The following is a 55,870-nucleotide window of genomic DNA, read 5'->3' as shown; positions in this document are numbered from 1 at the left end:
GCGACTTCCGGGGATTACGACGTCGTCTTCGTGCAACGCCGCAATCGCAAGGATAGTTGGAGCAAGCGTCTGTCGTCGTGGGGCTTCTTCAGGCTGCTGACCTGGCTCACCGGTTCGCAGCAGGACGCGAGCACAGCCAATTTCGGCATCTTCCGTCGTCCTGTAATTGACGCGGTATGTCGTATGCCCGAGCGTGATCGCTCCTTTCCTCTCATGGTGAAATGGGCCGGCTTTCGCCATGCCCTGCTTCCGGTCGAGCATGCAGGGCGCGCCGAGGGGCGAAGTTCGTACACACTGCGCAAGCTGCTGCGCCTCGCCACCAACATCACCCTGGGCTATTCGGAAAAGCCGCTGAAGCTCGTGGCCGTCTCCGGCATCCTGTGCTCGCTCGTGTCGTTCTTCATGGTGGCGCTGGCAGTGGCACGCTGGCTGGACGGCGACATGGCCGTGGCGGGTTACACGTCCGTGATCGCCTCGATCTGGCTCGTCGGCGGGATGCTGCTCTTCAGCCTCGGCGTTGTGGGTTTGTATGTGGGCCAAGTGTTCCGCAATGTGCAGGGGCGTCCGTACTACATCCTCGCCGAGGACACGCGCCGATGAGCGCCACCGCCATCGAACATGCTGGCGGCCGCGCCGAAGTGCGCCTGACCCCTTGGGACGAACGCGCGCTGGGGATGCGAACCGCGGAGATCGTGCGTCTGGACATCGGCGTCGCATCGGCCGCCGGTTCGCTCATCGCAGAGGTCGAGCGCTGGGGCCGAGCGAACGACGTGCAATACCTGTTCGGCCGCGTGGATGCGGCGGCGCCATCCGCGAAGAAGGCCGTGCTCGCTGCCGGCTTCGGGATCGTGGAGTGTTCCATTGCCCTGTCCCGTGCAGGCTTCGCCGGACTCCCGGCGGTCCCCGCGCGCATGCGCCCTGCACTTCGCCCGGTTGAAGAGGCCGACATCGCCGAACTCGAACGCATCGCGCGAGACGACTTCCATCACGGCCGCTTCCTGGAAGATCCCGCGATCGATACGGCGCTCTCGGCGGCACGCACCGCGAACTGGATCGGTGACCTCGCCCGCCAGCGTCTCGCCTATGCGGCCACACTGAACGGCAAGGTGATCGGTTTCCATGCCGAACGCATGAGCGCTGATGGCCGCCATGCCGACCTGATCCTGACCGGCGTTACCGGGCGCTATGCGATCATGGCAATGCCGCTATGGATCACAGCGCTGGAGTCCCTTTCCGCGCGTGGCGTGCAGGATTGCTCGACGCTTATTTCCGCTGCGAACACCGGCATCGTCAACCTCTACGCGAGGCTCGGATTCCGGTTTGACACTACTCTTTTCGGATTCAGGAAGTACCTATGAGCGACAACAACGATCGCGTCGTCCAGGCGTTTTCAAGCGTGCTCGGCCTTCCGGCCGACCGCATCACCGACGACCTGCGCTACGCCACGATCCCGGAGTGGGATTCAATCGCGCACATGTCCGTCATCGCGGCGCTGGAGGATGCCTTCGGCGTGATGATCGATATGGACGACGTCATCGACATGAGTTCAGTGGGCAAAGCACGTGAGATCCTCGCCAAGTACGGCGCCGCGGCCTGACATGTCACTGAAGGATCAGGTCGTCGTGGTGACAGGCGCGTCGCGCGGCATAGGCCGCGCGATCGCCCGGCACTGCGCTGGTCAAGGTGCCCAGCTGATCCTCATCGCGCGCGATGCAGACACGCTTCAGGACGTCGCGCACCAATGCGTTGCCGAGGGTGGCCCAGAGCCGCATTGCGCCGCACTCGACCTGAGCCAGGACGACGGCATCCCAGCACTCTTCCAGGACGTGTTCGCGCGTTACCGCAGGCTCGACGGGCTGGTTAACAATGCCGGGATCCTGCATGAAGGCGTGCTCGGCATGATCCGTTCCGAAGACATCGACCGCGTGCTCTCAGTCAACGTCAAGGCACCGTTGATGTTGATGCAGTACGCCGCACGTCTGATGATGCGCAACAACCGAGGGAGCATCGTCAACCTGGTGTCGATCATGGGCGTTCAGGGCGCCGCCGGTCTCACGCTGTATTCGGCGAGCAAGGCCGCGATGATCGGCGCGACCCTCTCCGCCTCCAAGGAACTCGCGCCTCGCGGCATCCGGGTCAACGCAGTCTCGCCCGGCTTCATCGACACCGACATGACGCGCGAGATGCCTGCGGCTGCGCACGCCGCTCGTGTCGCCTCGATCGGTCTTGGACGCGCAGGAACGCCAGAAGAGGTGGCACAGCTCGTCGTCTTCCTGCTTGGGGACGCGTCGGCCTACGTCAGCGGCCAGGTCGTCGGCATTGACGGCCGCATGGTGGTTTGAGCCATGGCGTATTGGGAACTGGAGCGTCATCGCCCGGATGCGACCGCACTGATCGATGCGCAGCGCGCGTGGACATACGGCGAACTCGTGGCCCTGTCCGATCAGACGAGCGCCGTCCTCGGGCCGGGCCGGACGGTCGGATTTCTGGCGATGCCCAACACCGTACAGGCCGTCGCGCTGTACCTGGGAGCTCTGCGTTCGCGCCGGCATGTGCCGCTACTCCTGCAACCCGACATCGATACGACGTTATTGGCGGCGCTGGTCGCGCACTATCGTCCGGACTGGCTCGCCCTATCGGTCGGCAGCGCGATGGCCGGATACACGATGGTCCACAGCACTGATAGCGTCGTCGTCCTCGTGCGCGACCAGTCGACCGGTGCGCCTGCCCCGCATCCTGACCTTGGCCTGTTACTTAGCACCTCAGGTAGCACCGGCTCCTCCAAACTGGTCCGCCTGTCGTACGAGGGTCTCGCCTCGAACGCTCGTTCGATCGCCCAATACCTCGGCCTCCGCGAGGACGACCGGGCCATCACGACCTTGCCGCTGGCCTACTCCTTCGGCATGTCGATCCTGAACAGCCATCTCGAGGCCGGCGGGTCGGTTGTCCTGACCGAAGAAAGCATGGTCGGCCGCGGTTTCTGGGATCTTGTCCGGACGCACGGCGTCACGTCGCTCTCCGGTGTGCCGGCCACCTTCGAAATGCTGCGTCGCGTAGGCCTGGAGCGCTTCCAACTCGATCGCCTGCGCATGCTCACCCAGGCCGGTGGTCGCCTTCGCGACGCCATGATCGAGAGCTTTCTCGATCTGTGCGGACGCATGGGCATGGAATTTTTCGTGATGTATGGCCAGACCGAAGCCGGCCCGCGCATCAGTTACGTGCCCGCCGCACGACTTCGCGAGAAAGTCGGCAGCATCGGCATAGCGATTCCCGGTGGACACTTACACATCGACGCCGAGAGCGGAGAACTGATCTATCGCGGGCCGAATGTCATGTTGGGCTACGCACAGCATCGCGACGATCTGGCGCTGGGCGATCAGACGCACGGGGAACTTCGCACGGGCGATCTCGCCCGACGCGACGAGGATGGCTTTTTCCATCTCACCGGGCGTGCCAAGCGCTTCATCAAGGTCTCCGGCAATCGGGTCAACTTGGACGAGGTGGAGTCGATGCTATCGGGCGAGCTGCGACGACTGGTGGCGTGCTCCGGCCAGGACGATGATCTGGTCGTCTTCGTGCCGGGCGAGCCGGTCATCGAACCCGCCCGCATCAAGCAGCTTATCCAGCAACGTTACAAACTCTTCCCCGGCCACGTGCGGGCGGTAGGACTCGATGCCCTGCCGCTCCTGCCCACCGGCAAGACCGATTATCAGGCGCTACGCAGCATGAGCGAACGCCAGGATGTACGAGCATGAGCGCCTCTGAAGCGATCGCACCGCTCGAAGCGGACGTGTACGGCCTGGACCGGGAATCGAAGCGACGCTGGCTGCTGGGCGGGCTCAACGAACTGACCCGGCACCATCGCTTGAACTGTCGAGAGTACGGCCGCATGGTCGATTCGCTCTGGCCGGCGGCGATCGAGGCACCTGACCTGGAGTCGGTGCCGTGGCTCCCCGTCCGCCTGTTCAAGATGCTGGACCTCAAGAGCATCCCGCAGCACGAGATCTCCCGCACACTCGTGTCCAGCGGCACGACCGGTGCCGCGGTCTCGCGCATCTTCCTCGACGCAGACACCGCGCGCTCCCAGACGCGTGCGTTGACCAGAATATTCGCCGAGTTTGCCGGCACCAAGCGCATGCCCATGCTCGTCGTGGACGACGACAGCTTCCTGCGAGATCGTTCGCGCTTCAACGCGCGCGCCGCGGGCATCCTCGGCTTCGCCAACTTCGGTCGCGACCACAAGTATCTGCTCGATGAGCAACTCCGGCCAGACTGGGATGCAATGCAGGCCTGGCTCGATCGTCACCCGGACCAACCTGTGTTCCTGTTCGGTTTCACCTACATCGTGTGGCAGTCGCTGGTGAAGGCCGCGCGACGCGACGGTCGCCGCTTCCGCCTGCCGGCTGGCAGCCTGCTCGTGCACGGCGGCGGCTGGAAGAAGATGGAGGAAGCCAAGGTGGACAACGCTGCGTTCAAGGAGGCCCTGCACGACGTCGTCGGCCTGGAGCGCGTGCATAACTATTACGGCATGGTCGAACAGGTCGGCTCGGTGTTTTTCGAGTGCGAACACGGCCGCCTGCATTCGCCGGCCTACGCGGACGTCATCGTTCGCAGCACGGAAGATCTGACCGAGGTGCGGAACGGCGCGCCTGGCGTGATTCAGGTGTTGAGCCTGCTGCCGCGCAGCTACCCCGGACACAGCCTCCTGACTGAGGACCTCGGCGTGGTCCATGGCGAGGACGACTGCCCTTGCGGCCGCAAGGGCAAGCATTTCAGCGTGCTAGGCCGCTTGAAGAACGTGGAAGTGCGAGGCTGCAGCGACACACGAACGGTTCCCACGCCATGACGACCCTCCTGTTCTCCAGTTCGGACGACACCGATCTTGCAGCGCAGCTGAAGCGGCTTCGCGCGCTTGGAACGCTGCAGCCGTTCTCATCCCCGGTCACGGAGTTCGTCGGCGACTTCACGCGCCGCGTGCTCAAGCTTCCTCAGCTTCGCGCGCATCCGGAACTGGCAACGCTCGCGCACTGGTTCCGGTCCGCGGGCATTACCCACCTGCAGCGGCGCGCGTCCGCGCCCGAAGGAAACCGCATCCTCGCGCGAGGGCTCGTCTTCCACTTGGCGCCCGCCAACGTCGACGTGCTGTTCGCCTACGCGTGGCTGATGTCGGTGCTGTCGGGCAATGCCAACGTCGCCCGCCTGTCGCAGAAGCCCAGCGCGCAGCGCGATGCCCTGATCGGCATTCTTGACGCTATGCGCGGAGAGGGTCTGCATGCGGAGGTTCTCGACCGGACCATCCTGCTCACCTATCCGCATGACAATGCGATCACCGCGCAGGTTTCCTCGCACTGCCACGCGCGCATCGTCTGGGGAGGGGACAATACCGTCCGCACGATCCGTGCGATCCCGTTGCCGCCGCTTGCCGTGGAACTAGCATTTCCGGACCGCTTCGGCGTCGCTGCGATTTCCGCGCATGCGCTAAACGCGGTCCCAGAGAACGACCTGCCGCCGCTTGCCAGGCGGTTCGCCAATGACATTCTCTGGTTCGCACAGCAGGCATGCTCGTCGCCGCGCTGCGTGTACTGGATCGGCGACCGGGAGATGGTCGCCCGCGCCAAGGTCCGCCTGTGGCGTGCGGTGCGCGAGGATGCAGCCCGCTTTGAAGACGAAGCCGCGGCCCTCATGACCCGCGTGACCGATGCGCACCTGCTGGCTGCACTGGGCCATGCCTCGGCCATCGACGGCGGCCTGTCGTCCCTGCCGATACGCCTGCAGGCCGGAAGCTCGGACGGTGACGTCAGGGAACTCCAATCAGGCAGCGGGCTGGTCGTCGAAGTGGAACTGGCGTCGCTGGCCGAAATGGGCGCGCAGCTCGACGACCGCGATCAGACGCTGGTGCAGTTCGGGTTCGAGCTCGTCGATCTCGACAGCCTGCTCGCGCAGCTGCGTGGCCGTGCGATCGACCGCATCGTGCCTTTTGGGCGCGCGCTCGACTTCCATCATGTCTGGGATGGCACCGACCTGTTCAGCGTCCTGCGCCGACAGGTGACGCTCACGAGCGTCTGAGCCATCCGCACCCCACTCGCTGGATGAACATGAACCTCTCCGCTTTTAAAGCCTATGACATCCGCGGCCGCGTTCCGGATGAACTCAACGAAGACATGGCGACCCGCATCGGCGTTGCGTTGGCGGAAATGCTTGACCCCGGTCGCATCGTGGTGGGCCGCGATGTCCGCCTGAGCAGTGTTCCGATCCAGACCGCCCTCATCGACGGCCTGCGCGCGATGGGACGCGACGTGGTGGACATCGGGGAATGCGGGACCGAAGAGGTGTATTTCCAGACCGATCATCTGCGCGCGGCCGGCGGCGTCATGGTGACCGCAAGCCACAACCCGATCGACTACAACGGCATGAAGCTCGTGCGCGAGAAGGCCAAGCCGATCAGCGGCGATTCGGGCCTGTTCGCGATCCGCGACTCGGTGTGGACTCTGACGGTTCCCACCGATAGCGAGACCGGTGCGCGCCTACGGCAACCGGACAAGTCGGCCTTCATTTCGCACCTGCTCGGCTATGTCGATACGGACTCGCTGCGACCGTTGAAGATCGTCACGAATGCGGGCAATGGCGGCGCCGGTGCGACCGTGGATCTGCTTGCGGAACATCTGCCGTTCGAGTTCGTGCGGGTATACCACGAACCCGACGGTCGCTTCCCCAACGGCATCCCGAACCCGCTGCTTCCGCAGAACCGGCAGGCGACCACGGACGCGGTGATCGCGAGCGGCGCCGACCTGGGTCTGGCCTGGGACGGCGATTTCGACCGTTGCTTCTTCTTCGATCATCGAGGTCGTTTCATCGAGGGTTACTACCTCGTCGGCCTGCTGGCCAAGACCATCCTGCGCCGCCATCCGGGCGCCAAGATCATCCACGATCCTCGACTGACGTGGAACACGATCGAGATGGTCAACAATGCCGGAGGCATCCCCGTACTCAGCAAGACCGGCCATGCGTTCATCAAGGAGCGTATGCGGACCGAGAATGCTGTGTACGGCGGGGAGATGAGCGCGCACCACTACTTCCGCGACTTCGCCTACGCAGACTCGGGCATGATCCCCTGGCTGCTTATCGCTGAGCTCATTTCAACCAGCGGGATTTCGCTCGCGGACCTGGTGGAGGAGCGAATGTGCCGTTTTCCGTGCAGCGGCGAGATCAACTTCCGCGTCGCCGACTCGCGCGAGGCCATCGCCCGCGTCATGGATCGCTATCTGCCGAGCGATCCTGCGCTAGATCACACGGATGGCACGAGCGCGGACTTTGGTGACTGGCGCTTCAACCTGCGCAGTTCCAACACTGAACCACTGCTGCGGCTCAACGTCGAGACGCGTGGCGACGTCGCGCTGCTTGAGCGGCAGACCACCGAACTGTCAGCCCTCATCGGCGCTCAGGATGCAGGCCACTAGCGTCCCTGCCGAGCCAGCCCCAGAATCGCCGAGACCGGTCGCCCGTGGTTAGGCGACCCGCCCAAGAACCAGGAAATGCCGTGAGCTACGTCTTTATCGCCCTGACGATACTGCTGACCGTGTACGGACAAATCGTCCTCAAATGGCAGGTCGGCCTGAATCCAACGGGGACCATCGAAAGCCTGACACTACGTCCGATCCTGACGCTGCTGCTCAATCCATGGGTCATCAGCGCCTTCGCCGCGGCGTTCGGCGCATCTCTGTGCTGGATGGCCGCCATCAGCCGATTGCCGCTGAGCAAGGCCTACCCCTTCACGGCGCTGAGCTTCCCGCTGGTCGCGCTGCTCGCTGCCTGGCTGTTTCACGAGAACTTCGACATGCACAAGATCGGCGGCACCGCGCTGGTGATCGCCGGCGTCATCGTCCTTTCCCGATCAGGAATCTAGACGTGGCACAGATCACCCATGGCGTTCGTTCGGTACTCTCCTCGGCCGTCGTTTACGATCTGACCCAGCGGATCCTGGGCGCCGAGCGCAGTCGCCGCATCCTGGTCCGCGATTACATCCGGCCAGAGCAGGGCGACCTCGTATTCGACATCGGCTGCGGCACGGCCGAGATGCTGCGCCACTTGCCCGGACACGTCAGATACATCGGCTTTGACCTGTCGCAGGACTACATCGATGCGGCGCGCCGTCGCTTCGGAAATCGCGGCAGCTTCGCTTGCATTGACGTCGCCGATTACCAGGACAGCGCTCACGACGGAGGCGCCGACATTGCCCTTGCCATCGGCCTGCTACATCACCTCGACGACGATCGCGCGGCCGCACTTATGCGTACGGCCTGGAACAAGCTGCGACCGGGCGGGCGTCTCATCACCATCGACGGCACGCTTGTCCCGGATCAGTCCGGCATAGCACGCACGATCATCCTGAAGGATCGCGGGCAGAACATCCGCGAGCCGGAACAGTACACGTCGTTGGCGACGCAAGCGTTCGGTTCGGTGAAGACCACTGTGCGCCATGACATGCTCTACGTGCCCTATACCCACTGCATCCTCGAATGCACGCGCTGACCGCAGCGATCCAGCAACCGGAGCCCTTCCAGTGATTCCGTTCAACAAGCCTTATATGACCGGCCGCGAACTGTCGAATATCGCGCAGGCGCACGCCAATGGACACCTGTCGGGCGATGGAATGTTCACCAAGCGCTGCAATCAGTGGCTTGAGCAGCACACTCGCGCCCGCCGCGCGCTGCTCACGCATTCGTGCACCGCAGCGCTCGAAATGGCCGCCCTGCTCCTAGACCTGGAGCACGGCGATGAAGTAATCATGCCTTCTTTCACATTCGTCTCCACGGCCAACGCCTTTGTGTTGCGTGGCGCAGTGCCGGTCTTCGTCGACATCCGCCCGGATACGCTGAACCTCGACGAGCGTCTGATCGAGGCCGCGATCACCGCACGCACCAAGGCGATCTGCGTGGTCCATTACGCCGGTGTGGCCTGCGAGATGGACGCGATCATGGACATCGCCCGTCGCCACGGTCTGCATGTCGTGGAGGACGCGGCACAGGGCATCTACTCCACCTACAGAGGCCGACCGCTGGGCGCGATCGGCGAACTTGGCGCGATGAGCTTCCACGAAACGAAAAACATCATCTCGGGCGAAGGCGGCGCGTTGATCGTTCGCGACGACGCGTTCGCCGAGCGTGCGGAGATCATCCGCGAGAAGGGCACCAATCGCAGCAAGTTCTTCCGCGGCCAAGTCGACAAGTACACTTGGGTGGACAAGGGTTCCTCGTACCTTCCGAGCGAACTGATCGCCGCATTCCTGTCGGCGCAGATGGACGAAGGCGATGAAATCACCCGTCGTCGTCTCGCTATCTGGGACCGTTACCATGCTTGGGCGGAACGTCACGAGGCCGACGGCCTACTGCGACGCCCGATCGTTCCGGAGCATTGCGGGCACAACGCGCATATGTATTACCTGTTGATGCCGAGCCTGGAACAGCGCACGCGCTTCATGGCCCGAATGAAGGAGTCCGGCGTGGGCACGGTGTTCCACTACATCCCGCTACATAGCGCACCCACTGGACTTCAGTGCGGCCGTGCAGACGGCGAGTTGCCGGTGACCGACACGACCAGCGAACGCCTGGTTCGATTGCCGCTCTGGGTCGGACTCGAACCTCAGCTCGATCGCGTCCTAGAAGCCGCGGACCAGGCATTGGGTGTCACACTCGGGGCCTAATCTTTCGGGCAGAAGGCTCAGACGAAGGGCGGCCCGTGAGGGCCGCCCTTTTGTTTGTCACGGCTTGGGGGGTTTGCTCGCGACCGCGTTGCGACGCTGCAGCTGGATGCCGTAGAGGCGCAACTCGCTGGACCCGTCCGTGAGGACACGGACCTCAAGGTCACTCACATCGGACGTCAGATCGAAGGGCAACGTGACACGCTGTCGTCCGGCACGCGCCGGCGCACCGCTGGCACGGACATCGGCTCCCGAGTTCACGACGACGTCCAGGTGCGCCACGCCCGGCCGTGGCGCACCTACCACTTCGATGTCGAAGGTCGCGCTGTACGGGCCATCTTCCAGTTTTAGGTACGGACCGAAGTGGAGGAAACCACCTGCGCCCTTGCTGACCAGCATGGCCGCACCATTTGCGGGCTCGACTAGCTCGCCCACGTTGTGCATCGACATCGGCGAAGGCGTGAGCCGCAGCGGCCGCCGCAGTTCGTCGTCCCAGCCAGCCAGGGCATCGGCCGGGTTGCGCGGAAACACGAGCACATTGAACCCTCCTATCTTCTCGCGTTGCACTTCCTCGCCCACGAGCGATGTGAGCAACGGCATGTCGAGCGCAGCAAGTTCCTCATCGGTCAGGACCAGGAACGTCTTTCCGCTCCAAGCGCTGGGCCGATACCAGCGCTCGGAAGAGAGATGGAACATGGGTCTTGGTAGCCCACGTACGATCTGGATCTGTCGGACTTTGACTCGCGAGTCGCTCATTACCGTCATGGCCCCTGCATTCCAGTAGGAACCGTAGCCGTAGCGCAGGCCTTGCTGCTCCAGCCACCGGACAACTGCCGTCTTCGGGGTGTCGGGCCGATGGATCTTCGGGTGGGCCATCGGATTTTCCGGCGAGACCATGCTCATTAGGAGCATGAGCGACACCAGTACACCGGTCACGCGGAACAGCGGCCGCGCGTTGTGATCGAATGTGTGGGCCACCACCACCAGAAGGGAAAGGACGACAGACGGAACCAGATACCGGGAGGAGAACGCCGGATTGGACATGTCCGGAATGGTGGTCGTCGCCTGGAGGAAACAGAACAGCCCGGTCGAGGCAGCCGCGAAAGCCGCAAGAAAGCGGTACCCCGGCTGCGGGTTGCGAATCCCGGCCGCGAGTGCGACACCCATGAGCGGCACGAGCACCAGCCCGGCAATGAAGCGCACAGCCTGATAGGCGCCCGCCACCCCGACGACGTCGCCGCCTGCCGGTGGCATCGCGCCAAGGATTTCCAGAATGCCCTGCAGCGTGAATCCGAGGTTGCGCGTCATCTCGACAGGGCTCAGCCAGCGTGCGAGGCCGGCTCCCTGGATGTTGTCCACTCGTGCAAGTACCGCTGCGTGAAGCACGGCTCCAAGTAGTCCTGCGCCCAGAATGATGCCGGCAAGGATGATGGATTTGCGCAAGCGTCGGTCGACGTGGAAGCCTGAATTCCACGCGCGATAGAGGACGTCGACCGCGATTGCGGACAGCAATGGCAATGCGTACGACGCAGCCGCACGTTGGGTGTTGCTCCAGAACGCCAGTACGACGAGGCCGGCCAGCAATGCGCCCCACAGCCAGTTGCTGCGTCCTTCGGCCTGCATGAATCGCCATGCCAGGTAGACCTGGAAGCAGGCCAGATAGAACACTGCGCCGTACGACCCTTGGCCGAAGAGATTCTCGGTGACTTGCAGCGACAGGCCACTGGCGACGATCGCCACGCAAAGCAGTCGGATCCAGACAGACCGCACCGCGATGCTGGCGACCAGCCACGTGCCCCAGAGCACGAGCAGCGAAGTCACAGCACCCGAGATCGCATGCAGCAGGTAGCCGTTCTCCGCGAATGGAAGGAACGGGAGGATGAAAAGCTGGCCGAACACGACCATGAGGTCGCCGTTCACGTAGGTCCAATCGCGCGGGAAGTATGAACCCGCTTCGTAGATCTCCTGCGCAAGCAGGCTTTTCGCCGCCGAATCGGAATGGAAGTATTCGAAATAGCCGACGAATACGTAGCCCATCAGCAGCGCCAGATTGCACGCCAGCACCACAAGCAACGCGACTTTAGCGACACGCGCCGCGATTGCGTGGTGACGTTCCCATTGGCCGCCGGTCAATCCCCAGCCGTTCGACATTCCAATCCCCTTGCTAGCGCCCGTTCGCTCGGCCCCGAGCCGATTCTCAGGCTTCGTTTCGATACATCCACTCAAGCGTGTCGCGCAACGCAATCTGCGGCAGCGGTCCTATCGTTCGAGCCAGGCGCCCCGCATCCCCCCGCAGCCGCTTAACCTCGTTCGCGCGTACAAATGCCGGATTAACCACAACGTCCATGCGATGCCCGCTGATCGACTCCATCAGCGCGATGACCTCGCGCAACGAATATTCCTGGCCGGAGCACACGTTGAAAACATCGTCTGCGGCAGGAGCTTCGATCAGCCCCGTATAGATTTCGGCGACACCCCTGACGTCGTAGAAGTCCCTGGAAACATCCAGGTTCCCCAATTCGATTCGATCCGCCTTGCGTTTGAAGTGCGAGACGATCTTCGGGATGAGGAATTTTTCCGACTGACCGACACCTGTGTAGTTGAACGGTCGGGTGACCGTAATGGGCAACTGCGGACGCCACAGATTCGCCATCAGCTCCATCGCCAGCTTGCTGACCGCGTAATCGTTCTGTGGCGCCGGGGCAACCTGCTCATCTACGGTGCCTTCGGCGTTGCCGTAGACGTTCGCGCTACTAGCCAGTAGCACCCGACGCGGCTTGCGTTCGGTGGCCGCAAGCCCTTCCAGCAGGTTCCGGGTACCGACGACGTTGACGCGGTAGATCTCGTCCGCGTCGCCATGCGCGACAAACGAGATCGCCGCCAGGTGAATCACGACGTCCGGTCGCGCATTCAAGGCCGCTGCAAGCGTCGCCTGCCGGTCCAGGAGATTGACGGCTTCCCCGCCGCCATCGCCGGCGTGCGACCAGGCCTTTACCCGATAGCCAGCACGCTCTAGCGAAGCGCGCACGTAGCGCCCGGTGAAACCCTCGGCGCCTGTCAGCAGCGCAGTGGGAGCCTGATCAGAAGGAGAAGCCACGCTCGTTCCTTGCCAAGTCCGCACGGACCATCATTTCGCACAGGTCTTCAAGCGAAGTGCGAGGCTCCCAGCCCAGCTTCTCCTTGGCTTTGGACGGGTCGCCGATCAGCAGGTCGACCTCGGCTGGACGATGGAACTTCGGATTGATGCGCATCACGACCTTGCCGTTCGCGGTATCAACCGCCGTCTCGTCCTGGTCCTTGCCGCGGAAGTCGACAGTGATGTCCGCACCCTTGAACGCCATACGCACAAAGTCGCGGACGGTCTCGGTGCGATTGGTCGCCAGCACGAAGGTGTCCGGCTCGTCGACCTGCAGCATCAGCCACATCCCTTCGACGTACTCCTTCGCGAAGCCCCAGTCGCGCTTGGCGTCGAGGTTGCCCAGCTCGAGGCAGTCGAGCATGCCGAGCTTGATCTTGGCCACCGAGTCGGTGATCTTGCGGGTGACGAACTCGCGACCACGCAGCGGACTCTCGTGGTTGAAGAGGATGCCGCTGGTGCCGAAGATGTCGTAGCTCTCGCGGTAGTTCACCGTGATCCAGTGCGCGTAGAGCTTGGCCACGCCGTACGGACTGCGCGGGTAGAAGGGCGTGTCCTCGCGCTGGGGTACGGCCTGCACCTTTCCGAACATTTCGGAAGTCGAGGCCTGATAGAAACGGATTTTCGGATTGACCAGACGGATCGCCTCGAGCAGATGCAGCGCGCCGACGCCCGTGATCTGAGCGGTCGTGCCGGGCTGGTCGAAGCTGACACCGACGAAGCTCTGCGCGGCGAGGTTGTAGACCTCATCCGGCTGTACGCGCTGCACCAACGCGATGCTGGAACCCAGGTCGGTCAGGTCGTACTCGACCAGATGGAGGTTGGGGTGTCCGCTGACGCCCAACTCGTCGATGCGCCAGAAGTTGACCGAGCTGGTTCGCCGGTACGTTCCGTAAACGGTATACCCCTTCTCCAGCAGCAGTTGTGCGAGATAGGCACCGTCCTGACCGGTGATCCCCGTGATAATTGCCTTCATGGCCATTCCCGTTGGTTAATTAGATCTTGAATTGCGAACGCGACTTCATGCCGCTACGGCGCGAGGTTGGGGTTCCGCAACGCGGCAATTCCAGCACCCACGTCTACCAGCGCGCCGCGAGCGCGGAGCCCGTTAACCCGTTCGCGCTGTAGCGCATCGCGCTCGGCCTGAGCTGGCCAGCAAGTAACGAAGTCCCCTTGTTGGATTTCCAGGACGTCGTCATCGATCGCGTCTGCCGGCAATTTCAGCAACGACGCAGCCATTTTGCGCGCGTAGCGATAGCGGTCATCACCCTGACGGATCTGGATGAGATCGACGCGCCATCCCGGACGAGCTTCGCTGAGCGCCTCGTGCAGTGCTTGCGAAAGTCCGGCCCACCCCGGCTGCCCTTCGCTTGGAGCTTCCGTCACGTCGATGAGCCATTGACGCGCCGGAAGGCGCGCGGGGAACGTCAGCGCGGCCGCTTCCGCGATTGCGATCAGGTCTCGGTCGCATGCCTCCGCGGAGTGCGCCCCTATTTCCCTCACCATAGCCAGCTCACCGTCTCGTTGCGCTTCATAGAATGCCTCGATCCGTTGGCAGTATTGCTCGGCGCAGACACGGGGCGCGTGCTTCTCCGCCACGATATTGGCCGCGTTGCGTCCCAACTGCTTGCGGAAGGCCTCGTCCCGCCAGAGCTGCTCCAATGCAGAGACCAGCTCGACGTTGTCGAATTCGTCGTTCAAGACGAGCACGCCATGTGGAGGCAGATCGGCCATGGCCCCATTGGCGTTCACGACGGTGGCCAGGCCGTAGTTCATGCAGTCATATACAGCGCCAGATGTTTCGCCCCTCGAAAGGGTACGTAACTGGACTGCCACATCCGCTGCTGCGAGATAAGCCTGATAGGTGTCGGAATCCGCCCAACCGGTGACCGTGACTTGGCCGCCGAGGCGCTGGTTGTCGATGTCGTGCTGCAGGCGCACACCGTAGTCCCCGGCATGGTTCTCGCCGACGAACACGAGTTGCGATTTTGCGTAACGCGAAAGCTCCGACGCCGACCAGGCCTCGAGCAATCGCGCACTGAGCTTGGTTGGGGCAACGTGTCCGAAACTGCACACCACGAAGTCGTCGGGATCGATGCCGAGTTGCCGGCGGGCTCCGTCTCGATCGATCTTGGCTGGGGGCGCGCGCAGATGCGGAATCTCTGCCCATGCGTCACTCGTGCCGGCGCCATACCATTCATCACCCAGACGACGGGCGTAGCTCGAATGCACGATCAGACCGATGTTGGCGCCGAGCACGTCGAAATTGCAGGGATACTTGAAGATCATGGGCGCGATGTCGGACGACTTGCTGTTGTCCAACAGTGCCGGATAACCGTGCGACCTGAAGAGGTCACGCATCCACAACTGCGGCAGGCCGCCGCTTAGTGCCATATGCGCGCGAATTCCGCTCAGGAAGAAGTCATGCAGCACGACCACGCCGGGAATCGTACGCATGAGTTCGAACATGTGCGCATGGAACTGCGAGTTCCCGACCTGATACACGACCCGCTCGTAATCCGCTTGGTGATCTACGAACCAATCCACGCTGCGCACCTCGGCGCATGCGCTGACCTGGGGCGCGGCGACATCCTGCTGCGCCACGATGACGTCGATCTCGTAGAAACGCGATAGCTCCGGGATCAACTCCGTACTGTAGGTCGCAATCCCGCTGCGCTCCGGAGGCAACGGAGTCAGTAGAGCCATACGTGGACGTCGCGCGCGCGCGGCAACAGAGACCCGTTCCGACGTGGCGACGCGCCGGGCGGATTCCTCGAACGCGCCCAAGGCGCGACGCGCGCTTTCCTTCCAGGAAAAACGCCGCGCCTGCTCGTACCCATGCCTGACGAGGTCGGCCCGGAACGCTTCGTTCGTCAATACCTCGAACATTTTAGCCGTCATCGCCTGGTCGGAGCGCGCGTTGAAAAGCGCGTCGGACCGTCCCACCACCTCGGGAAGGCTCGACGCGTCGGCCGCAATAACCGGTGTGCCGCAATGCATCGCCTCGAGCAGGGGTAGCCCAAATCCCTCATGGAAGGAAGGGAACACGAATGCCGTGCTGAGATTGTAGAGCGCGACGAGCTCCTCGTCGGAGACAAAGCCCGTCAGTACAAGTTCGGACTCGTCCAGACCCGCTGAGCGCGCTACTGCTTGCAGCGCTTGGCGGCTGTCGTCCGTGACCGAGCACACGACGGCCAACTGGTGCGCGTGGCGGACTTCGGACGGAAGCGAAGCGAAGGCGCGAATGAGCCCTTCGATATTTTTCCGGTAATCGATACCGCCGGTGTACATCACGAAGGGGCGCATCAGGCCAAGCTTGCCGCGGAGTGCCCGCTCAGCTTCCGGAGTCACATCGATACGGTGAAAGCGTTCGTCAGCGGCGGAGGAGATGTTGACCACGGAGTCAGGTGAGAACTCCAGGTGTTCAATCGCCTCCCGGCGAGCGGATTCGGAAATCGCCAACAGCAGATTGGCGCGTTTAAGCTGGTCGACCTTCGACAGATACCAAGTCGCAGACGTCGGATCCGCCAGGTACTTCTCACGATGGATATACGGAATCAGGTCGTACAGCGTGGGAGCCACCGGGGTAGTCCCGGAAAAACGACCGATGCTGGTGACAGCAGCGTCGCTCATTCCTTCGAACAGGCTGGTGACATGTACGATGTCGGGCTTCAGCCCGGCCAGGAAGCACTCCCTGAGGATCTCATCGGGCACGCGACGCGCGGGCGAAAGGTGACCACCGGAAGGGTGCCAAACGCGTATCGAATCCGGCGGCAACAAGCCGTTGAATGCATTGCGGAGCGGTTCGACGCTGTCGACGAGCGCCCCGTTCAAGGCAATGAGCATCTCGTGATCGCCAGCTTGCGCGGCCATCGCCTGTGCGAGCGACAAGGAGTACCGGCCGATACCCCGGAATCGGCTGACACTCTGCGCACCCTGCAAGTCGATCACGATCCGCATCATGCCGCTCCTTTTCCGGATGCCCTGCGCAGCGCATGGAGGAACTGTTGCCCGCGCACGGACAGGATTTCCTCGGCCTGCACCGGCTTGTTGTTCACTGCGACGAGGGTTCGCAGGCGCGCGGTTTGCTCCCATGCCCTCAGGCGTGCATCCGCATTGGGCACGACGGTTACGAAAATCCGTCGCAAAAGCGGTCGACGATTGATCGGACCCGCAATGTTGACGAACAACGGGCGCGCGCCATGCTTCACCAGTCGTTTTGCCGCGCCTAGGAATTGAGCCGGCGATCGAGACAGCGCACGAAGTGCGCGGCCGCCAAAGCGGATGGGCCACGTCACTCGCCATGACAGGCTGCTCGCCATGAGCGCTATCTGGTGTTGGCCCTGATGAGCCATCAGCTCCCACCGGTGCGCCTGTTCGGTAAGGCGGGCGATGGATTCGTGCGACTGCTTCCACTCGCGGGCGAGCCATTGCCCTTGGGCGATCTGTTCCTTGAGCAGTTCGTCGAGCCGGTTGCGCGCGCTTTCGACGCTCTCCAGGTCACGCCTGAGGCCTGCCACGTTTGATTCCGAAGCGGTCAGTTCGTTGCGCCATTTGCGCTCCTGCTCGGCCCATTGCTCGCGCCACTGCGCGCCGAAGGTGGAGGTTGCCGTGCCGCTCAACGAAACGCCGTCGAACACGTTCGGCGGCGTTGCGAATGACGCGCCGAGCTCTGGATGCTCCGAGGAAACGTAGAAGCGGTTGAGTCCGTCGAAGTAAACGAACTTGTACCCCTTCGCGACGAGGATGGGATCCCACTCGTGGTGGCTCTCCAGCTTCGTGGTCGGGAGCGTGCTCTCGACGACGACGACCCACGGCCGCACAGGCGAGTCCCGCCAGCTTCGCAACACAGAGGCCTCGGCGCCTTCGACATCCACCTTCAACCAGTGCACTTCGCCTGGCGCATGCGCTAGCACCTGGTCGAGCGTCACTGCGGGCACCACGGTTTCGATGACCTCGAAGCTGGTCGCGTGCTGTCGCGCAAGCGACGGATCCAGCGTACTCAGGCCCGTTCTGGGCATTTCGAAGAACGAGAGCGTACCAGGCGTCTCGGAAACGGCCGCATGGATGACCACCTCGTCAGGACGCGCGGCGCGCAGCTCTTGCGCATACGTGGCGGCCGCATCGACATGGATTCCCCGCCAGCCTTGTTCGTAGAACATGCGGCTGACCGAGTCCTCGTCGGGACTCTGCGCGCCGATGTCGATGTAGGAGCCGTGTTCGACGTGGCCGAGGGCCCGCCAAAGCATGACGTCTTCGAAGTTCTGCGCGTAGGAGACCAGTCGGGTCATTGATAAGATGTGGAAGTCGTGGGCGCGGTGGCGGAAAAGTCCGGCCTCATTCGTGCGAGTTCGCGCTCGACCCGGCGCCACCGATGTCGAAGCGTGCATCTAGCCAGTTGCTGCCGATGAACGTCGGCGACGAAACGTTCATCACATCAAAGACAAGCAGGTTATCGACCCACTCGTAGTTGTTCACCAAGTGGGTGTCCGTGCTCACCAGTGCCGGCGAAACGGAGTAGGAGCCCGGGCCGAGCGTGCAGGTGAAGTTCATCGCGAACTCTACCGTGTCGCCCGCCTTGAGTCCCGAGCGTACCTGTCCGGTGTGCCAGGTGTTGGTGCCCCACACCACGTGCCCCTGCCGGTCGCGGAGCATGTACCCCAGGACGAGCTGCGGGACATCGCCGTGGATCTCTGCGCGCAGACGCAAGTTCAGGCGCTGGCCGACCGTCGCCATTGACACCTCGCTGCCGGTGTCCGCATCGAACAGGCGCAGATCGACTATGCGCGCCTCGCCTGTTCCGCTGCGGGTCTGCAGCCAACCCGTCTCGTGGCGAATCTGTTCGATCGAGCCGGCCTCGTTTTCCTTCTCGGCGATCATCGCATTGTAAAAATCGACCACCTCCTCGGGCGCACCGTCCTTCACGACCCGTCCCTTGTCGAGCAGGATCACCCGGTCGCACAAGGTGCGCACGTCGCCCATGCTGTGGGTCACCAGCAGGATCGAAACGCCTTGGTCACGATAGGAGCGGATGCGATCGAAGCTCTTGTGCTGGAAGTAGCTGTCGCCGACGGACAAGGCTTCATCGACGATCAGCAGGTCCGGCTTGAAGGCCGTGGCCACGCTGAATGCCACGCGCATCTGCATGCCACTGGAATAGGTGCGCACGGGCTCGTCGAAGTACTCGCCGATCTCGGCGAAGGCTTCGATGTCCGGCATGGCTTCGGCGATCTGCGCCCGGCTGTATCCCATCAAACCGGCCGAGTGGAACGCGTTCTCGCGGCCGGTGAGGTCCGGATTGAATCCCATGCCAAGCTCGAGGATTGCGGCGATGCGACCGCTGGTCGCAACACTTCCCTCGGTCGGTCGGGTCGTGCCGGTAATGAGCTTGAGCAGCGTACTCTTCCCCGCTCCGTTCTGGCCGACGATGCCGATCGTTTGTCCGGCTTCCACCTCGAAGTCGATGCCGCGCAAGACCCAATGCTCCTCGGCAGGCCGGACAGGAGCGCCAAACCACGAAGCCGCGCGCAACCATTCGCTGCGCCAACGGCGATAGGCCTTGCCCAGACCCCTGGCCTTAAGCACACCGCTCATAACGCGTCCACGATTTCAGGGCTGGCGCGACGGAACACGACCAGCGAGACAACAAGCAACGCGATGATCCCCGCCGAGAGCCATAGGAGTTCCCTCCACAGCGGAACGGTGCCGAAAACCAGCACGTTTTGGTAGCTGGCCACCAATGGATACAGTGGGTTGAGCTTGAACCAGAACTGGAACTTCTGCGGCATGATGTCCGTCACGTAGACGATGGGCGTCAGCCAGAACAACGCCTGCAGAACCACCGGCACCACCTGTCCGACGTCGCGCATGAATACGTTCATCACGCCAAGGATCAGTCCCAGCGCCATCGAAAGAGCGAGGGTGGTCAGGATCAGCAAGGGCAGCCAGACGATGTTTTGCCCTGGGAAGTGGCCGAGTACCGCGAATACCAATAGGATGGCCGCCAACAGCAACACGTTGGTGACAAGCATGGTGCCCGCCGTGATCAGCGGAAGACAGATGCGTGGGAACGCCATCTTCTTCATCAGGTTGCCACTGTCGATGAACAGCGATAGGCAACGCGTAACGGTCTCAGTGAAGAGCGTCCAGCAAAGCATGCCCGCCATGAGGTACAGCGCATAGGCGTACTTGTTGTCGATACCGGGGAGCTTGGCGGCGAGCACCTCGGAGAGGATCGTCGCGAAGATCAGCACTTGCGCGAGCGGATGGATGACCATCCAAAGTCCACCCAGTTTGCTGCGAATGAAACGCGCACGCAGGTCATTGCGAATGGAGGACAGGATGAAGAAGCGGTAGCGCCAGGCGGCGCGCAGCATATCCATGTCACTTACCCGCGAACTGTGAAACGGCGGTGCGATTCATTGCGCGCTTGCGCCCAGAGCCCGGTCAAGTTCGAAGTGAAGATCTGCCAGATCTTCTACGCCCACACTCAACCGCACTAAGTTATCCGCGATACCCAGTGCGGTGCGACGCTCAGCCGGAACCGACGCGTGCGTCATGATCGCCGGGTGGTTGATCAGGCTTTCGACGCCGCCGAGGGATTCGGCGATCGCGAACAGTTCGCAACGCTCCATCATGCGGCGCGCAGCGGCTTCGCCGCCCTTGACGTAGATGCTGACCATGCCGCCGAAGCCGTGCATCTGGCGCCTGGCCAGGTCGTGCTGCGGGTGCGACTTGAGGCCGGGGTAGATGGCCCTCTCGATCTGCGGATGCGTTTCGAGCCACTGCGCCAGTGCAAGCGCGTTCTCACAGTGGGCCTTCATGCGCAGGTGCAGCGTCTTCAGGCCGCGCAGGGCGAGGAAGCTATCGAACGGGCCTTGGATGCCACCGATGGCGTTCTGCAGGAACGCCATGCGGTCGGCGATTTCGGCGTCGTCGCCGACCACGGCCATGCCACCGACGATGTCGGAGTGGCCGTTGAGGTACTTGGTGGCCGAATGCATGACGATGTGCGCGCCGAGTTCCAGCGGGCGCTGCACGATCGGCGAGCAGAAGGTGTTGTCGACGACCACGATCAGGCCGCGCTTGCGGGCAATGGTGGCGATTTGCTCGATATCGACCAGCTTCAGCAGCGGATTGGTCGGCGTCTCGATCCAAACCATCTTCGTTTCGGGACCGATTGCTGCCTCGAACGCGGCCGCGTCGCTCAGGTCGACCCAGCTGAAATCCAGCCCGGCGGAGCGGCGGCGGACGCGCTCGAACAGTCGGTAGGTACCGCCATAGACGTCATCCATCGCGATGACGTGGCTGCCGGAATCCAGCAGCTCCAGGATGGTCGACGTCGCCGCCAGGCCGGAGGCAAACGCGAAACCGCGCGCTCCGCCCTCCAAGCCGGCGACACAGCGCTCGTAGGCGAACCGGGTCGGGTTGTGGCTGCGCGAGTACTCGAAACCCTGGTGCACGCCCGGACTGCTTTGCGCATAGGTCGACGTGGCGTAGATCGGGGTCATCACCGCCCCCGTGCTCGGGTCGGGAGCCTGACCGGCGTGGATCGCGAGGGTGCCCAGGCCGGGCTTCCGCGCCCCGCCGTCGGCGTGTCGTTCAGTCATTCAGTCCTTCCAGTTCCGCTGCCATGGGCGGCCGCCGATTCTAGCACCGGCGATGAGCCTGCTCAGGCCTTTATTTGAAGCCTTCAGCGGCAGTCCAGCGTTGCCTCACAGGCACCCTTTTGGCGGCTTCAAATTGCCCGCCGGGGTCCGCGCATCCGGCCCGATGCCAGTTCGTCCGGCAGTGGGCGCCGAGGCCCTGAACGCGGGCTGGGTCTCACGGCGCCAGCCTTCACCCCGCGGCCAATGCATGGCGACCTGCCCCACAGCGCCTGTCCGCCGGCGCTGAGCAGCCGCACGTTCGGCAGGCGGTCGCCGGAGAGCCAGCGCTCGCCTGCCTCGGCATTCATCACTGCACGCGCCGGCGCAGGTAGTTCAGCAGGTCGATACGGGTGATCAGGCCGATGAAACGATCCCCGTCGACGACGATCGCCACGTGGCCACGGTCGAATACCGGCAGCAGGGATTCGATCGGCGAACTCACGTCGATCTTGTCGAGCTTGCTCACCATCGCGGTGGACACCGGATCGCGGAAGCGCGACTCGTCGCCGTACACGTGCAGCAGCACGTCGCTCTCGTCGACGATGCCGACGATGCTGTCGCCCTGCATCACCGGCAGCTGCGAAACGTCGTACAGCTTCATGCGCTGGTAGGCCGTCATCAGCAGGTCGTTGGGACCGACGACGATGGTGTCGCGTTGCGAGAACGGACGCAGGATCAGGTCGCGCAGGTCGCCAGTGGAGGTGCGCTCCAGGAAGCCGTTGTCGAGCATCCAGTAGTCGTTGTACATCTTCGAGATGTACTTGTTGCCGGTGTCCGGCACCAGGGTCAACACCTTCTTCGGCGTGGTCTGTTCCCGGCAGTAGCGCAGTGCGGCGGCCAGCAGGGTGCCGGTCGAGGAACCACCGAGGATGCCCTCCTTTTCCAGCAGTTCGCGCGCGGTCAGGAAGCTCTCCTTGTCGCTGATCGCGTAGGCCTTCTTGACGCGCGTGAAGTCGGAGATTGCCGGCAGGAAGTCCTCGCCGATGCCTTCGACCATCCAGCTCGCCGATTTGTCGCTGAGCGTTCCGCGGTTGATGTATTCCTCGAGGATCGAGCCCACCGGATCGGCCAGGATCAGCTCGGTCTGCGGCGAGTGCTGCGCGAAGCAGCGCGACAGGCCGGTCATCGTGCCCGACGATCCGCAGCCGAACACGATCGCGTCCAGGCCGCCGACCTGCTTCATCTGCTCGATGATTTCCGGCCCGGTGCCGAACTCGTGCGCCGCCGGATTGTCGGGATTGCCGAACTGGTTGATGAAGTACGCGCCCGGCGTTTCGCGCGCGAGGCGCTCGGCCATGTCCTGGTAGTAGTCCGGGTGGCCCTTGGCCACGTCCGAGCGGGTCAGCACGACCTGCGCGCCCATGGCCTTGAGGTTGAAGATCTTCTCGCGGCTCATCTTGTCCGGCACGACCAGGATCAGCTTGTAGCCCTTCTGCTGGGCGACCAGCGCCAGGCCGATGCCGGTGTTGCCGGCCGTGCCTTCGACCAGGGTGTCGCCGGGGCGGATCTTCCCCGCCTTTTCGGCCGCATCGATCATCGACAGGCCGATGCGGTCCTTGATGGAGCCGCCGGGGTTCTGCGATTCGAGCTTGAAGTACAGCTCGCAGACGCCGGTGTCCAGGCGCTGGGCCTTGATGATCGGCGTGTCGCCGATCAGTTCGAGTACGGATTGATGGATGCTCATCCCGCGAGTTTACGAGCCGGAAACGAGAAGCGGGAATAGGGAACCGGGATTGCAGCCACCGCCGCGGCTCCCACTTCCCTATTCCCGCTCTTCGGTCCAGCCTCCCTTCGCCCCGGGGCGGCTGCTGGATGCAGCCGCCCCGGTTCGCGAGACGCCGGCGGAGAGACCGACGAGGAAGTCGCCGCCGGCGGCGAGAAGTGGATGACAGCGTCAGTGGTGTTGCGTGTCGTACATGCGGACCAGTCGGTCCTTCGCAGCCAGTTTCTCGCGCTTCATCTGCGCCAGGGTGAGGTCGTCGATGGGCAGCACGCCCAGCTCGGCGTCCATCACTCTCTTGTCGAGATCCTTGTGGCGCTGGTAAAGCTGCCGGAATTCCGGGTTCGCCTTCATCAGCGCTTCGATCTCGGGCTGCGGTCGCTCTTCGAACATGTAATGCCTCCTTCAGCGTTGGATGAAGTCCGGGGCCATGTCCCGGACCCTTGCGGAAGGCCCCGCAGACGAAAACGCCCCGGTCGTCGGACCAGGGCGTCAGCGGGGTCGTGGGGGAGCAGGTCGAAGGTGCCGGCTTCACAGGGACCGGCCACCAACGAGCGTGGGGCGGCGGGGTCCTGCGAGAGGGGCGTTGACGTCATCGACCGGGCTCATCGCCAAGCGGAAAACAGGCCGCCTGGATAACCGACCCTACTCCTCCGACCTGCCCGCGGCAAGGGCGAAATCGGGAACTGTGAGCCGGATCGCGCCGGTGCATTAAGGCGACATAAGACCCTGCCGCCTTATGCGTTACAGGCGGGTTAAGTGGCTGAATTTACTTGTGTTGGACGACCACGTCGGTGCGATCGGCCTTGCCGCTGCGGCCGCTGACCTGGACCTTGCCCTGCGCCAAGCCACCGGCCACCAGGGCGTCGCGCACGGCTTCCGCCCGGCGCTGCGCCAGCTTGGCATCGGCGGCGGTGACCTCGACCTTGACGCCCGGCGACGCGTACGCCTGCGCGAAAGCCGCGACGGTCTTGACCGAGGTGGTCGCGTCGCCGCTCAGGCCGGCCTTGCCCGATCCGAAGCTGCCCTTGCCCAAGGTAAAGACTTCGCCGCGGTTGTCGCGCTTCGACGAGGGCAGTTTGCCTCCCGTCACCAGTTCGGCCTCCTCGCGGGCCAGCTTGGCCTCGCGCTCGCGGGCGGCATTCAGGCGTGCCGCCTGGGCACCGGCCACGCCCTTAAGCGCGGTTTCGACGTCCTGCATGGCGACCGCGTCGGCCTCGCTCTGGAGGCGCAGGCGCTCGGCTTCCTCGGCCTGCATCTGGGCCTGCAGGCGCAGGCGTTCGGCCTCGGCGCGGGCGCGGGCTGCGTCCTGGCGGCTGGCTTCGACCAGCAGTTCGGCGCGCTCGCGCTCCAGGCGGTCGATCTCGCGCTGCATGGCTTGCGCGCGGGCGGAGCTTTCGGCGGCACTGACGCGCCGTTCGGCTACGTACAGGGCCGCGGGCTGGTCTCGGCGTGACGCCTCCGCCAGCGCGTTGACGGCCTGGCGGGCCTGCAGGCGCTCGTAGGCGGCAAACGTGTTGAGCTGCGGATCGGCGTCCAGCGCCGTCAGGCGCTGCGAGAGCCGCGCGGCATCGGGGTTGTCGGCGGCAGCCGCGGGAGCGGCCGCGAAGGCGGCAGCCAGGGCGAACGACAGGGCGAGGCGGCGCAGGTTCATGGCTGGCCCTCCGTCTGCAGGCGGCGGCGCAGTTCGTCGACTTCCGCGCGGCGCTGATTGAGTTCGGCCGTCGCCAGGGCCTCGCGGCTGCGCGCATAGGCCAGGTCGGCATCGGCGGCGGCCGAGAGCGCCAGCTGGCGGGCGTCGTCTTCGTCACCCGAACTCATCGCCGACTGGGCGCGGGTCAGCCCACTGCGGGCCGCAGCCAGTTCCTGCGGCGAGTACTGGTCCGCATCGGCGTTCTCGGCGCGCGAAACGGCCTGGTTCGCCGCTGACAGCTCGGCCGTGGGCGGGGGCAGCGACGCGCAGCCGCAGAGTGCGGAAGCGAGAACTGCAGCCAGCAGTGGAAAACGGATTTGTGCGAAGCTTGGACGCATTGGGGAGGCCGGCCCGTGTTTGAGGCCCGGCCATTGTCGTAAAGCCGCTGGCGCGCTTGCAACGGGAGCCGCTCGGCCGGGGGTCATCCAAAGGGGTTGCAGCATGGACATCGGCTATTTCCTGAAGCTGATGACGGAAAAGAACGCGTCGGACATGTTCCTGACGACCGGCGCGCCGGTGTACATCAAGGTCGAAGGCAAACTCTACCCGCTGGGCAATACCGGCCTGCCACCCGGCATGGTCAAGAAGATCGCCTATTCGTTGATGGACGAGGGACAGGTTCCGCTTTTCGAGCGTGACCTGGAACTGAACATGGCGCTCGCCTTGCCGGAGGCCGGCCGCTTCCGCATCAACGTGTTCAAGCAACGCGGCGAGGTCGGCATGGTGATTCGTGCCATCCGCAGCGTGATCCCGTCGATCGAGGAGCTGCAGCTGCCGCAGGTGCTGAAGGACATCATCATGGCCCCGCGCGGGCTGGTGCTGATCGTCGGCTCCACCGGCTCGGGCAAGTCGACCACGCTGGCGTCGATGATCGACTACCGCAACAGCAACATTTCGGGCCACATCCTCACCATCGAGGATCCGATCGAATACCTGCACAAGCACAAGAAGTCGATCGTGAACCAGCGCGAGGTCGGTCTGGACACGCATGCCTTCCACAATGCGCTGAAGAACGCGATGCGCGAGGCGCCGGACGTCATCCTCATCGGCGAGATCCTCGACGCCACCACGATGGAGGCGGCTATCGCCTTCGCCGAAACCGGTCATCTGTGCCTGGCGACGCTGCACTCCAACAACGCCGACCAGACGCTGGAGCGCATCCTCAACTTCTTCCCGGAAGCGGCGCACAAGAACGTGCTGATGAACCTGGCGCTCAACCTGCGCGCGGTGGTCAGCCAGCGCCTGGTGGTGGGTACCGACGGCCGTCGCGTGCCCGCGGCGGAAGTGCTGATCAACACCCCGCACATCCGCGACCTGATGCGCCGCGGCCAGGTGCACGAGATCAAGCAGGCGATGGAGGAATCGCTGGAGGAAGGCATGGAGTCCTTCGACCAGTGCCTGTTCCGCCTGTACAAGGAAGGCAAGATCGACATGGAAGAGGCGCTCAAGGCCGCCGACTCGCGCGAGGGCCTGTCGCTCAAGTTCCGCCTGTCGGAAGGCTCCAGCGGCGAGCACGATCCATACGCAGACATCTACTCCGCGTCGAACTGATCACCCGGCTCTCTCCGATAAAAACCGCGCCCTCTGGCGCGGTTTTTTTTGCCTCAGCGCGTGGCGTCCGGCACGTCGGGCTGGCGTTCCGGCTGGGCGGCCTCGAATGCCGGCAGCGCAAGGCAGGCCTTCTCGATGCGCATGACCGTCGGATAAGCCCCCAGGTCGACGCCGAAGCGGCGTGCGTTGTACACCTGCGGAACCAGGCAGCAGTCGGCCAGCGTGGGCGTGTCGCCTTCGCAGAACGTGCCGGTTGACGGATGCTTGTCCAGCATTGCCTCCAAGGCCGCGAAGCCTTCCTGGATCCAGTGCTGCACCCAGCCGTCGCGTTCGGGCTGCGGTACGTGCCAGTTCCGTTCGAAGTACTGCAGCACGCGCAGATTGTTGAGCGGATGGATGTCGCAGGCGACGGTCTGCGCGAGCGCGCGCACGCGCTGCCGGTCGCGCGCGGCGCTCGGCAGCAGCGGTGGCTCGGGCCAGGTTTCGTCCAAGTATTCGAGGATGGCGACCGACTGGCGGAAGACGCGATCGCCGTGCTGGAACACGGGCACCAGCCCCTGCGGGTTGGTCTGGCGGAACGCCTCGGTATGCTGCTCGCCGCCGTCGCGCACCAGATGCACCGGCACGGTCTGGTACGGCAGGCCCTTCAGGTTGAGACCGATGCGCACGCGATACGCCGCACTCGAGCGCCAGTACGAGTACAGCCGCAGGTGTTCAGCCGCCATCTCATTCCTCCGGCGCCATGCGCCTCATGCGCGGGCCGCGTGTGCGGCCCACCTCAGGTCACGCGCCCGGGCGCTCGATGCGCTGCTCGATCGCACCGAACACGCTTTCGCCGCTGCGCGAGAACATTTCGATGCGCACGGTGTCGCCATAGCTCATGAACGGCGTGATCGGCTTGCCGGTCTCCAGCGTCTCGACCGTGCGCTTCTCGGCGAAGCACGAGGCGCCCAGCGAGGTGTCCTCGTTGGCTACGGTGCCCGAGCCGACGATGGTGCCGGCCGACAGCGGTCGCGTCTTGGCGGCATGCGCCACCAGTTGCGCGAAATCGAACTGCATGTCCACGCCGGCTTCGGGCGCGCCGAACCATTCGCCGTTGATGTGCGTGGTCAGCGGCAGATGCACCTTGTTGCCCTTCCAAGCGTCGCCCAGCTCGTCCGGCGTGACGAACACCGGACTCAACGCCGAGCGCGGCTTCGACTGCAGGAAGCCGAAACCCTTGGCGAGTTCGTTCGGGATCAGATTGCGCAGCGAGACGTCGTTGACCAGGCCGATGAGCTGCACGTGCGAGGCCGCCTGCTCCGGCGTCACCGCCATCGGCACATCGTCGGTGACGACGACGACTTCGGCCTCCAGGTCGATGCCGTATTCCTCGCTCAGCACGCGCACCGCATCGCGCGGGCCGTAGAAGCCGGCACTGACGGCCTGGTACATCAGGGGGTCCGTGTAGAAGCTCTCCGGCACTTCCGCGCCGCGCGCGCGACGCACGCGTTCGACATGCGGCAGGTACGCCGAACCATCGACGAACTCATAGGCGCGCGGCAGGGGTGCGGCCAGCGCGGCCATGTCGATCTCGAACGCGCCTTCGGCCGTGCCGGCGTTCAGTGCGTCGTACAGGGCATTCAGGCGAGGCGCCGTGTTCGACCAGTCCTCCAGCGCGCGCTGCAGCGTGTCGGCGATGCCGGTGGCGCGCACGCCGTGGCGCAGATCGCGCGAAACCACGATCAGCGTGCCGTCGCGACCGCCTTCCTTCAGGGAACCAAGCTTCATCGAAACTCCGGGAATCAGCGCCGAGGCGCGATGGTTTCAATTGTAACGAGCGCCAACGCGCTGGCGAGATCATCAGGCACAACGCAATGCGAAGGCGCATTCCGCCATCGCCGCAACGAAAGGTGTGACCCTTGCACCGTACTTCGTGCAGGCAACAAAAAACCCGCCTTGCGGCGGGTTTCTTGTTTGGATCTGGCAGCCCCGGATGGATTCGAACCACCGAATGCCTGAGTCAGAGTCAGGTGCCTTACCGCTTGGCGACGGGGCTATGGAACCAATTTTAGCGCAGAAATTAGCGCTTGGAGAACTGGGTAGCGCGACGGGCCTTGTGCAGACCGACCTTCTTGCGCTCGACTTCGCGGGCGTCACGGGTCATGAAGCCGGCCTTGCGCAGTTCGGTCTTCAGCGACTCGTCATATTCGACCAGCGCGCGGGCGATACCGAGGCGGATCGCACCGGCCTGGCCGGTGATGCCGCCGCCGGCAACGGTGACTACGACGTCGAACTTGTCGGTCGACTGGGTGAGTTCAAGCGGCTGGCGCACGATCATGCGCGCGGTCTCGCGACCGAAGAACTCATCCAGCGGACGCTGGTTGACGGTGATGTTGCCAGCGCCCTTGCGCAGGAAGACGCGGGCGGTGGAGGACTTGCGGCGGCCGGTGCCGTAGTTCTGCTGGAGTGCCATGGGATGTCTCTAAGAATAGGGTCCGAATCAGAAGTCCAGCGGCTGCGGCTGCTGGGCGGCGTGCGGATGCTCGGAGCCCTTGTAGACCTTGAGCTTGCGGAACATGGCGCGGCCGAGCGGATTCTTCGGCAGCATGCCCTTCACGCCGATCTCGATCACGCGCTCGGGATGACGTTCCAGCGCCTGGGCGAGGGTCTCGGTCTTGAGGTTGCCGATGTAGCCGGTGAAGCGGTGGTACTGCTTGTCCTGCAGCTTCTTGCCGGTGACGGCAATCTTCTCGGCGTTGATGACGATGAGGTAATCGCCCGTATCGACGTGCGGGGTGAACACCGGCTTGTGCTTGCCGCGCAGGCGACGCGCGAGTTCGGAGCACAGGCGGCCGAGGGTCTTGCCTTCGGCATCGACCACGTACCAGTCACGCTGGACGGTCTCGTTCTTGGCGGTAAAAGTCTTCATGACTGATCTGGTCTTGGGGTGCTCGGTCGGGCTGGTTCCGCACTGCAACCGGCGGGCCGGTCGGCGGAACTTCGCCTCGCGTTGGAGGGGCGGAACGAAAGAAGCGGGATCATAGCGGGCTTGCGGCCGGGTCGCAAGTCGCGTCGGCGCGGCGCTAGAATCGCCGCCCATGCCGACCGCCGCGCGCCCGAACCCTCCTGGCCCGGTCGACCCGCTGGTGGCACTGGCCGACCGCTGCGTCCAGTGTGGGCTGTGCCTGCCGGCCTGCCCGACCTACTCCGTATCCCGGATCGAGGCCGAATCGCCACGTGGGCGGATCGCTCTGGTGCGGGCCTGGGCGCTGGACACCATCGAACCGACACTCGCCGGCGAAACCCATCTGGAACAATGCCTGGGCTGCCGCAGTTGCGAGGCGGTCTGCCCGGCCGGCGTGCAGTATGGGGCCCTGCTGGTGCAGGCGCGCGCGCGCCAGCGCGAGCGACGTCCGGCGGGATGGCGCCAGCGCGCGATCGAATGGCTGACGGCCCGGCCGGGCCTGCTGCGCCGCGGGCTCGGCGCCTATCGAGTCACGTTCCGATGGCTGCCACGCCGGTGGCGCCCCCTGCCGCCCCCGCCCACTCCGCCCAGCGTTCGGGCGACGACCCGCTCCGTCCGGCCGCAGGTCGCGATCTTCGTCGGCTGCGCGGCCAGCGCCTACGAGGTGCAGGTCCGAGACGCGCTGGCGCGCTGCTGCGACGCGCTCGGTTTCGAGGTATGCGAGCCGGCCGGCCAGACCTGCTGCGGCAGCCTGCACGCGCATGCCGGGAACGTCGAAGAGGCCGCCCGGCTGGCGCAACGCAATCGCGAGGCGTTTGCCGGCGTGGAGACCGTCCTGACGCTTGCCAGCGGGTGCCACGAAGCGGTGGCGCAGGCGCTGGCTCCTGGCGCGAACGTCGTCGACGCGATCGCCTTTCTTGCCGAACGCCTTGTCGATCAGCGCCCGCCGATCGACGGGTGCATTCGCGAGGAACGCGTCGCACTGCATCTGCCATGCACCCAACGCAATGTCGTGCGTTCGGTGCCGGCCTTGCGCCGCCTGCTGTCCGCCATTCCGGGCCTGCAGGTCATCGAACTGACTGACGGGCATGGCTGCTGCGGCGCCTCCGGCTCGCAGATGCTGACCGATCCGCAACGCGCGGCGATGTTCCGCGAGCCGCTGCTGCAGCAACTGGCCGCCAGCGGCGCCACGCAGCTGCTCAGCGCCAACCTCGGGTGCCGGCTGCATTTCGCGCAGGGCACCGCGGTGCCCGTGCGGCATCCCGTCGAACTGGTCGCCGAGCGGCTGGCGCAGGCTTCACCGCAGGCTGCAGCGGCAGGCGCGTAAACTGCCGGCATGTCCGAACTCCGCCAGCTCACGACACTCGACCGCTTCCTCACCGACACCCAGCGCGCGCTCGACACGGTCTTTGGCGCGCCGGCCGCGCAGCGAGCCAGCCCGGCGGCCGATGTCGCGCAGATCGAACTGGACGAGGCCGAACGCCGGCACGCCAGCGGGCTGATGCGGATCAACCACGTCGGCGAGGTCTGCGCCCAGGCGCTGTACACGGGCCAGGCCGCGGTCGCGCGCGACGAAGCCACGCGCCAGCACCTGCTGGAAGCCGCGCAGGAAGAGACCGACCACCTCGCCTGGTGCGCGCAGCGCCTGACCGAACTCGACAGCCGCCCCAGCCTGCTCAACCCGCTGTGGTACGCAGGCAGCTTTGCCATCGGCGCACTCGCGGGATTGCGCGGCGACGGCTGGAATCTGGGCTTCGTGGTCGAGACCGAACGCCAGGTCGAGGCGCACATCGACGAGCACCTGGAATCCTTGCCTGCCGCGGATGCACGCAGCCGCGCGATCCTGGAAGTCATGAAGGCCGACGAGGCCCGGCATGCGGACAACGCGGAAGCGGCCGGCGCGCGCGTCCTGCCGCCGCCCGTGCCGACCCTGATGGCCGCCGCGTCGAAGCTGATGAAGGCGGTGGCGTATCGGTTCTGATCGGGAATCGGGAATCGGGAATCGGGACTCGGGATCAGCAAACGCCTTCGGCACTTTTGCTGTCATTCCCGCGAAGGCGGGAATCCAGGCAACGACCTATCACCGCCAGGCTGCTGTACTTGAACGAGAGGTTGCCCCGCCTGCGCGCAAATGCCAGCTCGAAGGCCACGCGCAACGCGACCGGAGACGACAACGAAAAGGCCCGCTAGCGCGGGCCTTTTGCTTCCTGTGAATCCGAATCCCGACCCCACAGACCCCGGCTCAGTCGGCCAGATTGCGGCCGTGGTAGAGCTCCTCGATCTCGCGCTTCAGGCGCGCTTCGATCTTCATGCGCTCCTTGAACGACAGGTTCTTCGCCTTCTCCTCGAACAGGTACGTGTCGAGGTCGAACTCCTTCAGGTGCATCTTCGTGTGGAAGATGTTTTCCTGGTACACGTTCACGTCGAGCATCTCGTAGCGCGATTTGATGTTCTTGGCCAGGTAGTCCTGGATCGAATTGATCTTGTGGTCGATGTAGTGCTTCCTGCCCTTGATGTCGCGGGTGAAGCCGCGCACGCGGTAGTCCATCACCACGATGTCGGACTCGAAGCTCTCGATCAGGTAGTTCAGGGCCTTCAGCGGCGAGATCACGCCGCAGGTCGCCACGTCGATGTCGGCGCGGAAGGTCGCGATGCCGTTGTCCGGATGGGTTTCCGGGTACGTGTGCACCGTGATGTGCGACTTGTCCATGTGCGCCACGACGGCGTCGGAGATGATCTCGCGGCCGGCATCCTTCTTGTCGATCACCGGCTCCTCGGAGATGAGGATGGTCACCGACGCGCCCTGCGGGTCGTAGTCCTGGCGGGCGATGTTGAGGATGTTGGCGCCGATGATCTCGGCGACGTCCGTCAGGATCTGCGTCAGGCGGTCGGCGTTGTAGGCCTCGTCGATATACTCGATGTAGCGACGGCGCTCGTCCTCGGATGCCGCGAAGCAGACATCGTAGATGTTGAACGAGAGGGCCTTGGTGAGGTTGTTGAATCCCTGCAACCTCAGGCGAGGCAACGGCTTGACCACGGCAGTGAGATCCCGGAAGGGCGGCGAAGGCGGGAATTATGCGGCACAAAGTGCGACGGGGGAACGACAGGGGCTCGCAAGGCCATGCTCGGGCCCTTTACAGTGGAACCGGTAAGCTGGTCACAGGATTCAAACCGCACGAGTGACGCACTGGGGCGAATATTTGCCCAGAACGTTAGTTCGTCCTAAGCTCGACCGATCACAGAACCTTCACGCCCATGTCCGCTCATCAGGTTGCTACCTCGCCCGCCCTGCGTCGAACCAACAGCCCGCTGCTTCCGGACGGTGCCACCATCGAGCGCTTCCTGGCGCACTGCCACCGCCGTCGCTATCCCTCCCGCACCGATGTGTTCCGCCCGGGCGACCCGGCGAGCACGCTGTACTACATCGTGTCGGGCTCGGTTTCCATAATCACCGAGGAGGAGGACGGCCGTGAGCTGGTGCTGGGTTACTTCGGCCCGGGCGAGTTCGTCGGCGAGCTGGGCCTGTTCATCGCCAGCGACCAGCGGGAAGTCATCCTGCGCACCCGCAGCACCTGCGAGCTGGCCGAAATCGGCCACGAGCGCCTCTACGACCTGCTGCTGACCCGCCTGTCGCTGGACGCGCCCAAGCTGCTGTACGCCATCGGCGCGCAGATCTCGCGCCGTTTACTGGACACCAGCAGGAAGGCCGGCCGCCTGGCATTCCTCGATGTTACCGACCGCATCGTCCGCGCCCTGCACGATCTGGCGAAGGAACCCGAGGCGATGAGCCACCCGCAGGGCACCCAGATCCGCGTGTCGCGCCAGGAGCTGTCGCGCCTGGTCGGCTGCTCGCGCGAGATGGCCGGCCGCGTGCTCAAGAAGCTGCAGGCCGACGGCAAGCTCCACGCCCGCGGCAAGACCGTCGTCCTGTACGGCACCCGCTGATCACCGCACCGATGACGGCCAGCCGGCATGAGCCCGCTGGCCGCGTTGCCGCGGCCTGATCGTACCGCGCACGGGCGTGCTCGAAGCCCGCGGCGTCAGGCCTCCATCCTCCCCGCCTCGCCAGCCCCGGAGCCATCATGCAGTGTCCGAAATGCGCTTCCGCGATGGAGGCCATCGCCATCCTGTCCGCGCGCTCGCAGCGCTGCACCCAGTGCGGCGGCCTCTGGCTGACCATGGGCGAGAACCGGCTGCTGAAGGCTGAAGCGGAGCGTGTGGACACCGGTGATGCGACCGTGGGCGAGCGCTACAACCACATCGACCGGATCAACTGCCCGGTCTGCGTGGAGCGCCCTCTGGTACGCATGGTGGACCCGCAGCAGCCGCACATCTGGTTCGAGAGCTGCAGCCACTGCTTCGGGCGCTTCTACGACGCCGGCGAGTTCCGCGACTACGCCGAACACACGCTGATGGAATTCATCCGCGACCTGGACGCGCCGGAACGTGTGTAGCCCGTTCCGCGCGCCGCCGCGACGCGCCATCGAGGTTGGCCTCAGACGGGATCGCCGCCGCGGCCCTTGCAGCCCCAGTTGAGGATCGGCGTGCCCGGCGGCAGCACGCGCCGGAACATCGCCACACGCTGGCGCTTGGGATTGACCACCACCGGCCTGCGCGCAGCCTTGAGCAGCGGCAGGTCGGCGCTGCTGTCCGAATACGCCACTGCGATCTGGTCGTAGCCGGCATCCCAGATCATCCGCATCTTGTTCTCGTGGTGGCAGTGCTCCACCGTGATCATGCCGCCGAGGAACGGGCCGCCGATGCTGCCGATCACCGGCAGGTCCTCGTGTGCCACGAAGTCCAGGATCGCGCGCGCCAGTTCCGGCGCGGCGCCGGTGGCGATGATCACCCGATCACCCGCGTCGCGATGCTTCTGCAGCACTTTCAGGGCCACCGGCAGCAGCCGCGCACGGATCTGCCTGGCGTGGGTCTGCACGTAATGGTCGATCAGTCGGTCCATGTCGTGCCGGCGATGCGTGCCGACGGTGCCGATCCACAGGTACACGGAAATCGCCCGGCGACGCGTGGGCAGCCAGGCGATCATCGGCAGCAGCACGGGCGAGAACAGCAGCGCAGCGGCCACGCGCGCCCAGTGGCGCCTGATCAGCCACAGCACCAGGTGGCTGCCGGAATCGCCGTCGTACAGGGTGTGGTCGAAGTCGAACACCACCAGCGGCGCATAGGGCCGCGAGTCGGCGAGCTTGTCGTCGCCGGCGGGAGCGACCGCCGCCGCGCCCGGGAGGTGCTCGACGCGGGTGTTCCCGCCCGGCGTGCTCATGCCGCGAACAGCCGCTGCAGCGCAGCGCCCGGCTCGGGTTCGCGCATGAACGATTCGCCCACCAGGAAGGTCTGCACGCCCGCCTCGCGCATGCGCGCCACGTCCGCACGCGTGGCGATGCCGCTTTCGGTGACCAGGATGCGGTCGGGCGGAACCGCGTCGCGCAGCGACAGCGTGGTGTCCAGCGAGACCTCGAAGCTGCGCAGGTTGCGGTTGTTCACGCCGATCAGCTCGCAGTCGGTCTGAAGCGCGCGTTCGAGTTCGTCGATGTCGTGCACTTCCACCAGCACGTCCATGCCCAGTTCCATCGCAAGGTTGGCCATCTCCACCAGCGGGCCGTCCTCGAGCGCGGCGACGATGAGCAGGATGCAGTCCGCCCCGATCACCCGCGCCTCGTAGACCTGGTACGGATCGATGGTGAAGTCCTTGCGCAGCACCGGCAGCGAGCAGGCGCCGCGCGCTTCGCCAAGATACAGGTTGCTGCCCTGGAAGAAGTCCACGTCGGTGAGCACCGACAGGCAGGCGGCGCCGCCGGCCTCGTAGCTGCGCGCGATCTGCGCGGGATTGAAGTCGGCACGGATCAGCCCCTTCGACGGGCTGGCCTTCTTTACTTCGGCGATCACCGCTGCTTCGCCAGCGGCATGCCTGCGGTGGATCGCATCGACGAAGCCGCGCGTGGGCGGCTGCTGCAGCGCACGCGCGCGCAGGTCCGCCAGCGGGCGCACGCGGCTGCGTTGCAGGATCTCCTCGGCCTTGCGGGCCAGGATGGTATTGAGGATGTCGCTCATGATGCGGTGAATAGTAAAGAGGCGTGAGAAAAGAGGGGAGAAGCGGCCTTTTTTACACTCGTTTCTCACTCCTCATCACTCTTTCCCGGCATCCCGTACGCGCGTTCGACCTTCGCCACGCGCAGTTCGTACTGCTCGTACCAGTGCACGCGACCGTGGGCGCGCGTCGCCGCGTGTTCGGCGTGGCGGCGCCAGGCGGCGATGGCCTCCTCGCTCTCCCAATACGACACGGTGATGCCGAAACCATCCGCGCCACGCGCGGACTCCACGCCGAGGAAGCCCGGCTGCTGCGCGGCCAGTTCCACCATGCGCTGCGCGGCTGCGCCGTAGCCGGCGTCATCGTGGCCATTGCGCCGCGAGGAGAAGATCACCGCGTAGTACGGCGGTTGCGGCAGACGGGCGAAGGCTTCGTCCACGTCAGGCTCCGGCCGTTTCGGCGGCGAGCTCGCGCGTGGTCGCAACGAACTCGTCCAGCTTCGCCCGCGCCGCACCGGACGCAAGCACGCCGCGGGCGCGCTCGATGCCCTCGGCGATGCTGTCCACGACACCGGCCGCGTAGATGGCCGCGCCGGCGTTGAGGACGACGATCTCACGCGGCAGCCCCGCCTCGTTGTCCAGCGCCTGCAGTACCAGGCGCGTCGATTCGGCGGCGTCGCTCACGCGCAGGTTGCGGCTGTGCGCCATGGCGATGCCGAAGTCTTCCGGATGCAGTTCGTATTCGCGCACCACACCATCGCGCAACTCGCCCACCAGGGTGCCGGCACCGAGCGAGAGCTCGTCCATGCCGTCGCGGCCCCACACCACCAGCGCGCGCTGCGCGCCCAGTTCCTGCAACACGCGCACCTGGATGCCGACCAGGTCAGGATGGAACACGCCCATCAGGATGCTCGGCGCGCCGGCCGGATTGGTCAGCGGCCCGAGGATATTGAAGATGGTGCGCACGCCCATCTCGCGGCGCACCGGCGCCACGACCTTCATCGCAGGGTGGTGCACCGGTGCGAACATGAAGCCGATGCCGCAGCGCGCGATGCACTGCGAGACCTGCGCGGGTTGCAGTTCGATCGCCGCGCCCAGCGCCTCCAGCGCGTCGGCGCTGCCGGACCTGGACGAGACGCTGCGGTTGCCGTGCTTGGCGACCTTGGCGCCCGCCGCGGCCACGACGAACATGCTGGCCGTCGAGATGTTGAAGGTGTGCGCGCCGTCGCCGCCCGTGCCGACGATGTCGACCAGGTGGCTGCGGTCCGCCACTTCGACCGGACGCGCGAATTCGCGCAGCACGGTCGCCGCGCCGGCGATCTCGCCCACGGTTTCCTTCTTCACCCGCAAGCCGGTGAGGATGGCTGCGGTCATCGTCGGCGACACCTCGCCGCGCATGACCATGCGCATCAGCTCGACCATCTCGTCATGGAAGATCTCGCGATGCTCGATGGTGCGCTGCAGGGCTTCTTGGGGCGTGATGGGCATGTCTGGTCAGCGGCCGGAGGTCAGGGACGAGGATCAGTGGAAGCAGAAAGAACGCGACGTTGCAGCGAACAGGAAACATATCAGGAGGAGCGATTACGGCAGGCCTTGGCTGCGGCTCTTGACTCTGGCCTCTGGCCTCTGGTCTCCGGCCCCTGGCGCCCGCTCACCGCTCCAGGAAGTTCTTCAGCAGCGCATGGCCGTGCTCGGTCAGGATCGACTCGGGATGGAACTGCACGCCCTCGACCGGGTGCTCCCGGTGGCGCAAGCCCATGATCTCCTCGAACACCGGTGCGCCATCGGCATCCTCCACCTCGGTCCAGGCGGTGACTTCCAGGCACTCCGGCAACGTGTCGCGCGCGACGACCAGCGAGTGGTAGCGCGTGGCCTCATAACCGTCGGGCAGCCCGGCGAACACGCCGCGCCCCTCATGCCGGATGCGGGAGGTCTTGCCGTGCATGATCCGCTTCGCGCGCACCACGTCGCCGCCGTAGGCCTGTCCCAGGCTCTGGTGGCCCAGGCACACGCCGAACACGGGAATGCGTGGGCCGAGCTGGCGGATCACCTCTACCGACACGCCGGCCTCGTTGGGCGTGCACGGCCCCGGCGAGATCACGATGCGCTCCGGCGCCAGCGCTTCGATCTGCGCCACCGACAGTTCGTCGTTGCGGACGACCTTCACCTCCGCGCCCAGCGCCTGCAGGTACTGCACGAGGTTCCAGGTGAAGCTGTCGTAGTTGTCGATCATCAACAGCATGCGGGGAGACTCGAAATGGGGCCGGCGCGGCGCGAACGCGGAGCGCGATTATCCCGCGCGGCCAGGTGGCTGCGGGAGTGGACGGGGATTGAGGAGGGTGCGGCCGGACAGGCCGGAGGCGGATCAGTGCGAGGGGCGGGCAACACGCGGCAGTTCCTGGACAGTCGACGGGACAGGGCGGACGGCAGCCAAAGGCCACCATCGCCAACCCGGGTCGGCTGCATGGAACTGCGGGAGGGGACGCACGATCATGGCCCTACTCTAGCCGTTTCGGGCCACCATCGCGACCCGCTCAAGCCGGCGGCAGCAGCACCTGCACGCGCAGCCCCGGGCCGCGGTCCAGCAGCACGATGTGGCCGCCATGCCGCTGCACGATCGCTCGCGCCAGGCTCAGGCCGAGTCCGCTGCCCGGCGTACCGCGATGCGACTCCAGCCGCTGGAAGCGGTCGAACACGCGTTCGCGGTCCGCTTCCGGGATGCCCGGGCCGTCGTCGTCGACCTGTAGCAGGACGCCGTCGCTCGTGGCCTGCAACGTCAGCGCCACGTCGCCGCCGGCAGGCGCGTACTTCAGCGCGTTGTCGAGCAGGTTCACCAGCAACTGGAACAACTGGTCGCGATCGCCGCGCACCATCGCCGGATCGAGCTGCGTGCGCAGCCGGATGGCGCGCTCGCCCGCGACCGGCGTGTACAGCTCGGCCGCATCGCCCGCGAGCGCGGCAAGGTCGAGCGCGGGTTCTTCGCGTGCTGGCGGCTGGGCTTCGATGCGCGCCAGGCGCAACAGCGCGCCGAAGGTGTGCAGCAATTGATCCGTTTCCAGCACGGCCGCGTCGAGCGCGGCACGGTCGGCGGATTCTCCCGGCGCCTGCCTGCGCAGGTCCTCCAGGCGGTTGCGCAGGCGAGTGAGCGGCGTGCGCAGGTCGTGGGCGATGTGATCGGTGGCGTGGCGTACGCCGTCGAGCAGCGCCTCGATGCGGTCGAGCATCGCGTTGAAGCGCCGCGCGAGCCGGTCGAAGGCATCGCGCGAACCGTCCAGGGGAACGCGCAGGCCTAGTTCTCCCTGCCCCACCCGCTCGGCCGTGCCATCCAGCGTGCCCAGTCGCCGCGACACCCAGCGCGAGGTCAATGCGCCGATCAGTGCACCCAGCGTGGCCGCGAACAGCAGCGCCACCAGCGCGGTACGCAGCATCAGCGCGAGGAACCGGTCCTGCGACTGCAGACGCAGCCCGGTCAGCAACGTGCTGCCGTCGGGCAGCGCGTGCAACCGCGCGACGACGCGGCGCGAATGTGCATGTCGCTCCATGGTGCCGGTGCCGCGGTCGTCGAATGTGATCCAGCGCGTGCCGTTGCGCAGGTGCGATCCCGTTGGCGGATTGCCCAGCTGCACGGCCCCGTCGCGCGCGATGAGCGCGTACACGGCATCGGGATCGTCCGGGGCATCGATGCGTTCGCGCAGTTCATCCAGCAACGCGCCGCGTCCGCCTTCGCGCTCGATCTCGAGCAAACCGGCGGCGTCGGTGCGGACCAGCTCGCGCGCGTCCTGCAGCAGCAGCGTCGAGACCGCCACGTATACGCCCACGCCGAGCAGCACAAACGCCAGCAGGAACGACATAGTCACCGCCAATGCGAGGCGCGTGCTGGTCGAGCGCAGGGACAGGCTCATTCGCCCAGCCGATAGCCGGCGCCGCGCACGGTGTGCAGCAGCGGCCGCTCGAAGCCGTGATCGATCTTCTGCCGCAGGCGGCTGATGTGCACGTCGATCACGTTGGTCTGCGGATCGAAGTGGTAGTCCCACACCGCCTCCAGCAGCATGGTGCGGGTCACCACCCGTCCGGCCTGCCGCATGAGGTGCTCGAGCAGGCGGAACTCGCGCGGCTGCAATTCGATGCGACGGCCGGCGCGGCGTGCGTCGCGGCTCAGCAGATCCAGTTCGAGATCGCCGACCTGCAGGCGCGTGGGTTCGCGTGCTGTGTCGTCGCGGCCGCGTCGCACGATGCTGTCCAGCCGCGCGCTCAATTCGGAATAGGCGAACGGCTTGACCAGGTAGTCGTCGGCACCGGCGCGCAGGCCTTCGACACGGTGGTCGACTTCGCCCAGTGCGGTCAGCAGCAGCACCGGCGTGCGATTGCCGGCGCCACGCAGCGTCTGCAGCAGCACCAGCCCGTCCAGCGCGGGCAGCATGCGGTCCAGGACGACGGCGTCGAAGGATTCGGTGGTGGCCAGGAACAGGCCTTCGCGGCCGTCGCCGGCGTGCTCGACGGTATGCCCGTCCTCGCGCAACCCCTTGGCGATGAAGGCCGCGGTGTGGGGATCGTCTTCGATCAGCAGCACGCGCATGCAGACTCCTGCGACCCGACATTCATGGCACGGCGGGCCGGAAAAAAGGATACCCCGCCGATGGGGATCGACGGGGTATCCGCCCGCGTTGCGCGGGCTCCGGGGAACGGATCAGCTCTTGCGGGCGCTGGCGGGCTTGCTCTCGGCCTTGCGAGCTTCGGCCTTCTTCACGTGCTTGTGCTTGGCCGGCGCGGTGGCGGTTGCATTCGACGAGGTGGACGGCGTGGTGGACGGCGGAGCGGCCAGCGCGGAGCCGGCGACGGCGGCCAGGGCGATGGCGAACAGGGGCTTGCGCAGGTTCATGAGGATCTCCTTCAGGGTCTTGCGGACGAGGTTCTGTTGCCGGTGGGGTGCTCCCCCATCGCAGGAACAGATTGCGCGCGCGGCCCTCTCCGGCTCCTTTCCGCGGGATTAAGGATCGGTAATGTTCGGCGCGCTCCGCGCGCGTCGCGCCTACGCGGCGCCGCTGCCCCGGCGCAGGGGGACGGGCGCGGTCGCGATGCGGCTCTTGAGGTCCGTCATCGTTCCCGGCAGCACGACCAGATAGGTGATCAGCTGTTCGGCGAGTTCCACCAGCAACTCGGCGGTGACCTTGTCGATGTTCGCCTCGTCGTCGAACTGACGCCCGAACGTGCCGGCCGGCGCGAGCAGCTGCGCGATGTCCTGCAACGGGCGCGCGAGGTCCACGTCCTGCGGCAGCGCTTCCAGCTTGCGCGTCAGCGGCAGTTCGCGCTTGTCCTCGGCGACCATCCGCGAGGCGAGCCCGCCCAGCAGATGCCGCACCGTCAGCGCGGTCGCGCCCCACTCGGCACGGTTGTAGAGCTTCAGCGCGGATTCGTAGCTGCGCGCAAGCGGCGAAGACAGCGCCTGCAGATGCTCCACGCCGGCCATCGCTTCGCGACCCGCCGGCCTGGGATGGCAGAACAGTCCGTCGTCCTTGCGGGTGCCGTCGGCCTGCACCAGTTGCACGAACAGCACCGTCTCCTCGCAGCGCGAGCACGCCAGTTCGCTGGCGGCCAGTTGCTGTCCGTGTTCCTGCCAGGTGCGCGCTTCGAACACCGCTTCCTTGAAGCAGTGCGGGCAGATCATCTCGACCGTGCGCGGAAACGTGTTCGAAAAGCGGGATTGCACGAGGGTGTCGTGGACGAGTTGCATCGCCGCCTCCTTCCCGTCTGATGCGGATTCCCCTTGCCGGCACGCGCGCCATGCCCGTGCGTCGGCGGCAGTGAATACCGCCTTCCGTGAAAGAAACGTTGCGAACGCGACGGTGCGGTCAAACCGCGGAAAACACGATGAAGGCCACGTGATGTGGCGTCGTCGTCAGGCGTTGTCAGGTGACGCGGGTCACAGTCCCTTGGCGGCCTGTGCGACCGCGCGGAACAGCGCCCGTCCCTTGTTCATCGTCTCGTCCCATTCCTTGGCCGGATCGGAGTCGTAGACGATCCCGGCACCTGCCTGCACGTACAGGCGTCCGTCCTGGATCACCGCAGTGCGGATCGCGATGGCGGTATCCGCATCGCCATTCCAGCCGAGGTAACCGATGGAGCCGGCGTAGACGTTGCGACGGATCGGTTCGAGTTCGCGAATGACTTCCAGCGCGCGGATCTTCGGCGCTCCACTCACGGTACCCGCGGGAAACGTCGCGCGCAGCACGTCGGCATAGCTCAGGCCCGGCTTCAGCGTCCCAGTGACTTCGCTGACGATGTGCATGACGTGGCTGTAGCGCTCGATGACGAACTGCTCGCCCACCTGCACCGTGCCGGGTTCCGCGACGCGGCCGACGTCGTTGCGGCCCAGGTCGATGAGCATCAGGTGTTCGGCACGTTCCTTCGGATCGGCCAGCAGCTCCGCTTCCAGTGCAGCGTCCTCTTCCGGCGTGGCGCCGCGCGGGCGCGTGCCCGCGATGGGGCGCACGGTGACCATGCCGTCCTGCAGCCGCACCAGGATTTCAGGCGAACTGCCCACCACCTGCGTACCGCCCACGTCGAGGTAATACATGTAGGGCGACGGATTGAGTGCACGCAGCGCGCGGTATACGTCCACCGGCCGCGCCTTGAACGGGACCGACAACCGCTGGCTCAGCACGACCTGGAAGATATCGCCGGCGCGGATGTATTCCTTCGACTTCTCGACCGCCTCGATGAAGCCCTCGCGGGTGAAGCCGGACACGAAGTCGGCCTCGTCCAGCACGCGTCCTTCCAGCGTCTCCGGGTAACCGGGCCCGCCTTGGCGGAGGCGATGCACCAGTTCGTCGAGGCGGCGGTTGGCCCGCGCCAGCGCACGCGGTTCGCCCGGGTCGGCGTGCACGATCAGGTACAGCCGGCCCTTGAGGTTGTCGAACACGGCCAGCTCGTCGCTCTGCATGAGCAGGATGTCGGGCGTGCCGAGTTCGTCGCGGCTTTCATCGAGCGTGCCGTCGCTGCCTGCGAGTCGCGGTTCGATGTAGCCGATGCACTCGAACCCGAACCAGCCGACGAGTCCACCGGTGAATCCCGGCAGCTCCGGGATGCGCGGGATCGAATGCGCCGCGCGTAGACGTTCGACCTCGGCGAACGGATCGTCGACGACGCGGCTTTCGACCAGCTCGCCGTCTTCCGTCACGAACAACGTGTGGCCCGCAAACGCATACACGCGACGCGCGGGCAGGCCGATGATCGAGTAGCGGCCGAAGCGCTCGCCGCCCTCGACCGATTCGAACAGGTAGGTATGCGGGCCGTCGGCGAGCTTGAGATAGACCGACAGCGGAGTGTCGAGGTCGCTCAGGACCTCGCGCACGACAGGGATGAGGGTGTGGCCGTCAGCGGCCTGCTGCTGGAACAGTTCGGGAGACACGCGGAGTTTCCTTGGCGGATGGAAGGGCGGCGGCGGCATGCGGTCGCCATCGCCAACCCGTCCCGGCCAGGGAACGCGGAATCGTCCAGGTTTTGTTCGGCATGTGGATCATCGGCCGTACTGTAGCGGCTCCGCGGCCGCCACGACTACTGCAGCAGCTCGCACCCCGCCGGCAGGTGCACGCGCACGCGACCGGGCGTGCAGGCGATGCGGAAGCGCGCGGCCTGCACGGGCTCGCCATCCAGGTTGAGCACCAGCCCGTTCGGCGACTCTACCGTGACTTCATGCAGGCGTTTGCGCTCGGCGACCTGGTCCAGTGCGGCCAGTCGTCCTTCCTTCAGCAGCGTCGCCACAGTGGTGCCCAGTTCGCCGCGCAGCTCCGGGATCACGGTGAGATCTAGCATGCCGTCGTTCACCAGCGCATCCGGGCAAAGCACCTGCCCGCCGCCAGCCTGGCGGCCGTTGCCGATGCCCAGCGCCAGCAAGGCGCCGTCCCATTTGAAGCCGTCACCATGCACGTGTGCGGTGACCGGTTCGATGCGTCCCATCCGCGCCATGCCGGTGACGAAGTACGCCAGCCCACCCAGCAGCTTCTTCAGCCCCTCGTCGGTTTCCACCGTGACCTCGGTGCCGAATCCGCCACTGGCCAGGTTGATGCACCAGTGGTCCGCACCGTCGGCGTCGACGTGCAGCAGGTCGATCGGCCGGGGCGTCGTATCGCGCACGAGACGCAGGGCGGCGAGCGGATCGACCGGAATGCCCGCCGCAGTGGCGAAATCGTTGGCCGTGCCGAGCGGCAGCACCGCTAGCGACGGCAACGCCTCGACTTTCTCTTCGCGGCCTGCGAGCGCCGTCGCAACCTCACCCAGGGTGCCGTCGCCACCACCGCCGATCACGCACCCCGCACCGTCCGTGATCGCTTCGGCGACATAGCGCGTCGCGTCGCCGCGTTCCCAGGACACGCGCACTTCGAGGCGGGCGCCTTCCTCCCGCAACGTGGTCACCGCCGCGCGCACGAGGTCGTCAGCCGCGGATTTTCCGTTGAGGATCAGACGCCAGAGCGGGTTCGCCATCGTCGATGAATGCGCAGTCGGAGTCCGCAGGCTAGCAATCGCGCCGCAAGCATTCGTGAACCGGCGTGGATGCGAATTCCGCCCGCGGCGTCACACGCCCGTCATGATTGATCCGGAGAATCAGAGTCCATTCTCAGGGACGACGGGCGGAGGCAGGATCGCCTCCAAATCTTCCGCGGCAAGCCAGCAATGGCTTGCCGCTTCGCTTTCAGGCCGGCCGCAATTCACACGGGCCATGCCCGCGCTCAGCGCAGTTCCACGTCCGCCACGACGACACCATCCTCGTCGGCGTACAGCCAGTCGCCGGGGCGGATCAGCACGCCGCCGATCTCGACATCGACGTCCCGCTCGCCCGCACCGAGCTTGTCGGTCTTGCGCGGACAGGTGCCCAGCGCTTTCACGCCCAGGTCGAGCGCGCCGATCGCGCTGCTGTCGCGGATCGCGCCATGCACGACCACGCCCGCCCAGCCGTTCTCCACCGCCTTGGCGGCAAGCAGGTCGCCGAACATCGCGCGCGCCATCGAACCCGCACCGTCGATCACCAGCACGCGGCCCTGTCCCGGTTCCGCCACGGCCTCGCGCACGCGCGAGTTGTCCTCCAACGCGCGAATCGTGCTGACCATGCCGCTGAACGCCAGTCGCCCGCCATAATCGCGCAGCGGCAGCACCGGCACGCGCACCTGCGCGTCATGCAGATCGCACAGGTCGCAGGTGTTCATCCGCGCACGCGCTCCACGGCGTCCTTCATGCGCGCGATGACGTCGCGATAGTCCGGCGCGTTGAAGATCGCGCTGCCGGCAACGAAGGTGTCGGCGCCGGCCTGGGCGATCTCGGCGATGTTGTCCGCCTTCACGCCGCCGTCGATCTCCAGCCGGATCGGCTTGCCGGTGCGGTCGATCATTCCGCGCACGCGACGCAGCTTTTCCAGCGCGGACGGAATGAAGCTCTGGCCCCCGAAACCGGGATTCACCGACATCAGCAGCACCATGTCCAGATCTTCCAGCACCCAGTCCAGCACGTCGACCGGCGTGGCCGGGTTGAGCACCAGGCCGGCCTGGCAGCCGTGGGACTTGATCAGCTGGATCGTGCGATGCACGTGCGCGCTCGCTTCCGGATGGAAGCTGATCAGCGTCGCACCCGCCTTGGCGAAATCAGGGACGATGCGATCGACCGGCTCGACCATCAGGTGCACGTCGATCGGCGCGGTCACGCCGTGCTTGCGCAGCGCTTCGCACACCATCGGGCCGATGGTCAGGTTGGGCACGTAGTGGTTGTCCATCACGTCGAAGTGCACCCAGTCGGCGCCCGCCGCGAGCACGTTGTCGACCTCCTCGCCGAGTTTGGCGAAATTGGCCGAGAGGATGGATGGGGCAATGACCGTGGATTGCATGAGAAAACTCGCTAAGGAAACGACGCGGATTACGCCGATGAACTCGGATGGAGCAGACGCTGTTTTCGCGATGTCCTGAACAGCCACCGCCTTCGCGGGATCGCCGTCAGGTGCCCGACTGCCTTATCCGTGTTTATCCGCGTAATCCGTGTCCAAACGTTTCACGCCCGCCGCCGCAGCGTCTTGATCCGGTCGTATGCCTGGTTGATCTCGCGCGCCTTCGCCTCGGCCTGCTGGCGCAGCTCGGTGGCCGCGCCGGCCATGCGGTCGGGGTGGTATTGCGAGATGAGGCGCCGGTAGGCCTGGTCGACCTCGGCATCGGTGGCGTCGGAGGTGAGGCCCAGCGCGGCATACGGGTTGTCCCGGCGCAGCCTGAACCAGTCAGTGTCGAAGGCATGGCCGATCAGGAGCCCGATCAGGGCCCCGAACAGCGGATTCGTGCGAAACAGGGCCGCGCCGGCGAAGAAGCCCAGCAGCTTGCCGTACCAGCGTTTCATCGTCCTCCCCGCGGGTCCGCGGTCGCCTTTCAGGTCCGTCCACAGTGTACCTGCAGGGCGTCGCGGGCCGGCGTACACTGGCCGGCCCTGTCGCGCCCGCGCGCGATCCGAAGGCGACGGCCGACGGGGGATCCGTGCACACCCATTGGGGATTCCTGCGTTGTCCACGACCCTGCTCCAGTCCGATCTTCCCGGCCTCCACCTGCGCCACCGCGGCAAGGTCCGCGACGTCTTCGACCTGCCCGCCGAGCGCCTGCCCGCCGGCACCGGTGAAAGCCTGCTGATGGTCGCCACCGATCGGCTTTCGGCCTTCGACGTGGTGCTACCCGATCCGATCCCGGGCAAGGGCGAGATGCTGTGCCAGATCAGCAATTTCTGGTTCGGCAGGACCGAGCACATCATCCGTAACCACCTGACCGGCATCGACGTGGCCTCGGTGCTCCCGGAGGGCGTGGACGCGGCGCTATACGGCAAGCGTTCGGTGGTGACGCGCAAGCTCAAGCCGGTGCCGGTGGAATGCATCGCCCGCGGCTACCTCATCGGCAGCGGCTGGAAGGATTACCAGCGCACCGGCCGGGTCAGCGGCATCGCCCTGCCCGATGGCCTGCGCCAGGCCGAGCAGCTCGCCGAGCCCATCTTCACGCCGTCGACCAAGGCCGCCGTGGGCGATCACGACGAGAACATCGACTTCGACACCGCCGTGCGCACGATCGGCGCGGACCTGGCCGAACAGGTGCGCGATGCCACGCTGCGCCTGTACAAGTTCGCACGCGACTACGCCGCCGAGCGCGGCATCATCCTGGCCGATACCAAGTTCGAGTTCGGCCTGGACGCGGACGGCCGCCTGTACGTGATGGACGAGATGCTCACGCCGGACTCCTCGCGCTACTGGCCGGCCGACCAGTACGAAGTCGGCACCAGCCCGCCGAGCTACGACAAGCAGTTCGTGCGCGACTACCTGGAGACGCTGGACTGGAACAAGACCCCGCCGGGTCCGAACCTGCCGGCCGAAGTGATCGAGCGCACCCGCGCGAAGTACGCCGAAGCGCTGATGCGGCTGGCGGGGATCTCGGTCGACTGAGCGCGTAGACACGTCGCGGGGCGTCAGCACCGCCGCGAACCCGCTATCGGTCACGCTTGCCGTTCTGACCGCCAGCCTGGTGGTCCTCAGGGCCCTCTAGACCGTCAGGGCCGCTCTGGCCCTCATGTCTTGTCACCGTCATCCCGGCGAAAGCCGGGATCCAGGCTGATCACGCATCCAGTCCCCGCCCGTCATTCCAGCGCAAGCTGCATCCATCTGCGGCGTATCCACCGGTGCCTGGGCGCGTCTTGTAGAGCGATTCCAGCTTTCGCTGGAATGACGAGCCAAAGTGGGTCTTCGGCGAGCGTACCGCCGGATGGGCCTGGATCCCGGCCTGTGCCGGGATGACGAAGCCCGGGGCACCCACGCCACTGCGTAGACCTGGCGCCGCGCCAGGGCCCACCGCGCCCGTTCCGATCCCGCTATGCTCCATACGTCCGCGCACTGAGCGCGGGCCTTCATGCGCCTTGGGAGGGGCCGCCATGAATACCGCCGCCGAGTCCTCGCAACACGTCGCGCAACGTCCGATCGACCGCTGGTTCGCGCACTACTCCGCCGATCACCGCAACGCCGTCAACCAGCGCATCCACGTGATCTGCGTGCCCGCGATCCTGTGGAGCGTCATCGCCCTGTTGTGGTGCATCCCGTCGCCCGGTACGTGGTTCCGGGCCGGCTTCTGGGCCTGTCTGGCCATGCTGGCGACCGTGCTGTTCTATTACCGCGCCTCGCGCATGCTCGGCCTGGGCATGCTGGTGATGTACGTGCTGATGGGCCTGCTGACGAAGTGGATCCACGACAGCTATGGCACGTCGACCTTGCTGTGGCTGGCGATCGGCGTGTTCGTGGTTGCCTGGATCGGGCAGTTCATCGGCCACAGCAAGCGCTACGAGAACAAGCGCCCGAGCTTCCTCACCGACCTGACCTACCTGCTGATCGGCCCCGCCTGGGTGCTGTCCAAGCTGTACCGCAGGCTCGGCCTGCGTTACTGAGCACAGTCGCCCTCGACGGGACAACGCACGGCGTGCCGCTCAGATCCGGTAGTGGGTGGCGTCGACCAGGTCGACGCCGCACTCAAGGCGCGCGAGCCAGTCGAGGAAGCGCTCCATTTCCTCGCCGCGCATCGGCAAGCCGTGCTGCGGCACGATCATCGAAGGCTGCAGGTCACGCACCATCTGCACCCACAGCCGCGTGATGCGGTTCGACGCCATGTAGCGGCGGTGGAATCCCTCCATCCGCTGCACGTGCGCGTCGAAATCGGTGACGAAGGCGTACGGTGTCTTGCTGGGCACCATCGACGCGCCGACGTCGCCGGAGAACAGGATCCGGCTGACCGGATCGTAGAAGCTGAAATTGCCCACCGAATGCATGAAGTGGGCCGGCAACGCACGGACGTGGCTGTCGCCCATCGGGATACGTCCGCCGTCGTCGGGCAGCAGCAGGTAACGTTCGCTGCCGGCGTTGCGCAGGTAGCCCGGCACCACGTGCGGGACGAACCGCCCCCACAGCCGCGAACACACGACCGTGGTGTTGGTGTAGAGCAGCCATTTGTCGACCGAGCCGATGATGTCCGGATCCTGGTGCGAGCACAGCAGCCAGGTGAGGTCCGTCGGCGCCACGTACGAGCCCATGGCGAGGATCAGCGGGTTGTAGAGCAGCGCGCCGCCGGGATCGAGCAGTGCGCTGTGGCTGCCGTGCTGCACCAGGAATTGGTTGGCCTGCACGCCGTCCTCGCCGCGGACGAGGTCGCTGAAGGCGATGCAGCGGTGGCCGGCCTCGTCGAAAAGTGTGGTCGCCATGGCGTCCCCTCGAAAACCCGGGGACTCTATCCATCCGGCGAAAATCGGCCTTGAGGTCGATCAATTCTGGCCCCGCGCGGAGCAAGGGCGGACAATGCGCTCCCGGAATCTCCGCCTTGCGCCATTGGCGGACGCCACCGTCGGATCCTGCATGCCCGCCCGCGATCTCGTCCTCGTCCTCATCGTCGTTCTCGCCTGGGCCGGCAATTTCCTGACGTCCGCGCTGGCGATGCGCGAGATCCCGCCGTTCCTGTTCACCGCCCTGCGCTTCGCCCTGCTGGCGCTGCCCCTGGCGTGGCTGGTGAAGCGCCCCGCGCCGGGGCAGTGGCCGCGCCTGGTGGCCGTATGCCTGTGCATCGGCGTGCTGCATTTCGGGTTGAGCTTCACCGCGCTGAAGCTCGCCGGCGATCTCACCTCGCCTGCCATCGTCATGCAGAGCTACGTGCCGATGACCACGCTGCTGGCGTGGTGGCTGCTGGGCGAGCGCTTTGCATGGCGCACCGGCCTTGCTATCGCGGTGAGCTTCGCCGGCGTGCTGGTGCTCGGGTTCGACCCGATCGTGCTGGACCGTCCGATGGCACTGGTGCTGATGCTGATCTCGGCGGCCTTCCTGGCGGTGGGCACGGTGATGATGAAGGGGCTGCGTGGCCTGGACGTCGTCAGCCAGCAGGGATGGACGGCGCTCTTCAGCGTGCTGCCGCTGCTGGCGATCAGTGCCTGGCTCGAACCGGGCGCACTGGCGCGGCTGCCGCAGGCCAGTTGGGTCGCATGGGCGGGCGCGCTGTATGCGGCCTTCATCTCGTCACTGTTGGGGCACGGTCTGTACTACGTGCTGGTGCAGCGCCATCCGGTTGCGCGCGTGATGCCGTGGCTGCTGCTGGTGCCACTGCTCGCGATGGGCCTGGGCATCGCGTTCTGGGGCGATCGGCCAGGCCCGCGCCTGCTGGTCGGCGGCGCGATGGTGCTGGGCGGCGTGTTGCTGATCGCCCTGCGCGCGCTCACGCGTGCGCGTTCGGTTCCACCTGCCGAAGAGCTCTGATCAGGCCTCGTCGGCGCGCGGCTCGAACATGTTCGCGCGCGGACGGAACGGGCGCGGGTCGTAGCCGAAGTCCTGCTTCGCCGGCGTGACATCGAATACCAGATCGCTGCGCATGCGGCGCACGGCGGCCTCGCCGAGCCCGGTCGCGCGGCCGGTCATCTGCGCTACCAGCAGCGCGAGATTGAACAGCGGCGAAGGCAGTTCGACCAGTTGCGGCGGCGGCGACAGCGACGCGAGCACACGCGCCACCATGTCGCGGTAGGTAAGCGTCTCGCCGCCCGGCAATGCGTACGCGCGACCGTGCGTGGTCGCCACGCCGCTGCATGCGAATGCGGCCATCGCGAGGTCGTCCACGTGCACCGGCTGGCGCAACCCGTTGGCGCCGCGCGGCAGCGGAAAGCGCCCCCAACGCCGTGCGAGAGAGGCGATGCGCGTCAGCGTGGCGTCACGGCCCGCGCCATAGACAAGCGTCGGACGCAGCAGCGTGGCACCGGCGCCGCGTTTTTCGGCGGTCGCGAACACCGTCTCCTCGCCCTGCCGCAACCTCTGCGCGACACCGCGTTCGGCCGCATCGGCGGAACCGCGCTTCACCTCGACGCTGGTCGAACCGAACGCAATCACGCGTGCGACTTCGATGTCAGCCTCCGCGTACCACTGCGCGAACCGGTCCAGCGGGCCACAGCTGAAGATGACGTCGACGCGCGCGGGAAGATCGGGTACGGCGCCCAGTTCGCCACGCAGCCAGTGTAGGCCGGGTTCGTCCGGATGCTCGCTGCGGGACACGGCCGTGACGCGCCAGCCCTCGCGCTGCAGTACCGCGAGCAGGGGCCGGCCGATCTGTCCGCTCGCCCCGAACACCAGCGCATGCCGCATCGGTCAGTCTGCCCTCGCGCGCGCCGGAAGGCAGGCACGCAGCCACGTGTAGCCGATCACGGCCGAAACGATCGACGCCAGGAGCACGCCGAGCACGGCTTCCTCGTACTGCAGCGGATCGCGATACGCGAGCGATGCGATGAACAGGCTCATCGTGAAGCCGATGCCGCACATCAGGCCAAGGCCCAGCATCGCGCGCAGGTCCATGCCGTCGGGGAATCGCGCCCAGCCGAGCGCGCGCAGGAGCAGCGCGGCACCGACGATGCCGATCGGCTTGCCCACCACCAGGCCGACCAGTACACCGACCGGCAATGGCGTGAGCATGTCGCCCAGGCTCATGCCATGCAGCACCAGGCCTGCGTTGGCGAACGCGAACACCGGCAGGATCGCGTAGGCGACCCAGGGGTGCAGGGCGTGTTCCAGCGACTCCAGCGGCGATCCCGAATCGTCGAGCCGCGCGCGATCGATGTGCGGGATCATCAGTCCCGTGACCACGCCCGCCAGCGTGGCATGCACGCCGGATTTCAGCACGCACACCCACAGCACCACGCCAAGCAGCAGGTACGGCGCCAGGCGACGCACGCCGCGGCGGTTGAGCAGCCACATGCCGGCGATGGCGACGAACGCCCACGCCAGCGCGGCCATCGACAGGCCGTGCGAGTAGAACAGCGCGATGATCAGGATCGCGATGAGGTCGTCGACCACCGCGATGGTCGACAGCAGCAACTTCATTCCGGTCGGTACGCGCGAACCCAGCAGCGCCAGCACGCCCAGGGCGAACGCGATGTCGGTGGCCGTGGGCACCGCCCAGCCACGCATCGCCTCCGCGTCGCCGTGGTTGAACGCGATGAACAGCAGCGCCGGCACCGCCACGCCGGCGGCTGCGCAGATCATCGGCAACACCAGCTGCGACCGGCTGGCCAGCTGGCCGCTGAGCGACTCGCGCTTGATCTCCAGCGCGACCAGCAGGAAGAACACCGCCATCAGGCCATCGTTGATCCACAGCAGCAGCGGCTTGTGGATCTCCAGTTCGCCCACGCGCACCTGCACGGGCATCTGGCGGAATGCTTCGTAGGCCGACACCAGCGGCGAATTGGCAGCGATCATCGCCAGGATGGCGGCGGCGATCAGCATGATGCCGCCCGCCGCCTCGAGGCGGAAGAATTCCTTCAGCGCGCGCAGCGCACGCGGCGTCGCGCTGGTCGTCGGAGTGGTCTGCGATGGCGTCATCGGGCCAGTATATCGGCCGTGGATGGCGATCAGCCCTGCATCGTCAGCACTTCGAACGCGATCCATGCGAGGAAGGCGATCAGCAGCGCTGCGCCCTCATTGCGGCTGATGTGCAGATCGCCGCGCAGCATCGGATACAGCATCAGCGCGAACACGGCCGCAGCCGGCAGCTCGAAGCGCACGAACGATTCGGGGAACGCGATGGCGCCACCCAGCGCCGCCATGCCGCCGACCACCACGAGCAGGTTGAACAGGCTCGAGCCGATGACGTGGCCTACCACGATGTCGCCATGGCCCTTGCGCGCGGCCGAAATCGCCGCGGCCATTTCCGGCAGCGCGGTGCCGATGGCTACGGGCAGCAGACCCGTCAGCAGCGGCGCCATGCCCAGCCCTTCGCCGATGGTCGGTGCGCTGCGCACCACCATGCGGGAGCCGAAGTACAGCAGCACCGCCGCGATGGCGAAGCGCAGCAGATTGAGCGCCAGGTCGGTGCTGGTGTGTGCGAACGCGGCGATGGCGTCCTGCAGTTCCGGCGACTCGCGCCGCGTGCGGGCGGCGGCGAAGCTCACCACCGCGACGAACGCAAGCAGCAGGATCAGTCCTTCGATCCGCGACAGCGTGCCGTTGAGCCCCAATAGCACCGTCAGCAGCGTGCCCAGCAGCAGCACGAGCAGCAGCGGCGACAGCGCGCGCCAGCGCACGGTCAGTGGCGCGACCAGCGCCGCGGCGCCGAGCGTCAGGCCGAAGTTCGCCACGTTGCTGCCCACGGCATTGCCCAGTGCGAGCGCCGGCTGGTTGCGCAGGATGGCCTGCAGGTTGACTGCCAATTCAGGCAGCGACGTGCCGAACGCAACCAGGATCAGGCCCGCCACGAAGGGCGACGCGCCGATGCGCTGCGCCAGGCCCGAAGCGCCTTTCACGATGGAGTCGCCGCCCAGCGCGAGCAGCACCAGTCCCAGAACAAACCAGCCAATGGCTTCGAGCATCGTGTCCCCTCCACGTCTCAACCCGCGATTCTATGCACGGCACGCCCGCCGTGGTCCACCGCGTGTCTCAGGAACAGCCTTCCACGTAATCCACCTGCGGCGGTTCGCCGATGCGCCATTCGGTCACGCGGCCGCCGGCATCGGTCTCGAACAGCACCACGCCACTTCCGCCGTCGGGGTTGGGAATGCGCAGGTACTTGCCGCCTTCGACGTACTTGTGGGCCTGCCGCTGGAAATGCCCGGCATACAGACGCTCGATGTCCTTCGACGTCATGCCCACGCGTCCACCGCCCGGCGCCTCGATGTCTTCGGCGTCCACGTCCATGCGGACGAAGCGGTCGTCCTCGAACATGAAAGCCACGCGATAGCCACTGGGCGTGCGCGGCTGCGGCATCAGGTAGTAGCAGCCGCCCGGCTGGTCGGGCTTCAAGCCGCCCAGGTCACGGCCCCAGGCCATGCGGACCTGCTCCTCGGTGGCGCCGAACGGCGCGGGACCGAAGCCGGCGAACCCGATGGCACCCGGCGCCGGCATGGCGCCCGTGGTCGGCGCGGGCTCCGGTGATGGTTCGGCCGGCGCCGGAGCGGGCACGACCGTCACGGGCGGAGCAGGTGCGGCGGCCGATGGCTGCGGCTCTTCGTTGCGCTGACCGCACGCGGCCAGCGTCAGCACCACCAGGCCCAGCATCCACCGCATCGACACCCTCCTGCTGCCCAAAGGCCGGGCGGGCAGCCTACTCCCCGCCCGTTAACGCCGCGCCAATGCGCCCGGCACGGTGATCACTTCGACGGAGCAAAGTGCTTCTGCAGCCCGGCCCAGCACGCCTGGTAGTCGCGCTGCCGGTGTGCGGCCTCGATGGCCTGCCGCGTCGGCCGGATGACCGCGCGCGTCTCGAACATGAAGGCCATCGTGTCCTTGATGACATCGGGCCTGCTCAGGTCGGCGACGCTGGCCTTCTCGAACGTGGCCGCGTCCGGACCGTGGCCGGTCATGGAGTTGTGCAGCGACGCGCCGCCGGGCGAGAAACCCTCGGCCTTCGCATCGTAGGCGCCGTGCACCAGCCCCATGAACTCGCTGGCGATGTTGCGGTGGAACCACGGCGGCCGGAACGTGTCCTGCGCCACCAGCCAGCGCGGCGGGAAGATCACGAAGTCCATGTTGCTGGTGCCGGGCGTGTCGCTGGGCGAGTGCAGCACGAGGAAGATGGACGGATCCGGATGGTCGTAGCTGATCGACCCGATGGTGTTGAAGCGGCGCAGGTCGTACTTGTAGGGCGCGTAGTTGCCGTGCCACGCCACCACGTCAAGCGGAGAGTGGCCGATGTCCGCGCGCCATAGGTGGCCCTGGAACTTGGCGATCAGTTCGAAGTCGCCGTCGACGTCTTCGTACGCTGCGTTGGGCGTCAGGAAATCGCGCGGATTGGCGAGGCCATTGCTGCCGATGGGTCCCAGGTCAGGCAGGCGCAGCAGCGCCCCGAAGTTCTCGCACACGTAACCGCGCGCCTCACCGTCGGGCAGGGACACGGCGAAGCGGATGCCGCGCGGAATCACCGCGATCTCCTGCGGCTCCACGTCGATCACGCCCAGCTCGGTGGCGATGGACAGGCGCCCCGCCTGCGGAACGATCAGCAGCTCGCCATCCGCGTCATAGAACCATCGTCCCTGCATGTCGCGGTTGGCGGCGTAGAGATGGATGCCCACGCCATGCTGCGCATCGGGCGAGCCGTTGCCGGCCATGGTGAAGAGGCCATCGACGAAGTCGGTGGGCGGCGCCGGCATCGGCAGCGGGCTCCAGCGCAGCTGGTCGGGCGACACCGGCGCATCGCAGAAGTCGTTGTGGAAGCGCGGCTGCCGGAAGGATTCAAACGCGCCGTGCATCGCCGCGGGACGGATGCGATACAGCCAGCTGCGCCGATTGGCGTGGCGTGGCGCGGTGAAGGCCGTGCCGGATAGCTGCTCCGCATACAGCCCGTGCGCGACGCGCTGCGGCGAATTGCGCCCCTCCGGCAACGATCCCGCCACCGCCTCGCTGGCGAACTCGTTGCCGAAACCCGATTGGTAGCCGTTGCTGGTGATGGTCATGGCGCTTCTTCGCTTTGGCCTTGAAGCCCCTCCCGTCGGGAGAGGGGTTGGGGTGAGGGTCGGACGGTTGAGACGGTTCCAGATCGCCTCGATCACTGCATCCGTTTGTTGAAGAACGTCGTTGCTATGGAACCGCAGAATCGCGATTCCATGCGATCGCAGAAAGGCTGTGCGAGATGCATCGGCCGTCATGGCGTGCTGTGATCCATCCACCTCCACCGCTAGATGCGCGCGCTCGCAGTAGAAGTCGAGCACATAGGGCGGAATGGGATGTTGGCGCCGGAACTTGAAGCCTTCGACCTGGCCGTTTCGCAGTCGCCGCCACAGCGCCTGCTCGGATTCGGTCATGTCTCGCCGCAACCGCCGCGTTAGCGCGGGTCTCCGACGGCAACGGCGGTTTCGACGTCATGGGCTTCCTACCCTCACCCCAACCCCTCTCCCGGCGGGAGAGGGGCTTCAAAACATGCACGGGGCTCGACAATGCCGCCTTAAAGCACGCCGCGCCGCATCTGGTCGCGTTCGATGCTCTCGAATAGGGCCTGGAAGTTGCCTTCGCCGAAGCCTTCGTTGCCCTTGCGCTGGATGATCTCGAAGAAGATCGGCCCGAACAGGTTCTCGGTGAAGATCTGCAGCAGCAGGCCCTCCTCGCCGACGCTGCCGTCGATCAGGATGCGGTTCTTCTTCAGGCGCTCGAGGTCCTCACCGTGGCCAGGGACGCGCTTGTCCACCAGCTCATAGTAGGTCTCGATGGTGTCTTGCAGCTTCACGCCACGAGCGCGCAGCTTCTCGACGGTTTCGTAGATGTTGTCGGTGGTCATGGCGAGGTGCTGGATGCCTTCGCCGTTGTACTGACGGATGAACTCTTCGATCTGGGAGTTCTCGTCCTGAGACTCGTTCAGCGGGATACGGATCGCCTTGTCCGGCGCGATCATCGCCTGCGAGAACAGGCCGGTGGCCTTGCCCTTGATGTCGAAATACTTCTGC

General features: G+C 65.9%; 57 protein-coding genes, 1 tRNA gene and 1 pseudogene (1 of these 59 cut by a window edge). 19 read left to right on the top strand and 40 right to left on the bottom strand.

From position 1 onward, the window contains the following. The 11 genes from VFE83_RS14325 to rffA all read left to right on the top strand — a co-directional run. Positions 1–600, top strand: the 3' portion of a protein-coding gene (locus VFE83_RS14325; RefSeq protein ID WP_324907307.1) for a glycosyltransferase family 2 protein. It extends 357 nt beyond the left edge of the window; only the last 600 of its 957 coding nucleotides appear in the window; the start codon falls outside the window, past its left edge; the stop codon is at positions 598–600. Further along, positions 597–1,358 (top strand): GNAT family protein, encoded by a 762-nt coding sequence (locus VFE83_RS14320; protein ID WP_324907305.1) that lies wholly within the window; start codon positions 597–599, stop codon positions 1,356–1,358. Before VFE83_RS14325 ends, VFE83_RS14320 begins: the two co-directional genes overlap by 4 nt. Further along, positions 1,355–1,597, top strand: a complete 243-nt coding sequence (locus VFE83_RS14315) for an acyl carrier protein (protein ID WP_324907303.1) — start codon at positions 1,355–1,357, stop codon at positions 1,595–1,597. The genes VFE83_RS14320 and VFE83_RS14315 overlap by 4 nt, the downstream gene beginning before the upstream one ends. A 1-nt stretch (position 1,598) precedes the next feature. Continuing rightward, entirely contained in the window at positions 1,599–2,342 is a 744-nt protein-coding gene (locus VFE83_RS14310; protein WP_324907301.1) for an SDR family NAD(P)-dependent oxidoreductase, read from the top strand. A 3-nt stretch (positions 2,343–2,345) separates the two neighbouring features. Then, positions 2,346–3,755 (top strand): AMP-binding protein, encoded by a 1,410-nt coding sequence (locus VFE83_RS14305; RefSeq protein ID WP_324907299.1) that lies wholly within the window; start codon positions 2,346–2,348, stop codon positions 3,753–3,755. Then, positions 3,752–4,846, top strand: coding sequence for an acyl-protein synthetase (locus tag VFE83_RS14300; RefSeq protein ID WP_324907297.1), 1,095 nt, complete (start codon positions 3,752–3,754; stop codon positions 4,844–4,846). The genes VFE83_RS14305 and VFE83_RS14300 overlap by 4 nt, the downstream gene beginning before the upstream one ends. Then, positions 4,843–6,066, top strand: coding sequence for an acyl-CoA reductase (locus VFE83_RS14295; RefSeq protein WP_324907295.1), 1,224 nt, complete (start codon positions 4,843–4,845; stop codon positions 6,064–6,066). The genes VFE83_RS14300 and VFE83_RS14295 overlap by 4 nt, the downstream gene beginning before the upstream one ends. A gap of 29 nt (positions 6,067–6,095) precedes the next feature. Beyond that, positions 6,096–7,457: a phosphomannomutase gene (locus VFE83_RS14290; RefSeq protein WP_324907350.1), complete on the top strand. Its 1,362-nt coding sequence runs from the start codon at positions 6,096–6,098 to the stop codon at positions 7,455–7,457. 80 nt (positions 7,458–7,537) lie between these two features. Next, positions 7,538–7,903: an EamA family transporter gene (locus VFE83_RS14285; protein ID WP_324907293.1), complete on the top strand. Its 366-nt coding sequence runs from the start codon at positions 7,538–7,540 to the stop codon at positions 7,901–7,903. Between the two features lie 2 nt (positions 7,904–7,905). Next, the gene (locus VFE83_RS14280) at positions 7,906–8,529 is read left to right on the top strand and encodes a class I SAM-dependent methyltransferase (protein WP_324907291.1); all 624 of its coding nucleotides are present in this window, start codon (positions 7,906–7,908) and stop codon (positions 8,527–8,529) included. 31 nt (positions 8,530–8,560) lie between these two features. Next, complete coding sequence (gene rffA, locus VFE83_RS14275) at positions 8,561–9,700, top strand: dTDP-4-amino-4,6-dideoxygalactose transaminase (protein WP_324907289.1); 1,140 nt, start codon at positions 8,561–8,563, stop codon at positions 9,698–9,700. Positions 9,701–9,757: 57 nt separating this feature from the next. On the opposite strand, the gene VFE83_RS14270 is transcribed toward rffA, so the two are convergent. The 12 genes from VFE83_RS14270 to VFE83_RS14215 all read right to left on the bottom strand — a co-directional run bounded on the left by VFE83_RS14270 (position 9,758) and on the right by VFE83_RS14215 (position 25,343). Next, positions 9,758–11,848 (bottom strand): hypothetical protein, encoded by a 2,091-nt coding sequence (locus VFE83_RS14270; RefSeq protein WP_324907287.1) that lies wholly within the window; start codon positions 11,846–11,848, stop codon positions 9,758–9,760. A 46-nt stretch (positions 11,849–11,894) separates the two neighbouring features. After that, entirely contained in the window at positions 11,895–12,794 is a 900-nt protein-coding gene (locus VFE83_RS14265) for an NAD-dependent epimerase/dehydratase family protein (protein WP_324907284.1), read from the bottom strand. Then, positions 12,778–13,815, bottom strand: a complete 1,038-nt coding sequence (gene gmd / locus VFE83_RS14260; protein ID WP_414674750.1) for a GDP-mannose 4,6-dehydratase — start codon at positions 13,813–13,815, stop codon at positions 12,778–12,780. The genes VFE83_RS14265 and gmd overlap by 17 nt, the downstream gene beginning before the upstream one ends. Before the next feature lie 47 nt (positions 13,816–13,862). Beyond that, positions 13,863–16,793, bottom strand: a complete 2,931-nt coding sequence (locus tag VFE83_RS14255; RefSeq protein WP_324907278.1) for a glycosyltransferase — start codon at positions 16,791–16,793, stop codon at positions 13,863–13,865. Beyond that, complete coding sequence (locus tag VFE83_RS14250) at positions 16,793–18,124, bottom strand: FkbM family methyltransferase (protein ID WP_324907276.1); 1,332 nt, start codon at positions 18,122–18,124, stop codon at positions 16,793–16,795. The genes VFE83_RS14255 and VFE83_RS14250 overlap by 1 nt, the downstream gene beginning before the upstream one ends. Before the next feature lie 46 nt (positions 18,125–18,170). Next, entirely contained in the window at positions 18,171–19,427 is a 1,257-nt protein-coding gene (locus VFE83_RS14245; RefSeq protein ID WP_324907274.1) for an ABC transporter ATP-binding protein, read from the bottom strand. Continuing rightward, the gene (locus VFE83_RS14240) at positions 19,424–20,215 is read right to left on the bottom strand and encodes an ABC transporter permease (protein ID WP_324907272.1); all 792 of its coding nucleotides are present in this window, start codon (positions 20,213–20,215) and stop codon (positions 19,424–19,426) included. The genes VFE83_RS14245 and VFE83_RS14240 overlap by 4 nt, the downstream gene beginning before the upstream one ends. 36 nt (positions 20,216–20,251) lie before the next feature. Continuing rightward, positions 20,252–21,442 carry a cystathionine gamma-synthase gene (locus VFE83_RS14235; protein ID WP_324907271.1) on the bottom strand — a complete coding sequence of 397 codons (1,191 nt, stop codon included), beginning with the start codon at positions 21,440–21,442 and terminating at the stop codon, positions 20,252–20,254. Between the two features lie 346 nt (positions 21,443–21,788). Next, positions 21,789–23,165, bottom strand: coding sequence for a pyridoxal-phosphate dependent enzyme (locus VFE83_RS14230; RefSeq protein WP_324907269.1), 1,377 nt, complete (start codon positions 23,163–23,165; stop codon positions 21,789–21,791). A gap of 210 nt (positions 23,166–23,375) precedes the next feature. Further along, complete coding sequence (locus VFE83_RS14225) at positions 23,376–23,594, bottom strand: YdcH family protein (RefSeq protein ID WP_324907267.1); 219 nt, start codon at positions 23,592–23,594, stop codon at positions 23,376–23,378. Positions 23,595–23,970: 376 nt separating this feature from the next. Beyond that, positions 23,971–24,855 (bottom strand): hypothetical protein, encoded by an 885-nt coding sequence (locus VFE83_RS14220; RefSeq protein ID WP_324907265.1) that lies wholly within the window; start codon positions 24,853–24,855, stop codon positions 23,971–23,973. Continuing rightward, the gene (locus VFE83_RS14215) at positions 24,852–25,343 is read right to left on the bottom strand and encodes a DUF4398 domain-containing protein (protein ID WP_324907263.1); all 492 of its coding nucleotides are present in this window, start codon (positions 25,341–25,343) and stop codon (positions 24,852–24,854) included. The genes VFE83_RS14220 and VFE83_RS14215 overlap by 4 nt, the downstream gene beginning before the upstream one ends. Between VFE83_RS14215 and VFE83_RS14210 the strand changes: the two genes are divergently transcribed. Beyond that, positions 25,336–26,445, top strand: a complete 1,110-nt coding sequence (locus tag VFE83_RS14210; RefSeq protein ID WP_324907261.1) for a PilT/PilU family type 4a pilus ATPase — start codon at positions 25,336–25,338, stop codon at positions 26,443–26,445. The genes VFE83_RS14215 and VFE83_RS14210 overlap by 8 nt on opposite strands. A gap of 53 nt (positions 26,446–26,498) precedes the next feature. Here the strand turns inward: VFE83_RS14210 and maiA are convergent, their stop codons facing one another. From maiA to rplM, 5 genes are all read right to left on the bottom strand, one after another. Beyond that, positions 26,499–27,170, bottom strand: a complete 672-nt coding sequence (gene maiA / locus VFE83_RS14205) for a maleylacetoacetate isomerase (protein ID WP_324907258.1) — start codon at positions 27,168–27,170, stop codon at positions 26,499–26,501. Positions 27,171–27,228: 58 nt separating this feature from the next. Continuing rightward, positions 27,229–28,215, bottom strand: coding sequence for a fumarylacetoacetate hydrolase family protein (locus VFE83_RS14200; RefSeq protein ID WP_324907256.1), 987 nt, complete (start codon positions 28,213–28,215; stop codon positions 27,229–27,231). 193 nt (positions 28,216–28,408) lie between these two features. Beyond that, positions 28,409–28,483 (bottom strand) — tRNA-Gln (locus VFE83_RS14195). 24 nt (positions 28,484–28,507) lie between these two features. Then, the gene (rpsI, locus tag VFE83_RS14190; protein WP_324907254.1) at positions 28,508–28,900 is read right to left on the bottom strand and encodes a 30S ribosomal protein S9; all 393 of its coding nucleotides are present in this window, start codon (positions 28,898–28,900) and stop codon (positions 28,508–28,510) included. A gap of 27 nt (positions 28,901–28,927) precedes the next feature. Further along, on the bottom strand, positions 28,928–29,356 hold the full coding sequence (gene rplM / locus VFE83_RS14185; protein ID WP_324907251.1) for a 50S ribosomal protein L13: 429 nt from the start codon (positions 29,354–29,356) through the stop codon (positions 28,928–28,930). Between the two features lie 169 nt (positions 29,357–29,525). On the opposite strand from rplM, the gene VFE83_RS14180 reads away from it, so the two are divergent. Together VFE83_RS14180 and coq7 are read left to right on the top strand one after the other, a co-directional pair. Next, a complete protein-coding gene (locus VFE83_RS14180) occupies positions 29,526–30,719 on the top strand; it encodes a (Fe-S)-binding protein (RefSeq protein ID WP_324907250.1) in 1,194 nt (397 codons plus the stop codon). A 9-nt stretch (positions 30,720–30,728) separates the two neighbouring features. Then, positions 30,729–31,373, top strand: coding sequence for a 2-polyprenyl-3-methyl-6-methoxy-1,4-benzoquinone monooxygenase (gene coq7, locus VFE83_RS14175; RefSeq protein ID WP_324907248.1), 645 nt, complete (start codon positions 30,729–30,731; stop codon positions 31,371–31,373). Between the two features lie 261 nt (positions 31,374–31,634). Here the strand turns inward: coq7 and speD are convergent, their stop codons facing one another. Next, positions 31,635–32,429: an adenosylmethionine decarboxylase gene (gene speD, locus VFE83_RS14170; RefSeq protein ID WP_324907246.1), complete on the bottom strand. Its 795-nt coding sequence runs from the start codon at positions 32,427–32,429 to the stop codon at positions 31,635–31,637. A gap of 218 nt (positions 32,430–32,647) precedes the next feature. On the opposite strand from speD, the gene crp reads away from it, so the two are divergent. Both crp and VFE83_RS14160 read left to right on the top strand, forming a co-directional pair. Continuing rightward, complete coding sequence (gene crp / locus VFE83_RS14165; RefSeq protein WP_324907244.1) at positions 32,648–33,337, top strand: cAMP-activated global transcriptional regulator CRP; 690 nt, start codon at positions 32,648–32,650, stop codon at positions 33,335–33,337. A 137-nt stretch (positions 33,338–33,474) separates the two neighbouring features. Continuing rightward, positions 33,475–33,846, top strand: a complete 372-nt coding sequence (locus tag VFE83_RS14160) for a zf-TFIIB domain-containing protein (RefSeq protein ID WP_324907242.1) — start codon at positions 33,475–33,477, stop codon at positions 33,844–33,846. Positions 33,847–33,887: 41 nt separating this feature from the next. Here the strand turns inward: VFE83_RS14160 and VFE83_RS14155 are convergent, their stop codons facing one another. The 14 genes from VFE83_RS14155 to VFE83_RS14090 form a co-directional block, all read right to left on the bottom strand. Continuing rightward, a complete protein-coding gene (locus VFE83_RS14155; RefSeq protein ID WP_324907240.1) occupies positions 33,888–34,670 on the bottom strand; it encodes a haloacid dehalogenase-like hydrolase in 783 nt (260 codons plus the stop codon). Then, on the bottom strand, positions 34,667–35,458 hold the full coding sequence (trpC, locus tag VFE83_RS14150; protein WP_324907238.1) for an indole-3-glycerol phosphate synthase TrpC: 792 nt from the start codon (positions 35,456–35,458) through the stop codon (positions 34,667–34,669). Before trpC ends, VFE83_RS14155 begins: the two co-directional genes overlap by 4 nt. A gap of 65 nt (positions 35,459–35,523) precedes the next feature. Beyond that, a complete protein-coding gene (locus VFE83_RS14145; RefSeq protein WP_324907236.1) occupies positions 35,524–35,874 on the bottom strand; it encodes an antibiotic biosynthesis monooxygenase in 351 nt (116 codons plus the stop codon). 1 nt (position 35,875) lies between these two features. After that, complete coding sequence (gene trpD / locus VFE83_RS14140) at positions 35,876–36,922, bottom strand: anthranilate phosphoribosyltransferase (RefSeq protein WP_324907233.1); 1,047 nt, start codon at positions 36,920–36,922, stop codon at positions 35,876–35,878. Between the two features lie 163 nt (positions 36,923–37,085). Beyond that, positions 37,086–37,676 (bottom strand): aminodeoxychorismate/anthranilate synthase component II, encoded by a 591-nt coding sequence (locus VFE83_RS14135; protein ID WP_324907231.1) that lies wholly within the window; start codon positions 37,674–37,676, stop codon positions 37,086–37,088. Positions 37,677–37,968: 292 nt separating this feature from the next. Next, a complete protein-coding gene (locus tag VFE83_RS14130) occupies positions 37,969–39,336 on the bottom strand; it encodes a HAMP domain-containing sensor histidine kinase (RefSeq protein WP_324907229.1) in 1,368 nt (455 codons plus the stop codon). After that, positions 39,333–40,010 (bottom strand): response regulator transcription factor, encoded by a 678-nt coding sequence (locus tag VFE83_RS14125; protein ID WP_324907227.1) that lies wholly within the window; start codon positions 40,008–40,010, stop codon positions 39,333–39,335. Before VFE83_RS14125 ends, VFE83_RS14130 begins: the two co-directional genes overlap by 4 nt. Before the next feature lie 111 nt (positions 40,011–40,121). Continuing rightward, entirely contained in the window at positions 40,122–40,313 is a 192-nt protein-coding gene (locus tag VFE83_RS14120) for a hypothetical protein (protein WP_324907225.1), read from the bottom strand. A gap of 150 nt (positions 40,314–40,463) precedes the next feature. Beyond that, positions 40,464–41,165: a hypothetical protein gene (locus VFE83_RS14115; protein WP_324907223.1), complete on the bottom strand. Its 702-nt coding sequence runs from the start codon at positions 41,163–41,165 to the stop codon at positions 40,464–40,466. Between the two features lie 189 nt (positions 41,166–41,354). Then, complete coding sequence (gene trpE, locus VFE83_RS14110; RefSeq protein ID WP_324907221.1) at positions 41,355–42,881, bottom strand: anthranilate synthase component I; 1,527 nt, start codon at positions 42,879–42,881, stop codon at positions 41,355–41,357. A gap of 107 nt (positions 42,882–42,988) precedes the next feature. Beyond that, a complete protein-coding gene (gene yegS, locus VFE83_RS14105) occupies positions 42,989–43,915 on the bottom strand; it encodes a lipid kinase YegS (protein WP_324907219.1) in 927 nt (308 codons plus the stop codon). A gap of 245 nt (positions 43,916–44,160) precedes the next feature. After that, positions 44,161–44,634, bottom strand: coding sequence for a ribonuclease E activity regulator RraA (rraA, locus tag VFE83_RS14100; protein ID WP_324907217.1), 474 nt, complete (start codon positions 44,632–44,634; stop codon positions 44,161–44,163). Continuing rightward, the gene (gene rpe / locus VFE83_RS14095) at positions 44,631–45,305 is read right to left on the bottom strand and encodes a ribulose-phosphate 3-epimerase (protein WP_324907215.1); all 675 of its coding nucleotides are present in this window, start codon (positions 45,303–45,305) and stop codon (positions 44,631–44,633) included. Before rpe ends, rraA begins: the two co-directional genes overlap by 4 nt. A 161-nt stretch (positions 45,306–45,466) precedes the next feature. Then, positions 45,467–45,802, bottom strand: coding sequence for a J domain-containing protein (locus tag VFE83_RS14090; protein WP_324907213.1), 336 nt, complete (start codon positions 45,800–45,802; stop codon positions 45,467–45,469). A gap of 160 nt (positions 45,803–45,962) precedes the next feature. On the opposite strand from VFE83_RS14090, the gene VFE83_RS14085 reads away from it, so the two are divergent. Then, positions 45,963–46,883, top strand: coding sequence for a phosphoribosylaminoimidazolesuccinocarboxamide synthase (locus VFE83_RS14085; protein ID WP_324907211.1), 921 nt, complete (start codon positions 45,963–45,965; stop codon positions 46,881–46,883). 482 nt (positions 46,884–47,365) lie between these two features. Further along, entirely contained in the window at positions 47,366–47,872 is a 507-nt protein-coding gene (locus VFE83_RS14080) for a DUF962 domain-containing protein (protein WP_324907209.1), read from the top strand. A 39-nt stretch (positions 47,873–47,911) separates the two neighbouring features. Here VFE83_RS14080 and VFE83_RS14075 read toward each other — a convergent pair whose 3' ends face one another. Further along, positions 47,912–48,679, bottom strand: a complete 768-nt coding sequence (locus tag VFE83_RS14075; protein WP_324907207.1) for an MBL fold metallo-hydrolase — start codon at positions 48,677–48,679, stop codon at positions 47,912–47,914. 151 nt (positions 48,680–48,830) lie between these two features. Between VFE83_RS14075 and VFE83_RS14070 the strand changes: the two genes are divergently transcribed. Further along, complete coding sequence (locus VFE83_RS14070; protein ID WP_324907205.1) at positions 48,831–49,718, top strand: DMT family transporter; 888 nt, start codon at positions 48,831–48,833, stop codon at positions 49,716–49,718. Here the strand turns inward: VFE83_RS14070 and VFE83_RS14065 are convergent, their stop codons facing one another. From VFE83_RS14065 to VFE83_RS14035, 7 genes and pseudogenes are all read right to left on the bottom strand, one after another. Next, positions 49,719–50,591: an NAD-dependent epimerase/dehydratase family protein gene (locus VFE83_RS14065; RefSeq protein ID WP_324907204.1), complete on the bottom strand. Its 873-nt coding sequence runs from the start codon at positions 50,589–50,591 to the stop codon at positions 49,719–49,721. It abuts the gene before it with no gap. A 3-nt stretch (positions 50,592–50,594) separates the two neighbouring features. Beyond that, positions 50,595–51,821: a Na+/H+ antiporter NhaA gene (gene nhaA / locus VFE83_RS14060; protein WP_324907202.1), complete on the bottom strand. Its 1,227-nt coding sequence runs from the start codon at positions 51,819–51,821 to the stop codon at positions 50,595–50,597. 29 nt (positions 51,822–51,850) lie between these two features. Further along, on the bottom strand, positions 51,851–52,807 hold the full coding sequence (locus VFE83_RS14055; RefSeq protein WP_324907200.1) for a calcium/sodium antiporter: 957 nt from the start codon (positions 52,805–52,807) through the stop codon (positions 51,851–51,853). 67 nt (positions 52,808–52,874) lie between these two features. Continuing rightward, positions 52,875–53,501, bottom strand: a complete 627-nt coding sequence (locus VFE83_RS14050) for a hypothetical protein (RefSeq protein ID WP_324907198.1) — start codon at positions 53,499–53,501, stop codon at positions 52,875–52,877. Between the two features lie 83 nt (positions 53,502–53,584). Continuing rightward, complete coding sequence (hmgA, locus tag VFE83_RS14045; RefSeq protein ID WP_324907348.1) at positions 53,585–54,886, bottom strand: homogentisate 1,2-dioxygenase; 1,302 nt, start codon at positions 54,884–54,886, stop codon at positions 53,585–53,587. 129 nt (positions 54,887–55,015) lie between these two features. Further along, positions 55,016–55,234 (bottom strand): annotated as a pseudogene (locus VFE83_RS14040) (endonuclease domain-containing protein); the annotation flags it as partial. A gap of 140 nt (positions 55,235–55,374) precedes the next feature. Continuing rightward, the coding region (locus tag VFE83_RS14035; RefSeq protein WP_324907196.1) for a VOC family protein at positions 55,375–55,870 on the bottom strand (496 nt) is incomplete at its 5' end.

Source organism: Lysobacter sp. (genome assembly GCF_035655815.1).
In the GTDB taxonomy this organism is placed as follows: Bacteria; Pseudomonadota; Gammaproteobacteria; order Xanthomonadales; family Xanthomonadaceae; genus Lysobacter_J.
This window is presented reverse-complemented; position numbering and strand designations above follow the sequence as displayed.

Bases quoted from the DNA above. Each gene is read 5' to 3' on its own strand.
- VFE83_RS14320 (WP_324907305.1), top strand. From the start codon at position 597: ATGAGCGCCACCGCCATCGAACATGCTGGCGGCCGCGCCGAAGTGCGC.
- VFE83_RS14315 (WP_324907303.1), top strand. From the start codon at position 1,355: ATGAGCGACAACAACGATCGCGTCGTCCAGGCGTTTTCAAGCGTGCTC.
- VFE83_RS14310 (WP_324907301.1), top strand. From the start codon at position 1,599: ATGTCACTGAAGGATCAGGTCGTCGTGGTGACAGGCGCGTCGCGCGGC.
- VFE83_RS14305 (WP_324907299.1), top strand. From the start codon at position 2,346: ATGGCGTATTGGGAACTGGAGCGTCATCGCCCGGATGCGACCGCACTG.
- VFE83_RS14300 (WP_324907297.1), top strand. From the start codon at position 3,752: ATGAGCGCCTCTGAAGCGATCGCACCGCTCGAAGCGGACGTGTACGGC.
- VFE83_RS14295 (WP_324907295.1), top strand. From the start codon at position 4,843: ATGACGACCCTCCTGTTCTCCAGTTCGGACGACACCGATCTTGCAGCG.
- VFE83_RS14290 (WP_324907350.1), top strand. From the start codon at position 6,096: ATGAACCTCTCCGCTTTTAAAGCCTATGACATCCGCGGCCGCGTTCCG.
- VFE83_RS14270 (WP_324907287.1), bottom strand. From the start codon at position 11,848: ATGTCGAACGGCTGGGGATTGACCGGCGGCCAATGGGAACGTCACCAC.
- gmd (WP_414674750.1), bottom strand. From the start codon at position 13,815: ATGGCCATGAAGGCAATTATCACGGGGATCACCGGTCAGGACGGTGCC.
- VFE83_RS14255 (WP_324907278.1), bottom strand. From the start codon at position 16,793: ATGCGGATCGTGATCGACTTGCAGGGTGCGCAGAGTGTCAGCCGATTC.
- VFE83_RS14250 (WP_324907276.1), bottom strand. From the start codon at position 18,124: ATGACCCGACTGGTCTCCTACGCGCAGAACTTCGAAGACGTCATGCTT.
- VFE83_RS14245 (WP_324907274.1), bottom strand. From the start codon at position 19,427: ATGAGCGGTGTGCTTAAGGCCAGGGGTCTGGGCAAGGCCTATCGCCGT.
- VFE83_RS14240 (WP_324907272.1), bottom strand. From the start codon at position 20,215: ATGGATATGCTGCGCGCCGCCTGGCGCTACCGCTTCTTCATCCTGTCC.
- VFE83_RS14235 (WP_324907271.1), bottom strand. From the start codon at position 21,442: ATGACTGAACGACACGCCGACGGCGGGGCGCGGAAGCCCGGCCTGGGC.
- VFE83_RS14230 (WP_324907269.1), bottom strand. From the start codon at position 23,165: ATGAGCATCCATCAATCCGTACTCGAACTGATCGGCGACACGCCGATC.
- VFE83_RS14225 (WP_324907267.1), bottom strand. From the start codon at position 23,594: ATGTTCGAAGAGCGACCGCAGCCCGAGATCGAAGCGCTGATGAAGGCG.
- VFE83_RS14220 (WP_324907265.1), bottom strand. From the start codon at position 24,855: ATGAACCTGCGCCGCCTCGCCCTGTCGTTCGCCCTGGCTGCCGCCTTC.
- VFE83_RS14210 (WP_324907261.1), top strand. From the start codon at position 25,336: ATGGACATCGGCTATTTCCTGAAGCTGATGACGGAAAAGAACGCGTCG.
- VFE83_RS14215 (WP_324907263.1), bottom strand. From the start codon at position 25,343: ATGTCCATGCTGCAACCCCTTTGGATGACCCCCGGCCGAGCGGCTCCC.
- maiA (WP_324907258.1), bottom strand. From the start codon at position 27,170: ATGGCGGCTGAACACCTGCGGCTGTACTCGTACTGGCGCTCGAGTGCG.
- VFE83_RS14200 (WP_324907256.1), bottom strand. From the start codon at position 28,215: ATGAAGCTTGGTTCCCTGAAGGAAGGCGGTCGCGACGGCACGCTGATC.
- rpsI (WP_324907254.1), bottom strand. From the start codon at position 28,900: ATGGCACTCCAGCAGAACTACGGCACCGGCCGCCGCAAGTCCTCCACC.
- rplM (WP_324907251.1), bottom strand. From the start codon at position 29,356: ATGAAGACTTTTACCGCCAAGAACGAGACCGTCCAGCGTGACTGGTAC.
- VFE83_RS14180 (WP_324907250.1), top strand. From the start codon at position 29,526: ATGCCGACCGCCGCGCGCCCGAACCCTCCTGGCCCGGTCGACCCGCTG.
- coq7 (WP_324907248.1), top strand. From the start codon at position 30,729: ATGTCCGAACTCCGCCAGCTCACGACACTCGACCGCTTCCTCACCGAC.
- crp (WP_324907244.1), top strand. From the start codon at position 32,648: ATGTCCGCTCATCAGGTTGCTACCTCGCCCGCCCTGCGTCGAACCAAC.
- VFE83_RS14160 (WP_324907242.1), top strand. From the start codon at position 33,475: ATGCAGTGTCCGAAATGCGCTTCCGCGATGGAGGCCATCGCCATCCTG.
- VFE83_RS14155 (WP_324907240.1), bottom strand. From the start codon at position 34,670: ATGAGCACGCCGGGCGGGAACACCCGCGTCGAGCACCTCCCGGGCGCG.
- trpC (WP_324907238.1), bottom strand. From the start codon at position 35,458: ATGAGCGACATCCTCAATACCATCCTGGCCCGCAAGGCCGAGGAGATC.
- trpD (WP_324907233.1), bottom strand. From the start codon at position 36,922: ATGCCCATCACGCCCCAAGAAGCCCTGCAGCGCACCATCGAGCATCGC.
- VFE83_RS14135 (WP_324907231.1), bottom strand. From the start codon at position 37,676: ATGCTGTTGATGATCGACAACTACGACAGCTTCACCTGGAACCTCGTG.
- VFE83_RS14130 (WP_324907229.1), bottom strand. From the start codon at position 39,336: ATGAGCCTGTCCCTGCGCTCGACCAGCACGCGCCTCGCATTGGCGGTG.
- VFE83_RS14125 (WP_324907227.1), bottom strand. From the start codon at position 40,010: ATGCGCGTGCTGCTGATCGAAGACGATCCCCACACCGCGGCCTTCATC.
- VFE83_RS14120 (WP_324907225.1), bottom strand. From the start codon at position 40,313: ATGAACCTGCGCAAGCCCCTGTTCGCCATCGCCCTGGCCGCCGTCGCC.
- VFE83_RS14115 (WP_324907223.1), bottom strand. From the start codon at position 41,165: ATGCAACTCGTCCACGACACCCTCGTGCAATCCCGCTTTTCGAACACG.
- trpE (WP_324907221.1), bottom strand. From the start codon at position 42,881: ATGCCGCCGCCGCCCTTCCATCCGCCAAGGAAACTCCGCGTGTCTCCC.
- yegS (WP_324907219.1), bottom strand. From the start codon at position 43,915: ATGGCGAACCCGCTCTGGCGTCTGATCCTCAACGGAAAATCCGCGGCT.
- rraA (WP_324907217.1), bottom strand. From the start codon at position 44,634: ATGAACACCTGCGACCTGTGCGATCTGCATGACGCGCAGGTGCGCGTG.
- rpe (WP_324907215.1), bottom strand. From the start codon at position 45,305: ATGCAATCCACGGTCATTGCCCCATCCATCCTCTCGGCCAATTTCGCC.
- VFE83_RS14090 (WP_324907213.1), bottom strand. From the start codon at position 45,802: ATGAAACGCTGGTACGGCAAGCTGCTGGGCTTCTTCGCCGGCGCGGCC.
- VFE83_RS14080 (WP_324907209.1), top strand. From the start codon at position 47,366: ATGAATACCGCCGCCGAGTCCTCGCAACACGTCGCGCAACGTCCGATC.
- VFE83_RS14075 (WP_324907207.1), bottom strand. From the start codon at position 48,679: ATGGCGACCACACTTTTCGACGAGGCCGGCCACCGCTGCATCGCCTTC.
- VFE83_RS14070 (WP_324907205.1), top strand. From the start codon at position 48,831: ATGCCCGCCCGCGATCTCGTCCTCGTCCTCATCGTCGTTCTCGCCTGG.
- VFE83_RS14065 (WP_324907204.1), bottom strand. From the start codon at position 50,591: ATGCGGCATGCGCTGGTGTTCGGGGCGAGCGGACAGATCGGCCGGCCC.
- nhaA (WP_324907202.1), bottom strand. From the start codon at position 51,821: ATGACGCCATCGCAGACCACTCCGACGACCAGCGCGACGCCGCGTGCG.
- VFE83_RS14055 (WP_324907200.1), bottom strand. From the start codon at position 52,807: ATGCTCGAAGCCATTGGCTGGTTTGTTCTGGGACTGGTGCTGCTCGCG.
- VFE83_RS14050 (WP_324907198.1), bottom strand. From the start codon at position 53,501: ATGCGGTGGATGCTGGGCCTGGTGGTGCTGACGCTGGCCGCGTGCGGT.
- hmgA (WP_324907348.1), bottom strand. From the start codon at position 54,886: ATGACCATCACCAGCAACGGCTACCAATCGGGTTTCGGCAACGAGTTC.